The 57,671-nt window shown below is 56.9% G+C and carries 47 protein-coding genes and 1 tRNA gene (2 of these 48 only partly in view); 18 read left to right on the forward strand and 30 right to left on the reverse strand.

Going from position 1 to position 57,671, the window contains the following annotated elements:
* The 9 genes from argC to WMO17_RS01490 all read right to left on the reverse strand — a co-directional run.
* A protein-coding gene (gene argC, locus WMO17_RS01450) for an N-acetyl-gamma-glutamyl-phosphate reductase (RefSeq protein WP_097781099.1) crosses the window boundary here: on the reverse strand, positions 1 to 46 show its beginning. Its footprint begins 896 nt before the window's first position; the window shows 46 of its 942 coding nt (coding positions 1-46); the start codon lies at positions 44 to 46; its stop codon lies beyond the left edge, outside the window.
* Positions 43 to 1,443, reverse strand: a complete 1,401-nt coding sequence (gene argH, locus WMO17_RS01455) for an argininosuccinate lyase (RefSeq protein WP_154255776.1) — start codon at positions 1,441 to 1,443, stop codon at positions 43 to 45. The genes argC and argH overlap by 4 nt, the downstream gene beginning before the upstream one ends.
* Positions 1,444 to 1,734: 291 nt before the next feature.
* On the reverse strand, positions 1,735 to 2,967 hold the full coding sequence (locus WMO17_RS01460; protein WP_349137322.1) for an argininosuccinate synthase: 1,233 nt from the start codon (positions 2,965 to 2,967) through the stop codon (positions 1,735 to 1,737).
* 371 nt (positions 2,968 to 3,338) lie between these two features.
* Positions 3,339 to 3,644, reverse strand: a complete 306-nt coding sequence (locus WMO17_RS01465; protein WP_207699092.1) for a GIY-YIG nuclease family protein — start codon at positions 3,642 to 3,644, stop codon at positions 3,339 to 3,341.
* Positions 3,631 to 4,458, reverse strand: coding sequence for an MYG1 family protein (locus WMO17_RS01470; RefSeq protein ID WP_349137323.1), 828 nt, complete (start codon positions 4,456 to 4,458; stop codon positions 3,631 to 3,633). The genes WMO17_RS01465 and WMO17_RS01470 overlap by 14 nt, the downstream gene beginning before the upstream one ends.
* Positions 4,459 to 4,572: 114 nt before the next feature.
* Positions 4,573 to 5,901 carry an ATP-grasp domain-containing protein gene (locus WMO17_RS01475; RefSeq protein WP_120080493.1) on the reverse strand — a complete coding sequence of 443 codons (1,329 nt, stop codon included), beginning with the start codon at positions 5,899 to 5,901 and terminating at the stop codon, positions 4,573 to 4,575.
* Positions 5,902 to 6,141: 240 nt separating this feature from the next.
* Positions 6,142 to 6,897 (reverse strand): esterase family protein, encoded by a 756-nt coding sequence (locus tag WMO17_RS01480; RefSeq protein WP_349137324.1) that lies wholly within the window; start codon positions 6,895 to 6,897, stop codon positions 6,142 to 6,144.
* Between the two features lie 21 nt (positions 6,898 to 6,918).
* Positions 6,919 to 7,689, reverse strand: coding sequence for an alpha/beta hydrolase (locus tag WMO17_RS01485; protein ID WP_097774505.1), 771 nt, complete (start codon positions 7,687 to 7,689; stop codon positions 6,919 to 6,921).
* A 226-nt stretch (positions 7,690 to 7,915) separates the two neighbouring features.
* Positions 7,916 to 8,992 (reverse strand): branched-chain amino acid aminotransferase, encoded by a 1,077-nt coding sequence (locus tag WMO17_RS01490; protein ID WP_349137325.1) that lies wholly within the window; start codon positions 8,990 to 8,992, stop codon positions 7,916 to 7,918.
* A gap of 240 nt (positions 8,993 to 9,232) precedes the next feature.
* On the opposite strand from WMO17_RS01490, the gene WMO17_RS01495 reads away from it, so the two are divergent.
* The 3 genes from WMO17_RS01495 (at position 9,233) to WMO17_RS01505 (ending at position 10,598) form a co-directional block, all read left to right on the forward strand.
* Positions 9,233 to 9,898 (forward strand): HAD family hydrolase, encoded by a 666-nt coding sequence (locus WMO17_RS01495; RefSeq protein WP_349137326.1) that lies wholly within the window; start codon positions 9,233 to 9,235, stop codon positions 9,896 to 9,898.
* 92 nt (positions 9,899 to 9,990) lie between these two features.
* Complete coding sequence (locus tag WMO17_RS01500) at positions 9,991 to 10,164, forward strand: hypothetical protein (protein ID WP_243111106.1); 174 nt, start codon at positions 9,991 to 9,993, stop codon at positions 10,162 to 10,164.
* 185 nt (positions 10,165 to 10,349) lie between these two features.
* Positions 10,350 to 10,598 carry a DUF6061 family protein gene (locus WMO17_RS01505; protein ID WP_349137327.1) on the forward strand — a complete coding sequence of 83 codons (249 nt, stop codon included), beginning with the start codon at positions 10,350 to 10,352 and terminating at the stop codon, positions 10,596 to 10,598.
* Between the two features lie 333 nt (positions 10,599 to 10,931).
* On the opposite strand, the gene WMO17_RS01510 is transcribed toward WMO17_RS01505, so the two are convergent.
* The 5 genes from WMO17_RS01510 to WMO17_RS01530 all read right to left on the reverse strand — a co-directional run bounded on the left by WMO17_RS01510 (position 10,932) and on the right by WMO17_RS01530 (position 15,692).
* Complete coding sequence (locus WMO17_RS01510) at positions 10,932 to 12,065, reverse strand: M20/M25/M40 family metallo-hydrolase (RefSeq protein WP_349137328.1); 1,134 nt, start codon at positions 12,063 to 12,065, stop codon at positions 10,932 to 10,934.
* A 107-nt stretch (positions 12,066 to 12,172) separates the two neighbouring features.
* Entirely contained in the window at positions 12,173 to 13,699 is a 1,527-nt protein-coding gene (locus WMO17_RS01515) for a glycoside hydrolase family 1 protein (RefSeq protein ID WP_097781092.1), read from the reverse strand.
* Positions 13,700 to 13,702: 3 nt separating this feature from the next.
* Positions 13,703 to 14,041 (reverse strand): PTS lactose/cellobiose transporter subunit IIA, encoded by a 339-nt coding sequence (locus tag WMO17_RS01520; RefSeq protein ID WP_097774500.1) that lies wholly within the window; start codon positions 14,039 to 14,041, stop codon positions 13,703 to 13,705.
* Positions 14,042 to 14,088: 47 nt separating this feature from the next.
* Complete coding sequence (locus WMO17_RS01525; RefSeq protein ID WP_349137329.1) at positions 14,089 to 15,363, reverse strand: PTS sugar transporter subunit IIC; 1,275 nt, start codon at positions 15,361 to 15,363, stop codon at positions 14,089 to 14,091.
* Between the two features lie 17 nt (positions 15,364 to 15,380).
* A complete protein-coding gene (locus WMO17_RS01530) occupies positions 15,381 to 15,692 on the reverse strand; it encodes a PTS sugar transporter subunit IIB (RefSeq protein WP_118529269.1) in 312 nt (103 codons plus the stop codon).
* Positions 15,693 to 15,945: 253 nt separating this feature from the next.
* Here WMO17_RS01530 and WMO17_RS01535 point away from each other — a divergent pair, with 253 nt between their 5' ends.
* Positions 15,946 to 17,838, forward strand: coding sequence for a BglG family transcription antiterminator (locus tag WMO17_RS01535; protein ID WP_349137330.1), 1,893 nt, complete (start codon positions 15,946 to 15,948; stop codon positions 17,836 to 17,838).
* Between the two features lie 590 nt (positions 17,839 to 18,428).
* Here WMO17_RS01535 and WMO17_RS01540 read toward each other — a convergent pair.
* Positions 18,429 to 18,505, reverse strand: a tRNA-Arg gene (locus WMO17_RS01540).
* 265 nt (positions 18,506 to 18,770) lie between these two features.
* On the opposite strand from WMO17_RS01540, the gene tig reads away from it, so the two are divergent.
* Positions 18,771 to 20,078, forward strand: coding sequence for a trigger factor (gene tig / locus WMO17_RS01545; RefSeq protein WP_337678569.1), 1,308 nt, complete (start codon positions 18,771 to 18,773; stop codon positions 20,076 to 20,078).
* A gap of 312 nt (positions 20,079 to 20,390) precedes the next feature.
* On the opposite strand, the gene WMO17_RS01550 is transcribed toward tig, so the two are convergent.
* The 6 genes from WMO17_RS01550 to WMO17_RS01575 form a co-directional block, all read right to left on the reverse strand.
* Entirely contained in the window at positions 20,391 to 21,167 is a 777-nt protein-coding gene (locus WMO17_RS01550) for a sulfite exporter TauE/SafE family protein (protein WP_349137331.1), read from the reverse strand.
* A gap of 1 nt (position 21,168) precedes the next feature.
* Positions 21,169 to 21,603, reverse strand: coding sequence for a MarR family winged helix-turn-helix transcriptional regulator (locus WMO17_RS01555; protein WP_005939340.1), 435 nt, complete (start codon positions 21,601 to 21,603; stop codon positions 21,169 to 21,171).
* 609 nt (positions 21,604 to 22,212) lie between these two features.
* Positions 22,213 to 24,558, reverse strand: coding sequence for a ferrous iron transport protein B (gene feoB, locus WMO17_RS01560; RefSeq protein WP_349137332.1), 2,346 nt, complete (start codon positions 24,556 to 24,558; stop codon positions 22,213 to 22,215).
* 522 nt (positions 24,559 to 25,080) lie between these two features.
* On the reverse strand, positions 25,081 to 26,106 hold the full coding sequence (gene galE / locus WMO17_RS01565; RefSeq protein WP_005937424.1) for a UDP-glucose 4-epimerase GalE: 1,026 nt from the start codon (positions 26,104 to 26,106) through the stop codon (positions 25,081 to 25,083).
* Between the two features lie 492 nt (positions 26,107 to 26,598).
* On the reverse strand, positions 26,599 to 27,672 hold the full coding sequence (locus tag WMO17_RS01570) for an aldose epimerase family protein (protein WP_005938695.1): 1,074 nt from the start codon (positions 27,670 to 27,672) through the stop codon (positions 26,599 to 26,601).
* Positions 27,673 to 28,280: 608 nt separating this feature from the next.
* Positions 28,281 to 32,225 (reverse strand): efflux RND transporter permease subunit, encoded by a 3,945-nt coding sequence (locus WMO17_RS01575; protein ID WP_349137333.1) that lies wholly within the window; start codon positions 32,223 to 32,225, stop codon positions 28,281 to 28,283.
* A 413-nt stretch (positions 32,226 to 32,638) separates the two neighbouring features.
* Here WMO17_RS01575 and WMO17_RS01580 point away from each other — a divergent pair, with 413 nt between their 5' ends.
* The 8 genes from WMO17_RS01580 (at position 32,639) to WMO17_RS01615 (ending at position 39,715) form a co-directional block, all read left to right on the forward strand.
* Positions 32,639 to 33,592 (forward strand): PSP1 domain-containing protein, encoded by a 954-nt coding sequence (locus WMO17_RS01580; RefSeq protein WP_349137334.1) that lies wholly within the window; start codon positions 32,639 to 32,641, stop codon positions 33,590 to 33,592.
* Positions 33,593 to 33,878: 286 nt separating this feature from the next.
* Positions 33,879 to 34,046: a 4Fe-4S ferredoxin gene (fdxA, locus tag WMO17_RS01585; RefSeq protein ID WP_005937576.1), complete on the forward strand. Its 168-nt coding sequence runs from the start codon at positions 33,879 to 33,881 to the stop codon at positions 34,044 to 34,046.
* A 141-nt stretch (positions 34,047 to 34,187) separates the two neighbouring features.
* Positions 34,188 to 34,862 (forward strand): tRNA1(Val) (adenine(37)-N6)-methyltransferase, encoded by a 675-nt coding sequence (locus WMO17_RS01590; protein WP_223388446.1) that lies wholly within the window; start codon positions 34,188 to 34,190, stop codon positions 34,860 to 34,862.
* Positions 34,863 to 34,865: 3 nt separating this feature from the next.
* On the forward strand, positions 34,866 to 35,723 hold the full coding sequence (gene rsmI, locus WMO17_RS01595; RefSeq protein WP_349137335.1) for a 16S rRNA (cytidine(1402)-2'-O)-methyltransferase: 858 nt from the start codon (positions 34,866 to 34,868) through the stop codon (positions 35,721 to 35,723).
* Positions 35,724 to 35,763: 40 nt separating this feature from the next.
* Complete coding sequence (locus WMO17_RS01600; RefSeq protein ID WP_097774117.1) at positions 35,764 to 36,255, forward strand: YfcE family phosphodiesterase; 492 nt, start codon at positions 35,764 to 35,766, stop codon at positions 36,253 to 36,255.
* Entirely contained in the window at positions 36,252 to 37,019 is a 768-nt protein-coding gene (locus WMO17_RS01605; RefSeq protein WP_097774116.1) for a biotin--[acetyl-CoA-carboxylase] ligase, read from the forward strand. The genes WMO17_RS01600 and WMO17_RS01605 overlap by 4 nt, the downstream gene beginning before the upstream one ends.
* A 453-nt stretch (positions 37,020 to 37,472) precedes the next feature.
* On the forward strand, positions 37,473 to 39,362 hold the full coding sequence (locus tag WMO17_RS01610; protein WP_097774115.1) for an OPT family oligopeptide transporter: 1,890 nt from the start codon (positions 37,473 to 37,475) through the stop codon (positions 39,360 to 39,362).
* Positions 39,362 to 39,715, forward strand: a complete 354-nt coding sequence (locus WMO17_RS01615; RefSeq protein WP_154255970.1) for a PqqD family protein — start codon at positions 39,362 to 39,364, stop codon at positions 39,713 to 39,715. Before WMO17_RS01610 ends, WMO17_RS01615 begins: the two co-directional genes overlap by 1 nt.
* Before the next feature lie 102 nt (positions 39,716 to 39,817).
* Here the strand turns inward: WMO17_RS01615 and WMO17_RS01620 are convergent, their stop codons facing one another.
* Entirely contained in the window at positions 39,818 to 41,101 is a 1,284-nt protein-coding gene (locus tag WMO17_RS01620; protein ID WP_349137336.1) for a D-alanyl-D-alanine carboxypeptidase family protein, read from the reverse strand.
* A gap of 153 nt (positions 41,102 to 41,254) precedes the next feature.
* Between WMO17_RS01620 and WMO17_RS01625 the strand changes: the two genes are divergently transcribed.
* Both WMO17_RS01625 and WMO17_RS01630 read left to right on the forward strand, forming a co-directional pair.
* On the forward strand, positions 41,255 to 41,773 hold the full coding sequence (locus WMO17_RS01625; protein ID WP_349137337.1) for a gamma carbonic anhydrase family protein: 519 nt from the start codon (positions 41,255 to 41,257) through the stop codon (positions 41,771 to 41,773).
* Between the two features lie 419 nt (positions 41,774 to 42,192).
* The gene (locus WMO17_RS01630) at positions 42,193 to 42,774 is read left to right on the forward strand and encodes a twin-arginine translocation signal domain-containing protein (protein WP_349137338.1); all 582 of its coding nucleotides are present in this window, start codon (positions 42,193 to 42,195) and stop codon (positions 42,772 to 42,774) included.
* Positions 42,775 to 42,809: 35 nt separating this feature from the next.
* On the opposite strand, the gene WMO17_RS01635 is transcribed toward WMO17_RS01630, so the two are convergent.
* The 4 genes from WMO17_RS01635 to nifJ all read right to left on the reverse strand — a co-directional run bounded on the left by WMO17_RS01635 (position 42,810) and on the right by nifJ (position 51,549).
* Complete coding sequence (locus WMO17_RS01635) at positions 42,810 to 43,775, reverse strand: DNA polymerase III delta subunit-related protein (RefSeq protein WP_044953337.1); 966 nt, start codon at positions 43,773 to 43,775, stop codon at positions 42,810 to 42,812.
* 11 nt (positions 43,776 to 43,786) lie between these two features.
* A complete protein-coding gene (locus WMO17_RS01640; protein ID WP_349137339.1) occupies positions 43,787 to 44,431 on the reverse strand; it encodes a rhomboid family intramembrane serine protease in 645 nt (214 codons plus the stop codon).
* Positions 44,432 to 45,310: 879 nt separating this feature from the next.
* Positions 45,311 to 46,888 carry a magnesium transporter gene (gene mgtE, locus WMO17_RS01645; RefSeq protein ID WP_349137340.1) on the reverse strand — a complete coding sequence of 526 codons (1,578 nt, stop codon included), beginning with the start codon at positions 46,886 to 46,888 and terminating at the stop codon, positions 45,311 to 45,313.
* A gap of 1,115 nt (positions 46,889 to 48,003) precedes the next feature.
* Complete coding sequence (nifJ, locus tag WMO17_RS01650; protein WP_349137341.1) at positions 48,004 to 51,549, reverse strand: pyruvate:ferredoxin (flavodoxin) oxidoreductase; 3,546 nt, start codon at positions 51,547 to 51,549, stop codon at positions 48,004 to 48,006.
* Between the two features lie 516 nt (positions 51,550 to 52,065).
* On the opposite strand from nifJ, the gene WMO17_RS01655 reads away from it, so the two are divergent.
* The 3 genes from WMO17_RS01655 to WMO17_RS01665 are packed head-to-tail and all read left to right on the forward strand — an operon-like array spanning position 52,066 to position 54,007.
* Positions 52,066 to 52,620: an NUDIX domain-containing protein gene (locus WMO17_RS01655; RefSeq protein ID WP_005940449.1), complete on the forward strand. Its 555-nt coding sequence runs from the start codon at positions 52,066 to 52,068 to the stop codon at positions 52,618 to 52,620.
* Positions 52,617 to 53,306, forward strand: a complete 690-nt coding sequence (locus WMO17_RS01660) for an RluA family pseudouridine synthase (protein WP_349137342.1) — start codon at positions 52,617 to 52,619, stop codon at positions 53,304 to 53,306. The genes WMO17_RS01655 and WMO17_RS01660 overlap by 4 nt, the downstream gene beginning before the upstream one ends.
* Positions 53,307 to 53,329: 23 nt before the next feature.
* Complete coding sequence (locus tag WMO17_RS01665) at positions 53,330 to 54,007, forward strand: GntR family transcriptional regulator (protein ID WP_097774107.1); 678 nt, start codon at positions 53,330 to 53,332, stop codon at positions 54,005 to 54,007.
* An 83-nt stretch (positions 54,008 to 54,090) separates the two neighbouring features.
* Here the strand turns inward: WMO17_RS01665 and WMO17_RS01670 are convergent, their stop codons facing one another.
* The 4 genes from WMO17_RS01670 to WMO17_RS01685 all read right to left on the reverse strand — a co-directional run.
* Entirely contained in the window at positions 54,091 to 54,672 is a 582-nt protein-coding gene (locus WMO17_RS01670; protein WP_097781063.1) for a manganese efflux pump MntP, read from the reverse strand.
* A gap of 296 nt (positions 54,673 to 54,968) precedes the next feature.
* On the reverse strand, positions 54,969 to 55,946 hold the full coding sequence (locus WMO17_RS01675; protein WP_207698872.1) for a glycosyltransferase family 2 protein: 978 nt from the start codon (positions 55,944 to 55,946) through the stop codon (positions 54,969 to 54,971).
* Positions 55,947 to 55,964: 18 nt separating this feature from the next.
* Positions 55,965 to 56,963, reverse strand: a complete 999-nt coding sequence (locus WMO17_RS01680; protein ID WP_349137343.1) for a glycosyltransferase family 2 protein — start codon at positions 56,961 to 56,963, stop codon at positions 55,965 to 55,967.
* A gap of 27 nt (positions 56,964 to 56,990) precedes the next feature.
* A protein-coding gene (locus WMO17_RS01685; protein WP_349137344.1) for a glycosyltransferase family 2 protein crosses the window boundary here: on the reverse strand, positions 56,991 to 57,671 show its 3' portion. The gene runs 288 nt beyond the window's last position; the window shows 681 of its 969 coding nt (coding positions 289-969); the start codon falls outside the window, past its right edge; it ends in the stop codon at positions 56,991 to 56,993.

A 57,671-nucleotide genomic window follows, 5' to 3' on the forward strand; every position in this document is an offset into this window, starting at 1 on the left:
GGCCGGTGGTGCCGGAAGAGCCATCAATAAAAACTTTCACGCTCATGCGTTCTTTTCCTCCCACGCATCCAGCTGTGCGTTTGCCAGTGCGATCTGGTTGTTCACGCTGGCTTCGCTGGGGCCGCCGTAGCTGGTGCGGCCCTCGCAGCACTTGACCAGATCAATGGCATCGTAGATATCGTTCTCGAACAGAGCGCTGTAGCCCTTGAACTCGTCGAGGGTCAGCTCTTCAAGGGTCTTGTCCTTTGCGATGCAGTCGGACACCATGCAGCCGGTCAGCTTGTAGGCATCGCGGAAGGGCATCCCCTTCTTGGTGAGGTAGTCGGCGCAGTCGGTGGCGTTGATAAAGCCCTTGGCGGCGGCGCGGCGCATGTTGGCCGGAATGGTCTTCATGGTGTCCAGCATGGGAGTGACCGTCTTCAGGCACAGCTCCAGCGTATCCACTGCGTCGAAGATGGCTTCCTTATCTTCCTGCATGTCCTTGTTGTAGGCGAGGGGAATGCCCTTCATCATCACCAGCAGGGTGTTCAGGTCGCCGTAGACGCGGCCGGTCTTGCCGCGGATCAGCTCAGTAACATCCGGGTTCTTCTTCTGCGGCATGATGGAAGAGCCGGTGGTAAAGGCATCGTCCAGCTCAATGAACTTGAACTCCCAGCTGCACCAGAGGATGATCTCCTCGGAAAGCCGGGACAGGTGCATCATGCAGATGGAGATGGCGTTTGCCAGCTCGATGCAGAAATCGCGGTCGGACACGCCGTCCAGACTGTTGGCGCAGGGAGCCGCAAAGCCCAGCTTTTCGGCGGTGAACTGGCGGTCCAGCGGGTAGGTGGTGCCAGCCAGCGCGCCGCTGCCCAGCGGGCACTGTGCGTCCATGCGGGCGGTGGCATCCTCAAAGCGCTGCAGGTCGCGCAGCAGCATGGATGCATATGCCATCAGGGCGTGGCCAAAGGTGATGGGCTGGGCACGCTGCAGATGGGTGTAGCCGGGCATGACGGCGGTGGTGTTCTCACCGGCCTTTTTGCAGATGACCTTGATGAGCTCCACAATGTAGGCCTGCAGGGTGTGGCTGTAGTCCCGCAGGGTCAGGCGGATATCCAGCGCCACCTGATCGTTGCGGCTGCGGCCGGTGTGCAGCCGCTTGCCGGCATCGCCGATGCGGGCGGTGAGGGTCTGCTCCACAAAGGTGTGCACATCCTCGGCATTGGGGTCGATCTCCAGCCTGCCGGCTGCCAGATCGTCGGCGATGGAAGCCAGACCGTTGAGGATGTCCTCACAATCCTTTTCCGAGATGATGCCCTGCTTTGCCAGCATGGCGGCGTGCACGCCGCTGCCGCGCATATCCTGCGCGATCATGCGCTGATCGAAGCGGATGGAGGAGTTAAAGTCGTTCACGCGGGAATCCACGGCCTTGGAAAAACGGCCCTTCCAGAGTTGTTCTGCCATAGTTTTATCCTTTACTTTATGTCCAAACCCTCTCAGTCACGGCTTGCGCCGTGCCAGCTCCCCCGAAAGGGGGAGCTTTTTCAGCTTTTCCGTACCATGCACAAAGCTCGCCCTTCGGGAGAGCTGGCAAAACCGTCAGGTTTTGACTGAGAGGGTTAATTCCTTCTAAAAACGGCAAAGCCGCCGCAGGGGAAAACGCTCCTGCGGCGGTGCCGCCGGCAACGATGCCGGTTGGATGGAACTTCCGTGTGAAAGTGTGAAAACACACGAAAGGGAAGATGTTACAGCTGATTACTTGATCTCCGGCCAGTTCTTGGACAGCTTTGCGCGCTCCTTGATGGACAGGCCGAACAGGTTGATGAAGCCTGTTGCATCAGCCTGATTGTAGTCCTCGTCCTCACCGAAGGAAGCGGTCTGCTCGTCGTACAGGGTGTACGGAGAGGTGACGCCGGCGTTGATCATGTTGCCCTTGTAGAGCTTGAGCTTCACATCGCCGGTGACGGTCTTTTCCAGACTGTCGGCAAAGGCGTCCAGAGCCTCGCGCAGCGGGGTGAACCACTGGCCGTTGTAGACGATATCGGCATACTTCTGGGCCAGCTGAGCCTTGAAGTGAGAGCTCTCCTTATCCAGAGTGATCGTCTCCAGCACATTGATGGCCTTGTACAGGATGGCACCGCCGGGGGTCTCGTACACACCGCGGCTCTTCATGCCCACCAGACGGTTCTCCACGATATCCAGCAGGCCGATGCCGTTCTCGCCGCCCAGCTTGTTCAGGTGCTCCACCAGCTCCACAGCGCCCATCTCCTTGCCGTCCACAGCGGTGGGGATGCCCTTTTCAAAGTGGATGGTCACATAGGTGGGAACATCGGGAGCCTGCTCGGGGCTGACGCCCAGCTCCAGGAAACCGGGCTTGTTGTACTGGGGCTCGTTGGCGGGGCTCTCCAGATCCAGACCCTCGTGGCTCAGGTGCCACAGGTTCTTGTCCTTGGAATAGTTGGTCTCGCGGTTGATCTTCAGGGGGATGTGGTGAGCCTCGGCGTAGTCGATCTCCTCGTCACGGCTCTTGATGTTCCACTCACGCCACGGAGCAATGATGGCCATATCCGGGCACAGGGCCTTGAGAGTCAGCTCAAAACGCACCTGATCGTTGCCCTTACCGGTGCAGCCGTGGCAGATGGCATCTGCGCCTTCCTTGATGGCGATATCCGCCAGAGCCTTTGCGATGCAGGGACGTGCAAAGCTGGTGCCCAGCAGGTAGTCCTCGTACTTTGCGCCGAACTTCAGGGTGGGGAAAATGTAGTTCTCCACAAAGTCCTTCTTCAGGTCCAGCACGTACAGCTTGGAAGCGCCGGTAGCCTTGGCCTTTTCTTCCAGACCATCCAGCTCCGTGCCCTGACCCACGTCACCGGAGACAGCGACGACCTCGCAGTTGTTGTAGTTTTCCTTCAGCCAGGGAATGATGATGGAGGTATCCAGACCGCCGGAGTAAGCCAGCACGACTTTTTTGATGTTTTCCTTTTTCATAGGTGACGCTCCTTTTTCATAAAAATACACTTTTGTTTTCTGATGCGCACTTTCCCTTCGCATCCTCTTCCGTTGCGTTTCGGTTGATGCTTTTATTATACGCCGCGCTGTTTTTTCGTCAATAACAAAACCATACAAACCTTTTTTGCTTCCGGCACCCGTTTTTCGTTCATGTTGCATCTTTATGCGTTATTTGCAGAATATATTCATATTTTATGCATTTACACAGTATATATTCGGGGCACATGCATCCCGCCCGGGGCATGTGCGGACTACAGCACACGGAAAGAATTCACACCGCAAAAACAAAAAGCCCGGGACCCTTTTGTGAGCCGTCTGGCCCTGAAAGAGTCCCGGGTTTCGTTTTCGCTTTATGCGCCGGAAAATGGCCCGCCCGCCGCGCTCCATGCGCGGCACAGCAGTTCCTTCTGGGCCTTGGGCAGCTGCTTGAGGGCATACTCCCGCCGCAGGGCGGCGCGCTTATCCGCGCACAGTTCCAGATAGGCAAAATCCCCGGCCCCTCTGGCACGGGTGTATTTTGCGCCGCGTCCGCTCTGGTGTGCGCGCAGGCGGGCGGCAGGGTCGGTGGTCCAGCCGGTGTACAGCGTACCGCCGGTACACCGCACCATATACACAAAGGCGGGCTTTGGCCGGGCGCACGGCTCAGATGCGGCCATTGTTCTTTAACACCTGACGGCAGGCGGCAAGGGCAGTTTCCTTATCCTTGGCGGTGATGAGGAAGCGGCTGGCGTGGCAGAAGCTGATGCCCGGGATGCCGCTCTTCTGCTCAATGACCTCCTGCGGCTGGCCGGCCCAGCTCTGGGGGAAGGGCAGCTTGGGGCGCTTGGTCTTGTGGTCGGTGACGCACTGGGCGCTCCAGCCGCCGCGCTGGCTGGGGTAGATCACGAACAACGCGTCCGTCTTGTACAGGCCGTTCTTCCACGGCAGATAGCAGGGCAGCACCACGATGCCGTCCCGGGAGTTTTTGTAAGCCTGCTGCACCTTTTCGTCGGCGCGGTTCACGGCGTTGGCGCTGGCGATCTGATTTTCCAAGATCTGCTTTGCCACGGCCACCGCCTTGAAAAAGCAGGTGTCCTGATCCTCTTTGGAGTCCCACACCGGGTTAAAAAAGCCAATGGCATCGCACAGGCTGTTCTGCTCGCCGGTGTTATCGTTGAGGTCCAGCGGCTGGATGAAGTTCTCGTCAATAAGCCGGGCCTGACGCTCACCCACAAGGCCGGGGCCGAGCACCCGCCACAGCAGGCCGAGGGCCGCATAGGGCACGCCATTGGGGCGGTACTCCCGGGGCTCCTGATGGTGGTCGAACATACCAAAGCCCACATCGTACACGATGCCGTCAAAATCATCCGGCACCACAAAGCCGCGGGTGATCTTGATGTCCGGGCGCAAAATTTGCAGCAGGGCAGTGGCAAACACATCGTCGGCGTGGAACTTGCCGGCGTGGGTAAAGCCGTTTGCAGGAATTTTCATAGATGTACCTCGTTCCCAATAAAATGTCTGGCAACAGTATAGCACACTTTGCAGAAAGGGACAACGAAAAGCCCCGGAACGGGCACGCCATTCCGGGGCTTTTTGAGCGTATTCTTACTTTTTCTTTGTGGTGCGTGCCTTTTTAGCGGCAGGAGCGGCGGGCTTTTCCGCCGGGGTGGTCTCCGGCTCGCCCAGAGCCAGAATGCTGCTCAGTTCCTTCTGAGCTGCGGCATTCGTGGCATCGGTGGTAGCCAGCACGTCGGCGTAGAACTGCTCCATGCCCTCGCGGGTGGAGAAGGTGGCAACGTACATCTGGTTGCCCATGGCGCCGCTCAGCGCGTCCGGCATGCGGTCCACCATGCGCATGTTCTGCTGGTACTTCTGCATGATCTGCTCGTGGCTGTACACAAAGTGCTTGCCGTCGCGGCGGCCTGCAAACGGGCAGTAGAAGTGCTCGCCCACCGGCATATCGGTGCCGCCAAAGGCGATCATGTCCGCCCAGATCTTATACACGTTGGTGGAGCGGGCAAAGTTGATCATATCCGGGGTGAAGCCGCCGCAGGGGCGCATGTTGACCTCCAGCGCCACGATCTGGCCCTTTTTGCCCATGCTGGCCTGATTCTCGGTCATGCGGAAGAATTCAAAGTGGATGAAGCGGCTCTTCACGCCAAAGCTCTTGACGGCGGCACGGCCTGCAGCGCGGGTGTCCTCGGGCAGGTCCTTGATGATGTAGTAGATGGAGTTGTCGTTGTCGTTGACGATATCCATGATGGACATGGGGCTGACGTTGCCGGCCTCAAAGATGGGGTTGCCGTTGGCATCGATGATGGCATCGTAGCTGTTCACCTCGGCCCGGACGAACTCCTCCATGATGTACTCCACATCCGGGTGATGGGCCGTCTTCTGCACGAGGAACTTTTTCAGATCCTCGTCGCTGGACAGCTTGTGGGTATCGGATGCGCCCACGCCGTTATCCGGCTTTACCACCACCGGGTAGCCCACCTCGTCGATGAACTTCCGGCAGCCCTCGTAATCGTCCACCATGTGGTAGCGTGCGGTGGCGATGCCGGCCTTCTGGTAATACTCCTTCATCTTGCTCTTGTACTTGATGCGGGGCATATCGGAGGTCTGGAAGCCGGAGGTGATGTGGAAATCGGTGCGCAGGGCTGCGTCCCTCTCCAGCCAGTATTCATTGTTGGACTCCAGCCAGTCGATGCGGCCATACTTGAAGGCAAAGAAGGCCACGGCGCGGTAGACCTCGTCGTAGTTTTCCAGACTGCCCACCTTGTAGTACTCGTTCAGGCTGTCCTTCAGCTCCGGCTTCAGCTCATCGTAGGGCTGGTCGCCGATGCCCAGCACATTCATGCCGTTGTTTTTCAGCTCACGGCAGAACTGCCAGTAGTTGGTGGGGAAGTTGGGCGAAATAAAAATGAAATTCTGCATGGTTTTATGATTCCTCTTTCCTCTATAAACCTCTATAAAGGCGGCCTCGCCCTCTCCGTCCGCTCGCAAAGCTCGCGTCCACCTCGTTCCCCTTTCTGTCGCTTGCGCGACATCTTCCCCCGACCGGGGGAAATCTGTCAAAGGGAGAGGCCTTGGCAGTACGGCAAGGCCTTTTGGTTTTGCCAAAGGCTCCCCCTTTGGGGGAGCTGTCACCGAAGGTGACTGAGAGGGCGAGCCATTTTACTCGCCCAGAATATACGGCATGTAATATGCAGTCTGCTTATACCACCAGTTCCAGTCGTGGTTCACATCGTGGCCCCACAGGTCTACCCAGATGGGGATGTTCTTGGCCTCGAAGATGCGCTTGAGGAACCATGTGGTGTCCGGCTGCTCCCAGTCGCCCTGACCGCAGCAGATGACCGCCTTCTGGCTGCGGAACAGCTGCATGTAGGGGTGATCCTCCGGGAAGTTCTTCATGTAGTCCACGGGCGAGTTCATGTACACCAGCTCGTCCATATAATTGCCGAAGCCATAGTGGGCCGTGTAGATGCCGCTGAGGGCCAGACAGCCGCAGAACACATCCGGGCGGCGCAGGTACAGGTTGACCGCATGGGTAGCGCCCAGACTGCAGCCAAAGGCAATGACACCGGGCAGGTCGTCCCAGCCGTTGCGCTCCTTGGCCTGATACTGGATCTTGGGCACAGCCTCCTCCACAATATAGCGCAGCCACTGCTCATAACGGCGGATGCGCCAATAGGGGTCGCCCTGCGTGTCGGACCAGGTCTCCTTGTCCATGGTATCAATGGAGATCACCATGATCTTACCAGCATCGATCCATGGGGCAAGGGTGTCGGCCATGTGGAAGTTCTCAAAATCGAAGAAGCGGCCATCCTGACAGGGGATGTACAGCATCGGGCGGCCTGCGTGGCCGTAAATTTTGCACTCCATGTCGCGGCCCAGCGCCGGGCTGTAGTCCTTAAAATACTGCATTTCCATGGTGTTTCCTCCTTTTAGGGTTTACTCCTCCACCTCATACATCAGGGTGTGGAACATAAAGGGCAGCTGTTTTTCCCAACTGGCTTCGCTGTGGGTGCCGCCGGGCACGATGCGGCTGGTAAGGTGGATGCCCCGGGTCATGACCTTTGCGCACATCTCTGCAAAGCCGCAGCGCATCCCGTCGTGGTTGCCCATCTCGCGGGAGCCGTAGTCCATGTACAGCACGGTGCCCGGCTCCAGCTTTGCGCGGCCCACAAGGCCGGAAAGCTTTTCCGGCGACACCCAGATAGACGGTGACAGCGCCGCCGCACGGCTGAAAGTGTCGTTGTACTGCAAAAGGGCGTACAGGCTCATCAGGCCGCCCATACTGCTGCCGCCGATGAAGGTGTGCTCCCGGTCGGGCAGGGTGCGGAAGTTGCGGTCGATGAAGGGTTTGAACCGGTGGATATACCAGCTCATGGTGGCCTGACCCGTGCCGTCGAAGTGGCCGAACTGCGGGTCGTCGAACCGGTAGGGCGAATACTCCACCAGCCGTTCGTTGTTGGCTCCGGCGTTGCACTCCACCGCCGCCACGATCAGCGGGGTGTCGGTGTAGTCCAGATAATCGGCCACGCCCCAGCTTTTGCCAAAGGTGGCATCCTCGTCAAAAAAGACGTTCTGGCCGTCGAACATATACAGCACCGGATACCGGCGGTCGGGGTCAGCTTCATACATCGTGGGCAGATAAACATATACTCTGCGCTGCTCGGTGCCGTTGACGGCAGGGTAGCTCACGCTCCATTTTTTGACCATGGGTCCATTCCTCTCAATCTTTCCCGCACGCCTGCCGCAATGCAGGCCGCTGTTCTGTTTTCAGTTTAGCACTGCAGGGCACAGAAAGCAATTGCGCCGGGAAATTTTGGAGGTTTGACGGAGAGGGCGAGGACGTTATCCTAATATACGGCAAACGCCGCCGAGCGGAGGCCTGGCGGCGTTTGCTGCTATTCTGAATAAAAAGGTTCTCTCCGGAGAATCGGGATCAATTCTTTTTCTCAACAGGCACGATCCAGCCCTTGGTATCGGGGATCTTGCCCCACTGCATACCGGTCATGGTGTCGTACAGCTTCTGGGTGACAGGGCCGATCTTGCCGTCGCCGATGTAGGCGTGCTCGCCCTTCCAGACCAGCTCCTTGACGGGGGAGACGACAGCGGCGGTACCGGTGCCGAACACCTCTTCCAGCTTGCCTTCGCGGGCAGCAGCCATGATGTCGGCAATGGCGATCTTGCCCTCGACGACCTCATAGCCCCAGTCCTTCAGCAGCTCGATGCAGCTGCGGCGGGTAACACCGGGCAGAACGGTGCCGACGGTAGCAGCGGTGTACACCTTGCCGTCGATCTTGAACATGATGTTCATGCTGCCAACTTCCTCGACGTACTTCTTCTCCACGCCGTCCAGCCACAGCACCTGTGCGTAGCCCTGCTCCTCGGCCAGCTCGCCGGCCTTGATGGAAGCAGCGTAGTTGCCGCCGCACTTGGTGAAGCCGGTCAGGCCGGGAGCGGCACGGATGTACTCGTCTTCCACGTAGATGCGGACGGGGTTGATGCCCTCGGCATAGTAAGCGCCCGAGGGAGCGCAGATGATGCAGAAAATGTAGTGCTTGGAAGCGTGCACGCCCAGACCCACGTCGTTTGCGAACACGAAGGGACGGATATACAGGGAAGCACCGTCGGAATGGGGCACCCAGTCACGGTCCACATCCACCAGAGTTTCAACCGCCTGAATGTAGTCCTCCACAGGGATCTTGGGGATGCACAGACGGTCGGCGGAGTCCTGGAAACGCTTTGCGTTGCAGTCCGGGCGGAACAGCTGGATGGTATCATCGGCCGTGCGGTATGCCTTCATGCCCTCAAAGATCTCCTGAGCGTAGTGGAACACGACAGTAGCCGGGTCCAGTTCAAAGGGGCCGTAGGGGACAATGCGGGCATCGTGCCAGCCTTCGCCCTCGGTGTAATCCATCACGAACATATGGTCGGTGAACTTCTTGCCAAAACCCAGATTGCTCTCGTCAGGCTTTGCCTTCGGAGCAGTGGTACGGGTGATCTTGATATCCAACATGATTTATTTTCCCTCTTTCCTGATCTCGGGCGCAGCGAGTGAAAATGCGCCCGCAAACACCGAATGTTGTTTTCTATTATAATAATATGAATGTGATTTACAAGGAAACGAAAAATCTTTCATCTTTGGACAGGTTAAGTTGCGCTAAATTGCCTGCTTTTCCATGTGCAAACTGCCCAAAATATGATACAATGAGGGCATAAGCCGGATCTTACAGGCTCAGAAAGGAGCTTTTGCACAATGATAAAAGGTGTTATTTTTGATATGGACGGGCTGATGTTCGACACTGAGCGCATCTGGGCCACCCTGTGGAAGCCCGCACTGGCCACACTGGGTCTTCCTTATAAGGAAGGGCTGGACGCTGCCGCGCGCGGCTCGGCAGGCGATTCCATGCGGGCCGTGCTGCGCCGCTTCTACGGCCCGGACTGCGACACCGATGCCATCATGGATGCCCTGCACGCGCAGGCGGAGACGGCCTTTCAGGCACCGCCGCCCAAAAAGCCGGGTCTGGATGAACTGATTGCCTATCTGGAAGCGCAGCACATTCCCATGGTGGTGGCTTCCTCCAGCCGGATGGCATCCATCCTGCGGCACCTCAACAACTGGCACATGACCGATCACTTCAAGGCCCTTATTTCCGGCGAGCAGTTCACCTCGTCAAAGCCCGACCCGGAGATCTTCCTCACCGCGGCCAAGGCGCTGGGCACCACCCCGGCTGAAACGCTGGTGCTGGAGGACAGCTACAACGGCGTGCGGGCCGGTGCGCGGGGCGGCTTTTTCACCGTGATGGTGCCGGACCTTGCCCCCGCCGACGACGAGATGCGCCGTCTGTACACCGCCGAGTGCAAAGACCTGCGCGAGGTGAAAAAGATGCTGGAGGAGGGGAAGCTTCTTTCCGAAGCCTGAAATATACAGTTGGTCTTTTATATTTTCACGCTAAAAAAGCGGAGAACATCCTCAAGGAAGTCTTTGCCCGCCTTATCCAGCAGTCCTCCCGTGTGGAGCTGGGCAAGAAGTTTGAAAGCGGCTTCTATGCCAAGCCCGACACCTCCAGCCCGCAGGCTGTACCCGCCGCAGGCGAACCCACCATCTCCATGACGGCTCTTTTGGAGTTGCTCAAGGATGCCGACCCGGAAATGAAGGCAAAGCTCCGCCTGGCCCTGCTCACCTGATGCAAAAAAGGGCACTGATTGCAATGCAATACAGCGCCCTACATCATCGGACATGGATAACACCGACCGTGCAGAAACCGTGCACTTACTCCCAGACAAACTAAAATCCACTTCATCCGACAACGACTTGACGGCATTGGTTCGAGTGACCGCACACCAAAAATCAAGTCTTGGAGGATACTATTATGACGAAATTGCTTTCCTGCCGCTACAACATGGACACCAACCGGGTGGAAGCCCGGTTCGCAGATGGCTCTGCTGTTGCCATCGACTGCATCGCTGTGGAGGACGAGTACGGAAACACCCCAGCGCAGCGGGCAGAGTTAGACTGGCTGCTCTATAATAAGCCCTTGGAGTACGCACAGATGGTGCTGAGAGGGGAGATGGAGCGTTATCTGTCGCTTGGCTGCGACCACGGCAGGCTGGAGGATTGAACCTTAGAAAACGCGCGGCAAAAATGCTAATCGCGCGGCGCGCGTTTCAGCGCGCGATTTCACTTTTCCGAAATTCAATCGTATTACGGTTTATTTTTGCAAATCCTCACTTTCACGTCGCACCTTCCCACGCATGAAAAATGCGCGCCCGTGCGATTTTTGTTCGCGGTTTGTTCGCGATTAGCCAGATTTATTCGCGCTTTGCTCGCGCGATTACGCGTTTTCAGCGCAATTTCAGCGTAAATCCCGGAAAGTCAGCGTAAATAACCATTTACCATATAAATGATGCCCGCCCAGCTGTGGAAAAGCCACAGTGGGCGGGCATTTTGCTTTTTAATCCAGATATCGGTTCATCAGGCTCAATACGATGCCAAGTCCTGCCGGGAGACTTTTCAGGTCTACCCACTCGGCACGGGTGTGGGCACCGGCACCTTTTACGGTGCCAATGGTATTAGCCAGAACATTGCGCGAGAGAGGAATGTTGGCATCGGTGGAATAGGGACCAAGATCCAGTTCGCCCTCATAATACTGCCGGATGCAGGCGGCGTTTTCTGATGTCCACTTTTTCAGCTCGGTCTTGTCTCCATCGCCGCAGCCCGGGCGAACGCCCAGCACTTCCAGATTGATCTTTTTGCCCTTGGCGCGGAATTCATTCACCACCCGGTTCAGTTCCCCCTTCATGACCTGCAGGCACGCTTCACTGGCAGAGCGGTACTCGTACAGCAGGGTAACTTCCTGTGCAATGGAATTGACTGTGCTGCCGCCCTCAATGCGGCCCACATTGTAGGTGGTGTATTCCTGCTGCGGCGGGGTGATCCGGTACAGCTCGTGAATGATCTCGGCAGCGATCTGAATCGCGTTGTCTTTGCCGAAGTCCAGATAGGAGTGCCCGCCGGGGCACTGCACCTGCATCCGGTAGCGGTGGGAGCCTACGGCGATGCTGGTACACTGGGACATATAACCGTCGAAGGAATAAAACTTCCTGATACGGTCGCCGTAGTTATTGAAGATCTCCTTGCAGCCCTTCAGATTGCCAAGGCCTTCTTCGCAGCTGTTGGCCACGATCATCAGACCGGTGTGCAACCGGTCTTTGTGCTGCACCAGAAAGCGGGTGGCTAGCATCAGGTTCACCAGATTGGCAGTGTCATCGCCGATGCCGGGTGCCCGCAGGATGTCGCCGTCACGGCGCATAGGCAGTTCTTCCGTGTCATTGAACACCACGTCCATGTGAGCCATCATCACGGTGATCTCATCGTACCGATCACAGTTGAACTTGCAGATTACGTTTTGGGCTTCATCGATCCACACCTCGTTGCAGCCCTCGTGCTCGAACCACTTTTTGCAGAACGCAGCGCGCTTTTCCTCGTGGTGGCTGGGGGCCGGGATGCGGCCCAGCGTCATGAGCAGTTCTGCCTGTTCATCCCTGCAGGACGCTATAAACCGATCCAGCTCTTCTTTTTCGATCATACAATTTCCTCCGTTTCACATAGCAGCCGTACCACCGCAAAAAAGGAGCAGAGCTGTGGTTGGTCAGCTCTGCTCCTTTGCAGAATGGGGGTCTCCGGTTATGCAGGTTATTCTTCGGGGATAGTCACATCATTTTCCAGATCCGCGCCGTTGGAAGCAATGAGCTTTTTATAGTAGTAGAAGGACTTCTTGCGCAGGCGCTTGCCGGTGCCTTTGCCGTAGTCATCCTGATCCACATAGATCATGCCGTAGCGCTTGGTCATCTCGGAAGTGCCGGAAGAGATCAGGTCGATGGGGCCCCACCATGCGTAGCCGAACACGTCCACGCCATCTGCGATCGCCTCCCGCAGCTGCTCCACATGGGCGCGCATGTAGTCGATGCGGTAGTCGTCCTGGATCTGCCCCTTTTCATCAAAGTGATCCACGGCTCCCAGACCGTTCTCGGAGATGAAGATGGGCTTGTGGTAGCGGTCATAAATGCGGTTCAGGGTGATACGGAAGCCGATGGGGTCGATGGTCCAGCCCCAATCGGACTTGGGCAGGTAGGGGTTCTTGATATCGGACAACAGACGGCCGATGGGCTGCGGCACCGGGCTGCCCTTATAGCGCATGATGTAGGTCATGTAGTAGCTGATGGTAATGAAGTCCACCGCACCCTCTTTGAGGATCTTCGTATCATCCTTGCCCATCTCGATGTGGATGTTGTTCTCATCAAAGAAGCGCTGCATATAGTAGGGATACTCACCGGTGGCCTGCACATCGGTAAAGAACCAGTTGAAGTGATCCTCGAACATGACCTGCAGCTGATCCTCGGGCTTCGGGGACTCGGCGTAGTTCTCCAGACGGCAGAGCATGTTGCCCATCTTGGCATCCGGGTCGATCTCGTGCAGCTTTTTCGTTGCCAGTGCGCTTGCCACGAACTGGTTGTGCACAGCCTGGAACTTCTCCTGCCAGTGGCCCAGATAGGGGTTGCAGCTGCTGGGTTCCGGTGCGCCGTCAAAGATGACGCCGCTGCTGGTAAAGGGGTTGGACAACACATTGTTGATCTCGTTGAAGGTGAGCCAATACTTAACTTTGCCCTTGTAGCGGCGGATGACCGTCTCGGCATACTTTTCAAAGGCCTCTACGGTGTGGCGGCTGAGGAAGCCGCCGTACTCCTCGGCCAGATGCAGCGGTGTATCAAAATGGGACAGGGTGACCAGCGGCTCAATGCCGTACTTGTGCAGCTCGTCGAACACTGCATCGTAGAACTTCAGACCCTCTTCGTTGGGGATGGCATCATCACCGTTGGGGAAGATGCGGCTCCAGCTGATGCTCATGCGGAACACCTTGAAGCCCATCTCGGCGAACAGCTTGATATCATCCTTATAGGTATGATAGAAATCGATGCCGCGGCGCTTGGGCAGCTCCCAATTTTCCGGGTGAGCCTTCATGTCCTCCACCATTTCCTTGGAGGCTGCATTGTGGGGCACATGCACATCAAAGGTGCCCTCGGTATCACGAATCTGTTTGGTGATCAGGCGGGCGAAGTCTGAGGTAGCCGGGCCTCGACCGCCCTCGTTCCATGCGCCTTCGATCTGGTTGGCGGCGGTGGAACCGCCCCAGAGGAATCCTTCCGGGAATGTCTTTGCCATGGTTCAATCTCCTTTCTTGTTCAGCAGCATCTTGACGATGGGCAGCAGTTTCTGGGTCATGCGCAGCTCGGTGGTGATGGTCATGACCGTATCCTGCGCATGGACGAACAGCAGGGAGTACTCCATGCTCTCACCGCTGACCTGACTCTGAATGACCTCGGTCTGGGCGTTGTGTGCCTTGACGATCAGAGCTTCTGCCTCTTCCAGCAGCTTGTCCACCTCGTCCAGCTTGCCCTCGGCCATAGCGGCCAGTGCTTCGTCGATCTTGTCGCGGCCATCGCCTGCGTTCATGATGACTTCCATCGCCACCATATTGATATCGCGCTTTTCGTTTTCTTCCATAGGATGTTACCTCTCCTTCATTTTCCCTCTTATCTTACCAGAAATAATTATGCCTTTGCTGCAGCCTTGGCAGCCTTCTTGGCGGCCTTGGCAGCTTCACGCTCGGCTTCCTTCTTGCATTCTGCTTTGTCCGCTGCCTTAAAGAACGGATACCAGATCAGCGCAGCCAGCACGAAGTTGATGCAGATCAGCAGAACGTTGCGCCAGTCGCCGCCGGACATGAAGAAGGCAGACACGGCGTTGGGGGCAAAGTTCATATCGAAGTTGACGTAGTTGATGGTGCCCCAGCCCATGGCGAACCACAGGTAGGAGAAGCCGGGCAGGATGATGGCGATGAGCACGGTGGGGATCAGCATAAAGGGGTTGCCGACGACTGCACCGTACTGCAAAGGCTCGTTGATGTTGAAGATGGAGGGCACCAGCGTAGCCTTGCCCAGCAGACGGAACTTCTTGGATTTTGCACGCAGCATGAACAGTGCCAGCGGAAGGGTAGCGCCCTGACCGCCGATGTGGTGATAACGGCTGAAACCGTAAGCGTAGATATTCTTGGGCGCAAGGCCGGCAGCTACCAGTTCTGCATTCTCAGCAATAGCAGCCTGCGTAATGCTGCGGGTAACAGGGGTAAACACCCAGCCGGAGACACCGAAGAAGTAGAACACATTCTGCAGGAACACGATCATAATGACGCCAGGTGCGCTCTGTGCAAAACTGGTAACCGGCTTCATGAGGATCTGCACCATGGCAAACACATCGATCTTTGCAATGTAGGTGAACAGATAGGCAATGGTCAGGCTGATGAGGATGGCCGCGATGTTGTCGAACCAGTTCTTAACAAAGTCGGGGATCACACTGTCCTCACCAAAGAAGGAATACTTGGCCAGCAGCTTGTAGATGACAGCCACCATCAGACCGACCACCATAGCAGTGAACATACCGCCTGCGCCGAACTTGTTCATGGAAACCAGCGAGCCGCCGTCCACCGTTTGAAAGTTCATGCACATCATGTAGGCACCGATGCCGGTAAAGCCTGCGATCATGGAACGGTCTTTCTTTTCGATCTTCTGCAGGCAGTTGTAGGGGATCACGAATACCACGAACAGACCAATCAGACCAAACGAGAAGGTGCTCAGCGGGCTGATGTCCGGCAGCACCGGAACAAAGCGGCGGAGGATGGCCCACAGGGACGGGATGGCACTGACCATCGAGAACGGAACAATGAACAGGACCGCATCTGCCACGATGCCGAACCAGAAGTTCGACGTGATCTTGTTAATGACCGGAACGAGATGTTTCTCGATCCACGCCTGAATCTTCTCCATCATAGTTTTTTCCTCCCATTTCAACCTTCTTCATAAAACTCGAGGGCCGACTCCAGAATGGCTTCGCCATCCAATGCAGCATAGTCGTCCGGATCAATGGAAGTCACCTTCACATTGTGATCCTTCAGCATCTCCTTATACTTGGGAACCTCGGCTGAAAAGTGGGGGCCAAGCAGCAGCACGTCAATCTTGTCGGCGTACTCCGGCACCTGAGATTTGCTCACAGCGTGGATGGAAACATCCAAACCCTGAGCCTTTGCAGCCTTGCGCATATTGGCGGCCATAAAGCCGGTGGAAGCACCAATGCCGCAGGCAAGTAAGATACGGGTCATAACAATTACTCCTTTCCATATCCAATGAAACAATTCTTTTCTCCGGAATCGCTTCCGGGTTTCGTTGTGCCCAGTATATCAGGTCCATTTGTGAAAACAAAACAAAGTTTTTCCTCGATTCCGGCAAATTCTTCATCTTTCCAACAAGGCGGAAAAAAGTATGGTTTAGTTTTCTTCTTCCATTTGCTATACTATATAAGATAAATTTTTATTCTGTCTTTCACCTGTATTTTTATAGAAGGAGTGTCTCTGCATGAAAACCGATAAGCGCACGCAGCTGCTGAAGATCTTATCCGACGCATCGCAGAGCATTTCCTCTGCAGCACTTGCCAATATGCTTGGTACCAGTGAACGGACGGTGCGCAACTACATCAAAGCCATCAACGAGGAGGGCAAGGCCGTTATTACTTCCTCCCGGGAGGGCTACCGTCTGGAAAGCCATACCGCCAGTCTGGACACCTTGCCCAACGAAGCAGAATCCCGCGTCTGGAAGGTGCTCTCTGATCTATTGACCAGTAAAGAGGGTGTCAACGCTTTTGACGAAGCTGAAGCCCTGTATGTCAGTTCCAGCACCATTCTGAATACCGTCATCCCACAGGTAAAAGAGATCGCCAAAGAATACGACCTGCGCATCGAATCTCAGAAATACCAGTTCTATCTGCGTGGCAGCGAGCAGAACCGTCGCAAAATGATCGGCAGCCTTGCCGTGCGCAACACCTACGGCTTTTTCAATTCTAAAGATGCGTTGGAACAGCTGTTTCCCTCTCAGGATATCGATGGCATTATGCAGGAGCTGTTCACGACCTGTCAGGAGTCCAAACTATTTCTGAACGATTTTGCGCTGAATAATCTGTTGATCCATATTCTGGTCATCCTCATCCGGCTGAACATCGGCAATGAGCTGGACGACAAAGAACCGCCCATCTCGGTAGACGAGCTGCTGGCATCCTCTCAGGATCGGGAAGACATCGTGAATCTGGCCGACATGATCTCGGCAAATTTCGAGCAAAAATACAGCATCCGCATCCCGGAGCGGGATTATAAACAGATTCTGATGCTGATTGCCCTTTCGGTGGAGCACGAAACCGTGGATATCCAGTGTGTCATCAGCCCGGAGTTCATCCACAATGTGGCTTCCATTCTTTCCATGATGTCCCAGCGGTACTGCACCCCGGAATTTGACAACGACTATATCCTGCAGTTCTCCCTGCACATGTATTATGCGCAGCAGCGATGTGCCTTCCATATCAGCTACCCCAATCCCATTGCACTGCAGTTCAAGAAAGACTATGCCCCTGTCTACGATATGGCGGTCTACTTTGCACACCGCTTTGCGCAGATCTATCATATCGAAGTGAGCGAGGACGAGATCGCATTCATTGCGTTTCACATTGGTTCCTATCTGGAGAACAACAAGCAGAGCCGGGAACACGCCACCTGTGTAGTTATTGTGGAGTCCTACCATATGCTGGCACGGCAGCTGATCCACGAGATCAATGTTGCTTTTGCCAACCAGATCATCGTAAAGGAAGTTCTGCCCCTGAACCGGTACCTCAACCGTCAGCCGGAATGCGACCTTGTGCTGACAACCCTGCCGCTGGGCATACAGCATCCGCATGTGGTGCAGATCAGCCCGATCCTGACTAAAGCCAACTGTGAAAGTATCCGTGCCCAGCTAAGCTCCATCAGCACCGAGCGGGAACTTGCCCGTGCCCACCAGTTTTTGCAGAGCCTACTGCACAAAGAACTGTATTTCCGCAACGTGAGTCTGTCCGATGCCGCAGCCTACATTCATTTCATGGGAGAACAGTGTGTCAAACATGGCTATGCGAAAGAGGAATTTGTACAGGACGTTCTGCAGCGCGAATCGTTTTCCAGTACCGCCTTCACCGATGTACTGGCTGTGCCTCACGCCATCAATCAGTACGCCGACCGTTCCTTCATCTGTGTTATCCATAATGATATGCCAATTCAGTGGAAAAAGAAAACGGTGCATTTCGTTCTGATGATCGGCATTACCGAAGCTGAGATGAAGTTCTTTAAACCCGCCTTCGACAGGATCGTGGAATTGTTCAACTCCACATCCCGCACCCTTGAATTGCTTAAAACCAATACCTTTGAAGAATTCTGTGCACAAATGCGGTAACCTATAAAAAGCCGGGTGTCATCTACTTTAAGATGGCATCCGGCTTTTCTATTTTGATGGGTTTCCAAAGGGGCCAAAGCAGGCGAACCCACCATCTCCATGACGGCTCTTTTGGAATTGCTCAAGGATGCCGACCCGGAAATGAAGGCAAAGCTCCGCCTGGCACTGCTCACCTGATGCAAAAAAGGGCACTGATTGCAATGCAATACAGCGCCCTACATCATCGGACATGGAAAACACCGACCGTGCAAAAACCGTGCAGAAACCGTGCACTCATGGCTTACAAAACAAAAAAGCCATGAAATCTTTCGATCCACAGCTTCCACGGTAGACATTCCTACGCGTTGGGACCCGCGGGCTAAGCAACAGCAACGGGTTGCGTTAGCTGATTTTTCCGCAGCTCCTTGGCAGGGCTTTGAAAAATCAGAATGCGGCCCCAACAACTCCTCCCTGTTTCAGCCGCAGGCTGCGGTCGTCGTTGTTGCACTGGGCTGATTGCTTGCGGCGCTATGCGCCGCCGCCCTGTTCGAGCCCCTTCCATCGCGCAAACAAAAAAGAAAAACCAGCACACAATGTGTACTGGTTTTTCTTGGTGCGATGGAAGGGACTCGAACCCCCGGCCTACTGATTCGTAGTCAGTCACTCTATCCAGCTGAGCTACCAACGCATACGTTCCGTTCGGAACATGATGTATTTTATCACTCAGACTGGGTTTTGTCAACCGTTTTTTGCAAATATTTTTATCTTTTTCAAAAAGCAGCATTTTTTATGATTTTTCTTGTATCGTTTTTGTCGTTCTTGTGCTATAATAGCCTTACTATATGTTTTTAATCTGTGTCCGTGCAGGGGTACAGGAGCTTTGCGGGCAGCACCGCGTGGAGGCTGCGCCGCCGGGTTTTCTCTGCAGCGAGACACCACGGAGGGTAGATCCTATGAAACTGGTAAGCGTGGAAACTCCCGAAAAGAGTGTCTGCAAAATGACCTTCAGCGCCAGCCCCGAAGAGCTGGAAGCTGCATCCAACGCCGTTTACGAACGCACCCGCGCCTCCTATACGATCCGCGGCTTCAAGAAGGGCGAAGCGGACCGCGCACAGATCGAGGCTGACCGCGGCGAGCACACCTTCTGGTACGATGCCATCAACGACCTGATGGACAAGGACGTGCCCGCGCTGTATGATGCCGCCATGGCAGAGCACGGCTTTGTGGCTGTTGACAATCCTGTGTACGATCTTGTGAGCGTGAAAAAGGACGAGGGCTTTGTGGCCACTGCCACGGTTGCCCTGCAGCCTGAGCTGAACCTGACCAAGACCACCGGCTTTACCGCCGAGTGCGTCACCCCGGAAGTGACCGACAAGGAGATCGACAATGTGCTGGAGCGCCGCCGCGCTGCTGCCGCTGAGCTGGTGCCGCACAAGGGTCCGGCCGTAAAGGGCAACATCGTACATATTGATTACGAAGGTCTGCTGGAGGGCAAGCCCTTCCAGGGCGGCACCGCAAAGAACCAGGCCGTCCAGCTGGGCAGCGGCCGCATGATCCCCGGCTTTGAAGAGGGCATTCTGGGCCACAAGGCAGGCGAGGAATTCGAGATCTTCGTCACCTTCCCGAACCGTTACCACGCAAAGGATCTGGCCGGTAAACCCGTCGTGTTCAAGATCAAGCTGATCGACGTATGTGTGCGCCAGATCCCTGCTCTGAACAGCGACTTTGCCAAGAAGGTTGCCAATCTGGACACCATGGACGAGCTGCGTGCACAGGTCAAGCAGCAGCTGCACGACGGCAAGCATGCCGGTGCGCTGAACCGTGCCAAGGATCAGATCCTGACCCAGCTGGCCGATGCTTCTGAGGGCGAACTGCCCAGTGTGCTGGTGGAGACCACCTACCAGCAGCAGATGGAGCAGATCCAGCAGCAGCTGCAGATGCAGCGCCTGAGCCTGGATCGCTACCTGAGCCAGATCCACGAGACCCGCGAGAGCTTTACCGCCAAGGTGCGCTCTTCTGCCGAGAAGACCGCCCGTGTGCACATGGCTCTGCTGCAGATCGCACAGCAGGAAAATCTGGTGCCCACCGAGGAAGATATCGATAAGGCTCTGGCCGCTCGTGCAGAGCGCGCCAAAAAGACGCTGGAAGAGATCAAGGAAAAATCCGATATTCCCGCCATGCGCCGCAACGAGGGCATCCGCAAGGCTGCCGACTGGGTGATCGAGCACTCCACCATCGAGGACAAGGCAGAGAACCAGTAAGCGCTGACGATCTGGAATGCGCGCCGCTTCGCTCTGCGCATATTCAGCGGAAAAATCATTTATAACAGAGCAATGCCGGGCGGTCTGCGGACCGCCCGGCATTGCTTTTTCACGGGAAAGGTCGTGGAGGAAAACAGCATTTGCTGGTCAGGACGAACTCCTTCCGTCAAACCCTGCGGGTTTGCCACCTCCCTCAATGAGGGAGGCTCTGGCGAAACCGAAAGTTTTGCACCTGAGCCGAAAGCTTTTCCGACGCGAAAGGCTCCCTCTTTGAGGGGGGGGCTGTCGCCGTAGGCGACTGGGGGAGTTTTTTCAGGTCAAGAAGTTGAAGCCCATAATGACCACGCCCAGCACCACCAGCACAATACCGGTGGCACGGTTCAGGGTCTTGGGGTCTGCCTTATTGGCAAACACAGCGGCAATGCGCGCCCACAGCAGGGTGAACACCACGCACAGCGCCCAGACGAACCAATTGGGCGCACCGCCGATCATGAAGTGGGAGACAGCACCGGTCAGGGCGGTGAAGGTCATAATGAACACGCTGGTGCCCACGGCGGTCTTCAGCTCGTAGCCCAGCACACTGGTGAGGATGAGCAGCATCATCATGCCGCCGCCTGCGCCGATGAAGCCGCAGATGAAACCGATGAGCACACCGCACACGATGGACTGGATGGCACGCTTTTTGGCGCTGACACCCTGCATAGCTTCCTTGGTCGTCATGACCGGGCGCACAATGAACTTGACGCCCAGCAGGAAGGTCATGAACACCGAGAAGCCGCCCATGGTGGCCGAGGGCACTCTGCTGGCCACCCAGCTGCCCACCACCGTGAACAGCAGCACACTTACCATCATGATCAGGCCGTTTTTGATATCCAGGTTCTTGTTTTTGTGGTAGGTATAGGCCGAAACGGCGCTGGCCAGCACATCCGAAGAAAGGGCGATGCCCACCGCCATATAGGGGTCCATGTGCAGGAAGGTGATGAGCATGGGGCTGATGACCGCCGCCGCGCTCATACCGGCAAAGCCGGTGCCAAGGCCGGCCCCCATGCCGGCAAAAAAGGTGACAAGAACCGTAAACAACACGTTCATTTTATGCGTTCTCCTTTATAATTTCGTCCAGATTTTTCCCGATCAGCTCCATGGTCCGGAAAAAGACCTCCTGATCGGCTGGCTCCACATGATCCAGCAGGCGCTTGAAAAAGGCATTCTGCACCACACGCCCCTTGCGGATGATCGGGTCTGCCTTGCCGGTGCAGAGAAGCTTTGTTTTGCGGCGGTCGCTGGCCACGGCATAGCGTTCCAGATAGCCCTCCTGCACCAGCTTGTCCACATTCATGGAGACGAGGTTCGCCTTGATATGCCGCACCTCCACGATGTCCCGGGCCGTTTTATAGTCCGGGTTGTTGGCGAGAAACAACAGGATATCCAGCGCCGTCTGCGACAGGCCAAGCTCCTGACACAGCGGCTTACAGACGGCATTGTACGCCTGCGCGGTCTTGATGGAAAATTCGATATTCGGGTTCACAGCAGGTCTGTCCTTTCATCTTTGAATGATTCATTTTTGAAGTATTATAGTGCAGAAGAGGGGAGTTGTCAAGGGGGGAACTCCCTCAGTCGCGGCTTACGCCGCGCCAGCTCCCTCAAGGAGGGAGCCTTTGGCATGGCGGCAAAGTTTTCGGGCGTGTCAAAGGCCCCATCCCAGAGGACGACTTCCCCCGGCCGGGGGAAGGCTTCAGCAGTACCGGGAACTTTGCAGTTCTCCCGGAAACGGCCTCGTCCTCTCCGTCACCTTCGGTGACAGCTCGTTCCCCTTTCTGTCGCGTAAGCGACATCTTCCCCCGGTCGGGGGAAGTCTGTCAAAGGGAGAGGCTCTGGCGAAACCATCCACTTTGTGCTTTTATCAGGAAGTTTACCGCCATGCCAAGGGCTCTCCCTTTGGGAGAGCTGTCAAGGCCGATAGGCATTGACTGAGAGGGCGAGCCCGCTATCCCTAGCGCCGCTGTTTTCCTCCACGACCCCACCCGTGAAAACGCAATGCCGGGCGGTCCGCAGACCGCCCGGCATTGCTCTATTATAAATAATTCTTCCGCTGAATATGCGCAGAGCAGCGCGGAGCGCATTCCAATCGTTTTTCTCAGAACAGCGCCACTGCCGCCAGACGCACCAGCAAAGCGCACAGCCATGCCACGGCACACTGGTTCACCACCATGATGACCGCCCACTTGTTACCCAGCTCCCGCTTGACCGATGCCACCGCCGCGATGCAGGGGGTATACAGCAGGCAGAACACCAGCAGGGGAGCCGCCTGCGCCGGGGTGAGGGCCGCCGACAGCGCAGCTTCGGAGCCAAAGAGGATGAGCAGCGAGGACACCACGCTCTCCTTTGCCATGAAGCCGGTGATGAGGGCGGTGGAGATGCGCCAGTCCGCAAAGCCCAAAGGCCCGAACAGCGGGGCGATGTCGCCCGCGATGCGGGCAAGGATGCTGGCCTGCGGGTCGGCGGTCAACCGCAGCTGCAGGTCAAAGTTCTGCAAAAACCAGATGACGATGGTGGCCGCAAAGATCACCGTGAAGGCTTTCTGCAAAAAGTCCCGGGCCTTTTCCCACAGCAGCTGTGCCACGTTTTTCAGGCCGGGCAGGCGGTAGTTGGGCAGCTCCATGACAAAGGGCACCGCCTCGCCCTTGAACACCGTGCTCTTGAGCAGCAGTGCCGCCAGCACGCCCACCACGATGCCGGTAAAGTACAGCAGCACCATCACAAGGCCCGCATACTGCGGGAAGAACGCCGCCGCAAACAGGCTGTAGATGGGCAGCTTTGCCGAGCAGCTCATGAACGGGGTGAGCAGGATGGTCATTTTGCGGTCGCGCTCCGAGGGCAGGGTGCGGCTTGCCATGACGCCGGGCACCGTGCAGCCAAAGCCGATGAGCATGGGCACGATACTGCGGCCCGAAAGGCCGATGCGGCGCAGCAGCTTATCCATCACAAAGGCCACGCGGGCCATGTAACCGGTATCCTCCAGCATGGAGAGGAAGAAGAACAGCACCACGATGATAGGCAGAAAGCTCAGCACGCTGCCCACGCCGGTAAAGATGCCGTCGATGAGCAAGGAGTGCACCGCCGCATTGACGTTCCAGTTGGTAAGCGCCGTGTCCACGATGCCGGTCAACGCGTCGATGCCCGTTTCCATCAGGTTCTGGAAGAACAGGCCGATGACGTTGAAGGTGAGGAAGAACACCAGACCCATGATGGCGATAAAGGCCGGGATGGCGGTGTACTTGCCGGTGAGGAATTTGTCGATGCGGTTGGAGCGCAGCTGCTCTTTGCTTTCGTGGGGCTTGACCACCGTCTTGGCCACCAGCTCCTGAATAAAGGAGAACCGCATATCCGCAATGGCGGCGGCGCGGTCCAGCCCGCGCTCCCGCTCCATCTGCACGATGATATGTTCGATCATCTCTTTTTCGTTCTGATCCAGCTGCAGGGCTTCCTCGATGCGCCGGTCGCCCTCCACCAGCTTGGTGGCGGCAAACCGCACCGGAATGCCCGCCGCCCTGGCGTGGTCCTCGATCAGATGGATGATGCCGTGGATGCAGCGGTGCACCGCGCCGCCGTGGTCGTCCTCACTGCAGAAATCCATGCGGCCGGGCCGCTCCTGATACTTTGCCACATGAAGTGCGTGGTCTACCAGCTCATCCACGCCCTCATTCTTGGCGGCGGAGATGGGGATGACCGGGATGCCAAGCATGGCCTCCATCTTGTTGATGCGCACCGTGCCGCCGTTGCCGCGCACCTCGTCCATCATGTTCAGCGCCAGCACCATGGGGGTGTCCAGCTCCATGAGCTGCATGGTCAGGTAGAGGTTGCGCTCGATGTTGGTAGCATCCACGATGTTGATGATGCCGGTGGGCTTTTCGCCGATGATGAATTGGCGGGTGACGATCTCCTCGCTGGAATAGGGGGACATGGAGTAGATGCCCGGCAGGTCGGTGACCTCGGTCTCCGGGTGGCCCTTGATGGCACCGCTCTTGCGGTCCACTGTCACGCCCGGGAAATTGCCCACATGCTGGTTGGAACCGGTGAGCTGGTTGAACAGGGTGGTCTTACCGCAGTTCTGGTTGCCAGCCAGCGCAAAGGTGAGGGTCCTGTCCTCGGGCAGGGGATTCTCCCCATTTTTGATGTGGTATTTGCCGCCCTCGCCAAGGCCGGGGTGATCCACCATTTTATCATCTGCCGGAACCGCTGACATTGCCGGGGCCTTTTCGGTTGGGGTGATGTCGATCTGCGCGGCATCGTCCAGCCGGAGGGTCAACTCATAGCCATGGATGCGCAGCTCCATGGGGTCGCCCATGGGTGCCAGCTTGACCAGCGTGACCTCCACCCCCGGGATCAGGCCCATATCCAGAAAATGCTGGCGCAGTGCGCCGCTGCCGCCAACGGTATCCACAACAGCGCTTTTTCCGATCTGCAATTCTTTTAATGTCATAAGATCGACCTTCTCATTTTATCCACTGTCAAAGTGTGTTAGTTCGTGTTAACAATAGTAATATAGGCTAACTTTGCGCGGTTGTCAATAGATAATATGGGGGAGATGCCTGCAAATCGAACCCTCTCAGACTCACTTTGTTCGCCAGCTCCCCCGAAGGGGGAGCTTTATTTGTGCTGACCGGAAGAAGCCAAGAAGCTCCCCCCTCGGGGGAGCTGGCATCGCGCAGCGATGACTGAGAGGGTTCGGCTTTTGGCATGGCGGCACAGTTTCCGGTTGAATTGCGAAGTGCACGGTTTCACCAGAGGCTCCCTCTCCGAGGACGACTTCCCCCGGCCGGGACAGATTCTCCCCGCGCCGGGGAAAAATGTCACCGCAGGTGACAAAGAGAGGAACAGATGTCACCGCAGATGACAAAAAGGGGAATCTGGCAAAACCGTCAGGTTTTGACGGAAGGAGTTTGCACATAAAAAAGCACCGCATCCTCTCAGGCGGGAAGATGCGGTGCTCCGTTTTGATACGTTACTTCACGGTGTGGTAGCCATCGGGGTTGTTCTTCTGCCAGTTCCAGCTGTCGGCACACATTTCCTCGATGCCGTATTCCGCCACCCAGCCAAGCTCGTTCTTTGCCTTGGTGGGGTCTGCATAGCACTCGGCAATGTCGCCGGGGCGGCGCGGGTCGATCACATAGGGGATCTCCTTACCGCAGGCCTTGGAGAAAGCGTGGATCACATCCAGCACGCTGTAGCCCTTGCCAGTGCCCAGATTGCAGATGAACAGGCCGCAGTTCGTTTCCAGCTTCTTGATGGCGCACACATGGCCGCGGGCCAGATCCACCACGTGGATGTAGTCGCGCACGCCGGTGCCGTCCGGGGTGGGATAGTCGTTGCCAAAGACATGCACCTTTTCCAGCTTGCCCACGGCCACCTTGGCGATATAGGGCATGAGGTTATTGGGGATGCCGTTGGGGTCCTCGCCGATGAGGCCGGACTTGTGCGCACCAATGGGGTTGAAGTAGCGCAGCAGGGCCACGTTCAGGCTGGGGTCAGCCTTGCACACATCCTGCAGGATGCGCTCGGTGAACACCTTGGTCGTGCCGTAGGGGTTGGTGGTGGCACCGGTGGGGAAGTCCTCGGTGATGGGCACGCTGGCGGGGTCGCCATAGACGGTTGCGGAAGAGCTGAACACGAAGTTGTGGCAGTTGTGATGGCGCATCACGTCCAGAATGACCAGCGTGCAGTTGAGGTTGTTGTAATAGTATTCAATGGGCTTGGAAACACTCTCGCCCACGGCCTTGTAGGCTGCAAACTGGATCACAGCAGTAATGTCCGGGCACTCAGAGAAGATGTGCTCCACATCCTCGTGCTTGGTCATATCTGCCTTGTAAAAGCGGAAGTCCTTGCCGGTGATCTGCTTGATGCGGTCCAGCACCACCGGAGATGCATTATAATAGTTATCTGCCACAACAACGTCGTAGCCAGCGTTCAGAAGTTCGATGCAGGTGTGGCTGCCGATATAACCGGCGCCGCCGGAAACCAAAATTGCCATAGCCTAGTACCTCTCTCACTCATTTACATTACAGTTGATGCCGGCATTCCCCGGCCTTGCCTAAAGAATACCGCTTTTATGGCTCAGAATCAAGGGATGCGTCTTCTATTTAGATGAATTTTTGTTGCATCTTTGTTTTCGAGGTTTTGATTTAAAAACGTTTTTTGGCATTTTGTCATGGATAAAAGGCACGGTTTGTGCAAAACATAGAAATGGGGACGGGAGAACCTTCTCAGTCACGGCTTACGCCGTGCCAGCTCCCCCCTTTTGTCGCTGCGCGACATCTTCCCCCGGCCGGGGGAAGTCTTTCCTCTCAGGGGGAGCTTTATTCGCGCTGACCGGAAGATTCCAAAAAGCTCCCCCTTCGGGGGAGCTGGCTGCGACCATCGGGAGCAGACTGAGAGGGTTGTCGCCGTAGGCGACTGGGGGAGTTCTCCTCCTGCCACGCAAAAACGCCTGCCGGAGCAGACGTTTTTTGTGGTACATCATTTTTTACAATTTTCCGCACTGCTTGCCGGTGAAAAAGCGCAGGGTGGTGGTGGCGCGGAACACTTTGCCTGCCCGCAGCACTGTGGTGGGGAACTCCGGGTGGGAAGGGCTGCAGGGGTAGTGCTGGGTCTCCAGCGCAAAGCCGCCGTACTTCTGCATGGGCACGCCGCCCTTGCCGGGGGTGGGGCAGTCCTGCAAAAAGTTGCCGGTGTACAACTGGATGCCCGGCTGGGTGGTGTACAGCTTCATGCTGATGCCGGTCTTTTCACTGGTGACCCATGCGCAGATGCTCTGGCTGGAGCCGCGGGCGCGGTCGATCACAAAGCAGTGGTCGTAGCCACCGCCCACCATGGTGGTCTGGGCAAAGCCGGTGTCGATATCCCGGCCAATGAGCTTTCCCTCGGTAAAATCCATGGGGGTGTTTGCCACCGGCAGAATGGCACCGGTGGGGCAGGTCTGATTGTTGCCTTCCAGATAGTTGGAGGCATAGATGCGCAGCTTCTGGCCCAGAATATCGCCCTCACCGTTCAGGTTGAAGTAGCTGTGGTTCGTGAGGTTCACGATGGTATCCGCATCGGAGGACACCCGGTAATCCATGCGGAAGGTATTGTCCTCGGTGAGGGTATAGCGCACCGCCAGCTTCAGGTTGCCGGGGAAGCCGTCCTCGCCGTCCGGGCTCTCGGCCTCCATCAGCAGGGTGTCGCCAAAGGCCTTCACCCGGTACAGTTTGCGCGAAAAGCAGCCGTGCAGATGGTTGGGGCCGTTGTTGGCTTCCAGCTGGTAGGTCTTGCCGCCCACGCTGAAGGTGGCATTCTCGATGCGGTTTGCATAGCGGCCCACGAACGCGCCGCAGCAGGTGCTGCCGGAGGACGTGAAGTCATCCTCATAATCTGCCATGGTGTCGTGGCCCAGCACGACATCCACCGGGCCGTTCTTGGCCGGAACGATGATGTTTTTAATGATGCATCCGTAGTCCAGAACGCTCACCGTCAGGCCGCCGGGGTTGGAAAGGATGTACTCTGTAACATTTGCGCCCTGTTTGGTCACACCGAAGGGCTTGGAGCGGATCTGTGCCATTGGGCATTCGCCTCCTCAGATTTTACTCGGACATACAGTCAGGCAGACTTCCACTGTATTCTATCTTATTTATGATTATATCACAGTTTTATATCTTTGTGGGGAACGGATTTTAGAATTTGCATCCAATTTTTCCAGCTATTTTTTGTTGAAATTATTCAGTTGGCGGGGCATGTAACCGGAAAGAGGAGCTTCCCGCGCAGAGCGTTTTCGCGTGGATCAAGTTTCATGCCTTTTGTAAAAAGCATTACCGCCGGGTACGTTCTCTTTTGCGTGCCAAAAGAGAACCAGAAAAGCACCCGCTACTTTCGAGGCGCGGGAGGCACGAACTAGGGGCTGCTCGCCCCTAGTAACCCCAAAGCAGAAAGGCTCCATACAAAAAATCCAAGTCGCTCCGCTAGAGGATTTTTTGTGTTGCGCCGATTTTGAGTCGCTGCGCGACGGCGGTACGCCGACAGCAGCACATGCCGTTTGCCGTTACGGCCTTTCCCGTGAAAACGCAATGCCGGGCGGTCCGCAGACCGCCCGGCATTGCTCTATTATAAATAATTCTTCCGCTGATGATACGCAAAGCAAAGCGGCGCGCATTCTAAATCGTCATGCTGTCGTCAGGCTTCCGGCTGTGCCGTGCCCGCAGACTTCTGCGCCGCAATGAACTCGGCTGCATCGTCCGGGATGTCGTCCAGATCATCGTCGCTGCCAACATCCACGTTGAGCGGCGGCTTCTTGAACAGGATATCGTACAGCACCGGAACGATATACAGGGTCATCAAGGTGGCGTAGCTCAGGCCGCAGATGATGACGATGGCCATGCCGCTCATCAGCTGGCTTGCCATATCGCCGCTGAACACCAGCTGCAGCATGGCCAGCACGGTGGTCAGGGTGGTCATGAGGATGGGGCGCATACGGGTCTTGCCGGTAGCCACCAGCGCAGCGCGGCGCTCCATGCCGCCAATGCGCAGCTGGTTTGCATAGTCCACGAACACGATGCCGTTGTTGACAACAGTGCCCATCAGCACGATGAAGCCCATCAGGGAGATCATGGTGAGCTGCTGGCCGGTGATCAGCAGGCCCAGCAGGCCGCCGGTAAAGGCCAGCGGCACCGTGAACAGCACGATGAAGGGGGACAGCAGGCTCTGGAACTGTGCCACCATGACCAGATATACAAAGGGCAGGGCCAGAGCCATCCACTGCACCATTTCGTTCACCATGTAGTCGGTGCCCTCGGTCTCGCCGCCCAGCGTGGTGCTGCAGCCCTCCGGCATCTCACCGCTGGCCGCGTACTCATCCAGCTTCTTCTGCAGCACGCGGGACTGCACCATGGTGTTGTAGCCCTTCAGCGTATCTGCCGTAACGGTGACAAACTCGGTCTGGTTCTCGCTGGTAATGGCATCCGGTGCGGTGCCGGTGGTCCAGCTGGCGATATCGTTCAGGGTGCAGGTACCATTGGTCACTGTGCCATCTGCCGACATTTCGGTGGTCTCAAAGGTAAGCTCCATCATGTTTTCCTTGGTGACGGGGTCCAGATTGTCCGTGATCTGGACATCCATGGTGGTGCCGTTCACCGTGACGGGGGTCTGGGCGGTGGCGGTGGTGGTGAGCTTTGCCGCGATCTGCTGGTACACCTGCGCAACGGTCAGGCCGTAGGCGCGCACCTTGTCGCGGTCCACCTTCAGGATAATGGTGGCATCGCCGCTGCCAAGGCCGTTGTCCGCATTGGCAAAGCCCTCGGTATCGTTGACGATCTCCATTACCTTCTCGGAAACGGTGGTCAGCGTTTCCGGATCCTTGCCGTAGACCTTGACCGACAGGCCGGTGGCCAGCTGGCTGGTCAGATCATCGGTCATGCCGTACAGCTTGACCTCAGCGGTGCAATTCTCGATCTGGGACACTGCATCCTCCATGGCCTGCCGGGTCTTTTCCACCTCACGGGAGGAAAGGCTCTTGCTCATCATAACATTGATCTTGTATCTGCCGTAGGCATTGGCGGAGTTCAGGATATCGGTAATGGCGGTGGGCAAGCCCAGCTGGCTGATATCCAGACCGGCCATGCTGGTGTCGGTGGTGATGCCCACCTCTTCCACGTTTTCTACATTCAGGGCCGCCTCTGCCACCTGGCCCGCAATGGCATAGGATTCCTCCTTGGTCAGGCCGTCGGCGGTGGACAGGGTGATCTGCGCCTCGTTGCTGGTGATACTGGGCAGCAGCTCCACGCCCATGTTCAGCACCTGCCAGCCGCTGAACACCAGCAGCACCACCGCCGCGATCAGGGGCAGGGCACGGTGCTGCAGGCACCATTCCAGACTATGGGCATACTTTTCCTGCACCTTTTCAAACCAGGTAAGGCGCTTGGGTTCAGCTTTTTTCAGCACAGTAGAGGATGCCGCCGGGACCACCGTGAGCGCCACGATGAGGGAGGCCATCAGGCAGTAACCGATGCACAGGGACATGGGCATCATCAGGCTGCGCACAATGCTGGCCGAGAACACCACCGGCAGGAACACGCACACCGAGGTAAGGGTGGAGGCCACCACCGACATGCCCACCTGTTTTGTGCCCTGCACGGCAGCGCGGGCCGCAGGCACGCCGCGGCTGCGCAGACGGTAGACGTTCTCAATGACGACCACCGAGTTATCCACCAGCATACCAATGCCGAGGGAAAGGCCGGCCAGGGTCATCACGTTCAGGTCCAGCCCGGTAAAGTACATGAGCACCACCGCGAACAGAACGGACAGCGGGATGCTGATGCCGACCACGAGGGTGGGCTTGATATCCTTCAGGAAGATGGCCAGCACGATGATGGCCAGTGCAGCGCCCACCACCATGCTGGTGAGGATGCTGTTGATGACAATGGTGATGTAGTTGCCCTGATTGGACAGCACCACCATGTGCAGGCCGTCGTATTGTTTTTCCAGCTCTTTAAATGCGGTCAGGCAGTTGTCGGAGACCTCGCCTGCACTGGAAGTGGCATTCTTATAGATTTTGAGGATGGATGCCTTTTCGCCGTTCAGGCGGGTGTAGCTGTCGGCGGAGTTATCAATGACCTCCACATCCGCCACATCAGAAAGGCGCACGTCGCCGTAGCCCTCCACATGCAGCAGCAGGGCACCGCTGATATCCTTCACACTGTTGTACTCTTCGCCGACTTTCAGCAGCCAGGACTCGCCGTCCTTATCCTGCACGTAACCGGCCGGCATGGAGAAGTTCTGGGCATAGATGAGCTGCGCCAGCGTTTCAATGTCCAGCTGCTTTGTCACATCGGCCTGTGCCAGAGTGTTGGTCTTGGCCGTCTCGTACTCTGCCTTGGCAGCCTCCAGCTGCTTTTCGTACTCGTTCAGCATTTCACGCGCTTCGGTGAACTGCATATAGGCGTTGAGCTGCTGCTGGGAGAAGCTGCCCAGCGCACCGGAGAACTCGCTCATCAGCTGGGGCACATTGTCCATGGCCTTGATGGTGCTTTCCAGCGCGTTGTAGATCACATTCAGGCTTTCCTGCAGCTGCATCTCATTGGCAAGATCTTCCGCCGTGCTGCCCTCGGAGCCGGTCTCGGTATTCACGCGCTCCTGCAGCTTCTGCAGGGCGGTAGTGAGCTTATCGGTAATGGTGCGCAGCTCAGCCACAATATCGATCAGAGAGTCGATATCCCGCATACCGGTCTCGTTGAACTTGTCCATGACCTTCTGCAGACCGTCGCGCACCTCGATCAGGGCCTGCTGGATCTCAGGCTCCTTGACCACAGCGATCAGGTCGTTCACGCTCTCCAGAAGAGCCTGCGCCTGCGCGCGCACCGTTTCCACTGCGGCGCCCACCTCGGTGCTCATCTGGCTCATGACCGAGTTGGACACCGTATTGCCAAAGTTTTTCAGCTGCTTTTCGTATTCCTTGCGTCCGGCGGTGATCTGTGCCTCGGCGCTTTCCAGCTGGGAGCGGGCTGCAGCCAGCTGGGTATCGATCAGTTCCAGCAGCTTTGCGTTGATCTCGTCGATCTTATCCTGATTGAGCTGCACCTGCACCAGCTTTTCCACCAGACCGCTGGACGAAACGCTGGACACACCGCCCTTGCGCTGCACTTCCGGCACAAGGGTGTTCTGGATAAACTCAGAAAGCTCGTACTGGTCGGCACCTTCGCGGCTGACAGCCACCGTCATGAAAGCGTTCATGTTCAGGCTGTACTCAATGATAGAGGGGGTTAGGCAGGTGCTGGGCAGGTCGCTTTTGGCCTGATCCAGCTTGTTGGACACCTTGACCAGCGCGCTGTTCATATCCGTATCCTCGGTAAACTCCATCAGCAGCAGGCTGTAGTTTTCTGCCGATGTTGCGGTGATCTTGGACACGCCCGGCACTGTGAGCGAGTTCTGCAGCACATCCGAGACCTCGCTCTCCACGCGCTCCGGGCTTGCACCGGGATACACGGTGACCACCATCAGATACGGTGTGTTCACGTTGGGCAGCAGGTTCGTATCCATCTTTGTGACCGCCACAAAGCCCAGGATCAGGATCATGACCACTGCAACCAGCACCGTAAACGGCTTTTTGACACTGAATTTTTCCATTTTCTCCTACCGTTTCTCTGCCTTGCCGCAAAGCAGGACAGCTGCTTTCCCTGCGGGAAAGGCTACACTTCAACATTTTTATTATACACGCAAGCCCCCGCCTTGCAAGAGCGGGGTGGGATTCTTTTGCGATTCTTTGGATACTTTCGCAAGATTTTAACATTTGCCGTTCCGTTTTTCCATTTTCCGGCTGCGGGTGCGACCAAATTCGGTCAGTCTTCCTTTATGGATACGCAGCAGCAGGGCAGATTGTTGCACCTTTTTAAAATTTTTCTGCCAAAGCGCCAGAGCCGCTTTTTGTTTTTTGCGTGGAAATGTGCATTTGAATATGTTATACTAGAGTACAGAATGGATCAGCAGGCTCTTTTTCGGGCCTTATCCTATAGATTCGACCAATAAAAACGAGGAACACTATGAAAAAAGTCATCTCCGTCCGTTTCAAAGAGAACGGCAAAAGCTATTATTTTGATCCCGCCGGGGCCGACATCAAAACCGGCGAATATGTGATCGTGGAGACCGCCCGCGGCGTTGAGTGCGGCGAGGTGGTGCAGGGCGTGAGGGAGATCGCCGATGCGGCAGTGCCCAAGGCCCTCAAGCCCATTACCCGCATGGCCGACAGCGTGGATATCCGCCGGATGCGCCAGAACCGTGAGGACGAAAAGCGCGCCTACCGCACCTGTCAGGAGTGCATTTCCCGCCATGGCCTGGAAATGAAGCTTGTGGAGGCCGAGTATACCCTAGACCGCTCCAAGATCATGTTCTACTTTACCGCCGATGGCCGCGTGGACTTCCGCGAGCTGGTCAAGGATCTGGCCGGTATCTTCCACACCCGCATCGAGCTGCGCCAGATCGGCGTGCGGGATGAGAGCAAGATGATCGGCGGCCTTGGCATCTGCGGCCAGCCCTTCTGCTGCAGCCGCTTTTTAAAGGACTTCCAGCCCGTCTCCATCAAGATGGCCAAGGAGCAGGGCCTTTCGCTGAACCCCACCAAGATCAGCGGTGCCTGCGGCCGGCTGATGTGCTGCCTTGCCTACGAGGAAAGCGCCTACGAGTACCTGAACAGCATCATGCCCATGGTGGGCAGCACCGTGCGCACGCCGGACGGTCTTGGCACCGTGCTGGAGGTGAACCCGGTCTCCGGCTACCTGCGGGTGCGCTGCGGCGCCGAGAGTCTTTCGCCCCGTTACTATAAGGTGGGCGTGTGCGAATATATCAGCGGCGGCAAGCGTGCGCCCCGCCGCCCGGACCCGGACGACGATTACTCCGGCGTGCGCAACCCGGCCCCGGTGGTGGCTTCCTCCGACGATGGCGAAAAGCGCTGCGCGGGCGGCGGCTGCGCCCGGAAGCGCGCTGCCGAAAAGGAGTGAGGGACGCGCCGGAGGTTCTGAGGGGTTAGTCTGCTAAAACTAACCGTTCTTCGTGATTTTTGCCAAAAAACTCCTGCAAATTTGGCCATAAGTTAGCCTGTGCTTTTGTGCAACCCAACAAAAAACAGACTTTTGTGTTTTTCGGGTCACGGTTAGTCTTGCCTTTTCTCACCTGCTTTGTTAAAATGCAGGCAAGGATATGATTTCCGGAGAGACATGCACAGCCGTGCCATACATGACTCTTCATACAATACTTCGGGCACGGAGATAAAAAGGAGAGTTTATTATGGCACACAAGGTTTCTGACGCATGTGTTGGCTGCGGCGCTTGCGAGGGCGCTTGCCCGGTTGGCGCTATCACCGTTGATGGTGTTGCTTCTGTGAATGCAGACGCTTGCATCGACTGCGGCGCTTGCGAGGGTGCTTGCCCCACCGGTGCTATCACTGCTGAATAATTTTAGCAGCTGCACAAAAAACGCATCAAAAGCAGCAGGCCTGTCCAAAGCAGGTCTGCTGCTTTTTTGTTTTGCAGTAATTCGCACAAATTCCCCGAGCAATTCCACGCATTTTTTTGAGAGGGTACGGCACACTTATCTATGGAACATTCTACCGAAGTCTTGTATAATAGAACTATGGTTTATTGCTCGCCGGAGCATCGTTTTGGCTCCGACGCGCTGCTGCTGGCCCGTTTCTGTGAGCCAAAGCGCGCCCAGAAGGCCGCAGACCTGTGCTCCGGCTGCGGCATCGTGGCGCTGGAATGGCACGACCGCGGCCACCGCGGCCCCTGCATGGGGCTGGAGCTGCAGCCCGAGGGCAGCGCTCTGCTTTCCGCTGCGGTTCAGGAGCAGGACATCGGGCACATTGAGCCTGTCTGTGCCGACCTGCGCGCTTTCCGGCAGGGCGAGGGCAGTTTTGACGTGTGTGCGTGCAATCCGCCCTATTTCACGGATGGGCCCCAAAGCCAAAACGCAGCCCACGCCCTTGCCCGGCACGAGAACACCTGCACACTGGACGATGTGTGCCAGTGTGCGTTCCGCCTTTTGAAGGACGGCGGGCGCTTTGCGCTGTGCCACCGGCCGGAACGGCTGGCGGAGGTGCTGGCGGTGCTGCGGGCCAACCGGCTGGAGCCGAAGCGGCTGGCCTTTGTAAAGAACAAGGCGGACGGCGCGCCATGGCTCTTCCTTGTGGAAGCGCAGAAGAACCGCAAGACCGGCCTGCGGGTGGAGCCGGATGTGTTGATCAGCGCCGGTGCGGCGTTATATGGGAGGTAAACTATGGCAGGAACTCTTTATATCGTGGCAACGCCCATCGGCAATCTGGACGATATGCCGCCGCGCGTAGCGGCCACCTTTGGCGCGGCAGACTTTATTGCCGCCGAGGACACCCGTGTGACCATGAAGCTGCTGAATTTTCTGGGCCTGAAAAAGCCCATGGTCAGCTACTATGAGCACGCCCTGCAGAAGGGTGAGGGCATCCTGCGCCGCATTGAAGCAGGCGAGAGCTGTGCCCTGTGCAGTGATGCGGGCATGCCCTGCGTCTCCGACCCGGGCGAGGTGATCGTGCGGGACGCACTGGCCCGGGGCATCAAGGTAGTGCCAGTGCCGGCGGCTTCCGCCTGCGTCACAGCGCTGGCCGTGTCCGGGCAGGACACCTCCCGCTGGGTGTTCGAGGGCTTTCTGCCCGTGAACCGCAAGCAGAAAAAAGAGCGGCTGGCTGAGCTTTTGCAGGAAAAGCGCACCACCATCTTTTACGAAGCGCCCCACAAGCTGCGCACCACGCTGGACGATCTGGCCAATGCCTTTGGCGTAGACCGCAGCATCACCCTGTGCCGGGAGCTGACCAAGCTGCACGAGGATATCTGGAAGACTACCCTCGGCGAGGCGGTGGAGCACTACAAGACCAACGAGCCGCGCGGCGAGTATGTGCTGGTGATGGCCGGTGCGCCGGAGACCGCCGACCCGGAGCAGGAGCTGACGCTGGAGCAGGCAGCGCATCGGGCGCTGGAGCTGACCGGGCAGGGCTTTGGCCCCACCGCCGCAGCCAAGGCGGCGGCACAGGGCACACCTTATTCTAAAAGCGAAGTGTACAAGCAGCTGCTGGTATTGCAACAGGGCCAGCAGGCTGGTGAATGACAGCATCTCAGGTAAACGGTAATAGAGGAGGACCCCTTTTGTGACAAAGCTTCTGGTTTTGAGCGACAGCCACGGCGGACGTGCCGCCATTGAGCGTGTGCTGATGAAAGAGAGCAAAAGCATCGATGCCCTGATCTTTCTGGGCGACGGCCTGCGGGATCTGGAACTGGCTCTGACGCTGTGCCCCAAGCTGCGGGCCTACTCGGTGGCGGGCAACTGCGATTACGGCGCACTGGAACCCACCGACGGCCTTGCCGCCTTTGACGGCGTGGTGATCTTTTACACTCACGGTCATATGTACGGTGTGAAATACGATCTGGATACGCTGGCAGATGCCGCATCTGCCCGGGGTGCCGAGGTGGCGCTGTTCGGTCACACTCACATCCCCCATGCAGAGACCCGCAGCAAGGTGTTTTTGTTCAACCCCGGCTCCTGCGGCCGGTGCTACACCGGGCCGGACACCTACGGCATCCTGACGCTGGACGAAGGCAAAGTGACCGCCTATGAACATAAAGAGGTACCCAAACAATGAGCATCAATGAGGTGCGCTATCTGCCGGAATGCGGCAGCACCAACGCTTACGTGAAGGAACATTTTGAAGAGTTCGGCCCGGTGGGTGCGGTGTATACCGAGAACCAGACCGCAGGCCGGGGCCGCCTTGGCCGCAGCTGGGTGAACGCCGAGGGCAAGGCCCTGTATTATACAGCAGCCATCCGGGAACCGCTGGCCCAGCCTGCCACCCTGCCGCTGCTGGCAAGCCTTGCCGTGCGCACCCAGCTCAAGCTGCGCTACGGCGTGGACTGCCAGATCAAGTGGCCCAACGACCTTCTGCTCAACGGCAAAAAGATCGTGGGCATCCTGTGCGAGGGCGTGAGCTACGGCTACCAGCAGCAGGGCCGGGGCATTTTGTGCGGCATCGGCATCAATCTGGCCCAGCCGCAGAGCTACTTTGATGCCGCCGGTCTGCCCAACGGCACCTCGCTGGCACTGCAGGGCGCAAAGGTGGATCTTTCCACCGACCCCGCATGGCTGGCCGAGGGCCTGACCGACTTTGGCTTTGACCGCAACATGTATGTGTTTGCCCGCGATGGCTTTGCACCCTTCCGGGAGGAATACAAGGCCGCCTGCGTCAATCTGGGCCGCCGGGTCACCTTCGACCTGCCGGACGGCGGGCAGGGTGCAGGCGAAGCCGTTGATGTGGACGAAGAGGGCCGTCTGGTGGTGCGCACCGACAGCGGCGAAGTGCACGTTTTTACCGGCGAAGTATCGGTGCACGGCATCTATGGGGCCGTGTAAAAGCGCTCTTTATAATATATGAGCGTCCCGGGAATTTTCCTCGGCTGGTCCAGTCGAGGAAAGACCCGGGACTTTTTTCAGCTTTGTCCAAGGCCCGCCGAAAGCAGGGAAAAGGAAAGCTTTTCCATCCTTCCTCTGGACAGGCGCGCACGCTGTTAAAAGGCATTCTTTTCCCGCAAAGCTGTTCTCCATATGCGTACAGTTTTTGGATCATATGGAATTTTTTCGCACACTTTTGCCCCAATTTCCCGCAAAATGCTTGAATAAACGAATTTTTTGTAAATTTCTTGTGTACATTTCCAGTTGCCAATTCAGTCATACTTTAGTATAATAGAGTACGTGCCAGCGCGTCCTTTTGGATGGGATGCGCGTGTTTAGGAAATCGGAAAACGGACAGCACAAGCGCCCTGCCCCCAAAAGCAAGGCGCTTGTGCTGTCGCAAGGAGTGCAAGCATGAAAGATCAAGAATCCTTCAAGCCGTATATTCCTGCGGAAAAGATCACCGCAGAAATGACGGCGACCTCTGTGATCATGGGCATCATCCTGTCCGTGGTCTTCGGCGCTGCAAACGCTTATCTGGGCCTGCGCGTCGGCATGACTGTTTCTGCCTCCATCCCGGCAGCAGTCATTTCTATGGGCGTGATCCGCGTCCTGCTCAAGAAGAACTCCATTCTGGAGAGCAACATGGTGCAGACCATCGGTTCCGCAGGCGAGAGCCTGGCCGCCGGTGCCATCTTCACCATGCCCGCACTGTTCCTGTGGGCAAAAGAGGGCCTGTGCGACAAGCCCAGCATCCTGGAGATCACCCTGATCGCCCTGTGCGGCGGCATTCTGGGCGTTCTGTTCATGGTGCCCCTGCGCAACGCCCTGATCGTCAAGGAGCACGCCACCCTGCTGTACCCGGAAGGCACCGCCTGTGCAGACGTTCTGCTGGCCGGTGAAGAGGGCGGTGCAAACGCCTCCACCGTGTTCTCCGGCATGGGTCTGGCAGCCATCTTCAAGTTCATCGTCGATGGCCTGAAGATGATCCCCGCCGACATTGCCGTGGCCTTCAGCTCCTTCAAGGGTGCTCTGGGCATGGAAGTGTACCCCGCTCTGCTGGGCGTGGGCTACATCGTCGGCCCCAAGACCGCTTCCTACATGTTCACCGGTTCTCTGGTGGGCTGGATGGTCATTATCCCGCTGATCTGCCTGTTCGGCGCAAACATCTCCCTGTACCCGGCAGCAGCCGGCACCACCATTGCTGATCTGTATGCAGCAGGCGGTGCAGACGCTATCTGGTCCAACTACGTCAAGTATATCGGCGCAGGTGCCATTGCTACTGGCGGTATCATCTCGCTGATCAAGAGCCTGCCTCTGATCGCATCCACCTTCCGTGATGCCATGAAGAGCATGAAGGGCGGCAGTGCTTCCGGCACCTCCCGTACCGAGAAGGACCTGCCCATGCCCTTTATTCTGGGCGGCATCCTGCTCATCATCCTCATCATCTGGCTGGCTCCGGCCATCCCCGTCAGCCCGCTGGGTGCTCTGCTGATCGTCATCTTCGGCTTCTTCTTCTCCACCGTCTCTGCACGTATGGTCGGCATGATCGGCAGTTCCAACAACCCGGTCTCCGGCATGACCATTGCCACCCTGCTGATCGCTACCATGATCCTGAAGGCCACCGGCAACGTTGGCATCGAGGGCATGATCGGCTCCATGGCCATCGCCTCTGTCATCTGCATCTGCGCTGCCATTGCTGCGGATACCTCTCAGGACCTGAAGACCGGCTACCTGCTGGGTGCGACCCCGGTCAAGCAGCAGATCGGTGAGCTGATCGGCGTTATTGCCGCCGGTCTGGCCATCGGTGGTGTGCTGTACCTGCTGGACAGCGCATGGGGCTACGGCGGTGCCGAGGTCCCCGCACCGCAGGCTACCCTGATGAAGATGATCGTCGAGGGCATCATGGGCGGCAACCTGCCCTGGAACCTGGTGTTCACCGGTGTGTTCCTTGCCATTGCTCTGGAGGTCCTGCGCATCCCCGTGATGCCGTTCGCCATCGGCCTGTATCTGCCCATCTACCTGAACACCTCCATCATGATCGGCGGTGTTGTGCGCTGGTTCATGGACAGCCGCAAGAATGTTGACGCGAAGCTCAAGGAAGAGCAGACCACCCGCGGCACCCTGTTCTGTGCCGGTATGATCGCAGGCGAGGGCCTTGTGGGCATCCTGCTGGCTGTGTTTGCCGTGTTCGGCATCAGCACTGCCCTGAGCATTGATCTGGGCAACATTGGCGGCGTGGTCCTGATGATCGTGATGATCGCATGCCTGCTGGCCTTCTCCATGAAGAAAAAGAAGAACTGATGAGTAAGAAAAAGCAGTCCATCAACTATCTGGACCTCATTCCGCAGCGGGCGGAAACCCTGCGCTGGCACACAGACGAAGCCACCGGCCTTATCACCCTTGAGGTGGAGAACACCGGTGTGTTCAACACGATCGCGCAAAAAGTGTTTCATAAACCGCGCACCACACAGGTGCATCTGGACGAGACCGGCAGCTATCTCTGGCCGCTGATCGACGGCCAGAAGACCGTTGCAGACCTTGCTGAATGCATGAAGCAGCAGTTTGGCGAAAAGGCCGAACCGCTGTACCCGCGCATCATCAAGTACTTCCAGATCGTGGAATCTTACCACTTTATCAAGTTCCTCAACCAATAAGCACAAAAGAAGCGGCGCTCAGAGCCTGTTGCAAGGCACTGAGCGCCGCTTTTCTTATTCTTTTTTGCCGCTCCAATCTACCGCATCTGCGGCCATGGCATTTTATCTTCTGCGCTTTCTCCTTTTAAGGTTCAGCGAGTTGCCGCCCGCGGCAAGAGTGACCGCCGTTAATGCAGCGAGGATGAACAGCAGTGCACACAGCAGAAGCACCGTGGCCTTCATGTCGGTGCGGAAATCGGAGACATACTCCCGGTGGGTCACAAGGTCCACCGTGCCCACCTCATCGCCGTCCAGATACACGGTGGCTGTACCCACCACACTGCCGCTCTTGACGGTAGCCGCAATGCTCTCCGGCAGGTCGAAGGAGTAGGTGACGATATCATCCGCGTGGCCGTAGCCGCTGACCGGCGCAGCGGCATACAGCGCCACCGTCGGTTCGGTGCGGCACTTGGTCAGCGCCACGGTGGTGATTTCGGTCTGGGTATCCACCAGCGGACGGTCGGCAAAGCTGGCAAAGGCCCAGTCGAATAGATCATCGCACTCGGCAAAGAGATGGTCCGGCGTATCGCAGCCAAGGATCACCAGCCCGTAGGTGTGGCCGTCCTTTTCCGCAAAGGCCACGATGCAGCGGCCTGCCAGCGTGGTAAAGCCGCCCTTGACCCACCGGACATACTCCCGGTAGTTGGCGCTCTCGCTGTTCATCAGGCTGTTGGAGCTGCTGATGGTGTGCTCAGCCTTGCGGAGGTTCGTGGCCGGCAGGACATAGCTGGCGGTGCCCGCCACCTGTGCAAAGGTCTGGTTTGCCGCACAGGCGGCGGCGATCTTTGCCAGATCCTGCGCGGTGGACACGTTGCCGTAGTCAAACAGGCCGTGGGCACAGGTAAAGTTCGTGCCGGTGCAGCCCAGCTCCTGGGCACGGGCGTTCATCTGCTTGACGAAATCCAGCACGCTGCCGCCCACATCGTAGGCAATGACGCTGGCGGCGTCGTTGGCGCTGACGATGAGCATGGCGTTCAGCAGGTCGATGCGGCGCACCGTCTCGCCGATGCGCAGGCCCATAGTGGTGCCGTTGGCGTTCTGGATATCCCGGAATTCCTGGGTCAGCGCGGTGGGCACGGTCACTTCACCGTTCAGATCCTTGCCGCTTTCCAGCAGCAGCAGGGCCGTCATGAGCTTGGTCAGGCTGGCAACATACTGCTGCTGGTCAGCATTCTGGTTCAGGATGGTCTTGCCGGTGTCGGCGTTGAACAGGTACACCGCCTCGGTCTCGCTGGCGGTCTGGATGGGCATGGGATATACCGCAAGGCCCGGCAGTGCAGCAGCAGCGGCCAGTGCCAGCGTGAGCACCAGCGCCGTCATGCGGCGGAAGATGGTGTTTTTGAACATGAGCGTGCCCCCTTGTATCTGCTTGCCGACGCACGGCAAAAATTTTTGTTTTGAAACAGCTCCTACTTGCCGGAAAGGCTCTGGCTTGCTATACTACTTTAAAGAATACCATAAACCAGCCAAAAGAGAAAGAGAGAAAGGCGGTTTTTAACAATGTTTCTGTCCTTTTGTGGAAAAGTTCCCCGCGACGAGGGGGCCGCTTTTGTAGCGCCCAACGCCACCGTGCAGGGAGATGTGATCCTGAAAGCCGGTTCCACGGTGTGGTACGGGGCCGTGCTGCGCGGCGACGACGGCACTTTGACCATTGGCGAAAACTCCAACGTGCAGGATAACGCCGTGCTGCACTGTGATGTGGGCGGTGCTGTAATGCTGGGCAAAAGCGTCACCGTGGGCCACAGTGCCCTTGTGCACGGGTGCACGGTAGGGGACGGCAGCCTCATCGGAATGCACGCCACCCTGCTCAACCACTGTGTCGTGGGCAAAAACTGCATCATCGGCGCGGGTGCGCTGGTGCCGGAGGGCATGGTCATCCCGGACGGCTCGGTAGCCGTGGGCGTGCCCGCAAGGGTCATCAAGCAGGTAAGCGCGGCCCAGGTCGAGGCCAACCTGCACAACGCCGCCCACTATGTGGAGCATGGCAAGCTTCACGCCGCCGAGCTTGCCAAGGGCTGACCCTGTGCCGATTTTACAGTTTTTTGCCACATTTTTTCGTCTTTCCGCCAAAAAGTCGACATTTTAATTGACACCTGCGGTCTTGTCTGCTATAGTGAAATTGGCAGTTTATGTCATTCTGGAATACCAGAATTTTTGTACACCGCGCTGTTTGGTTTTTATCATTGGGGGAATTTTGTAAAAAGTTCATTGCGGGATGTTTTTTCACAGAAATGTAATGACTTTTCACTTAAAATCGGGTATACTATACCTTGCGGGGAGGCGGGGCCGCAACCGTCTTTCCGCACATGATTCCTCCTCACACCAAAGCAATACCCCAAACAGAAACTCCCTCCGGTGTACCGCAAGCGCCGGAGGGAGTTTCTGTTTGCATCAGCTTTTGTATTTTATGATTTCCTGCAATCAAAGGAGAGATTTTTATGTCTGAACTGATCACCCGCCGTACTTTTTTAAAGACCACCGGTGCAGCTGCACTGGCCGTTGCCGCAAGCGGTATGCTGGCAGGCTGCGGCGATGGCTATGATGCCTTGCTGAACCCTCCGACACTTCCCTCTGTCAGCGACCACTATCAGGCAGATAATTTTTCGATCGGAATGAGTTCCTTCTCCGGCTGCACCTCCAATTCCCAGCACGAATCCAGCGAAAGCCGCGGTTATTATCTCTATGCTGCTGTCTCGTTCCAGGCTGTCAACAGTCAGGTCGTTCTGCGCACCTCTGACTTTACATTTGCCTTTGATAATGAGCCGTTCAAGACCAACAAGCCTTCCTGCACCAGTATCGGCAACTTTACTCTGAACAGCAGTACGGAGAAATATGTTCCCGTCACACAGAGACCGATTCCCGTAAGTTCTTCTACTACGATTCCGATCTGGATCCGGCTTGGCAACTATCTTGAGATCCCCACCTACCATATCGGCGGTTTTACCGTCACATATAAAAACAAATACCGGTTCAAATATTCCAGCCCGGATGATTCCACCCCTACCTTTGCAACGATCTGAAAAAATGGCCCGACAAATCTGTCGGGCCATTTTTATTACAGCGCTCTGAACTTTGCCGCAAACACGCTGAGCACGATTTTAGGGTTCACCTGCGCGCCAAGGCGCTGGATGGCGGCTTCGGCCAGACGCAGGGCACGCTGGGCGGCAATGCCCTGCACCGGTGCGTGGGGGCTTTGCCGCAGGCCCGCAGCGGCCACCGCGCGGAAGTCCGTCAGCAGGGCGGCGGCACCGGCCTTGTCCTTTTCGTAGGCGGCCAGCAGGCAGGCTGCGGCATAGCTGTCACGGTCGGCAGCGGCCTTTGCCAGCTGCAGGGCCTTTTCCACCTGCGCGGTGCGGGCTTCGTCCTGTGCGGCGGCAAGCACCGTGCCAATGTGCCCGTCGAACAGTTCGCTGTACAGCGCGGCCGTCTTTTTGTCCACCCCCTGTGCGGCGCAGTAGCGAGCGCACTGCTCCGGCGAGACAGGAGCCACTGCAAAGCTGACGCAGCGGCTGCGGATGGTGGGCAGCACGCCTGCCAGCGAATCCGCCGTAAGCAGGAACAGCACCCCCTCCGGCGGCTCTTCCATCACCTTCAGCAGGGCATTGGCAGATTCCTCGTTCATCTTTTCCACATGGTAGAGCAGCACGGCACGGCCCTCGGCCGAAAGGCTGGTGTTGAAGATCTCGCTGCGCATAGCCTTGACCTGACTGACCAGATATTTTCCGCCTGCGCCCATACCGGCAACGCTGATCGCTTCACGCACGATGCCGGTCTCCACATGGCCGCTGTCGCGGTCGCCGGGCTTACCCACAGCACGGCAGCATTCGCCCCGCAGAAGGGCCTCAGCGGGCGCTCCGCCTGCAGGGTAAAGATAATCTGCCGCAATGCAGCGGGCCGCAAAACCGGCTCCAAGGCCCTCTTCTCCCACCAGCAGCACGCTGTGGGTCAGGCGGCGGGCTGCCAGCATCAGCTGCACGCTGCTTTTCAGTTCTGCATTGCCCTCCATGCGGTCCAGCATCATGGTGTTTCTCCTTACCTTCTGTTTCTCCGCTTCCACTGCTCACGGCGTACCCACGCGCGGACGGAACGATAGGCCATTGGGCCAAAGAACAGCCAGACGTTCGCCATGCTGAGCAGCAGGCTCAGCTTTTGCGGCAGCGGCGCACCCAGAAAGCTGAGCACCCACAGTGCTGCCGCAAAAAAGCCAAAGTATTTCACCCGGATGGGGATGACAAAGAACAGCAGCACCTGTACCTCCGGGTACAGCATGGCAAAGGCCAGCAGCAGCGAAAGGGACAGGCAGTAGGTGCTGCCGGTCACGCCGGTGAACAGGCAGGCCAGCACAGTGCCCAGCATCCCGGAGAGCAGATACACCGTATAGCGGAAATCGCCCCACTCCTGTTCCAGCGCTGTGCCGATGAACCATGTGAAATAGATGCCCAGCACCGCGCTGAGGATGCTGCCGCCGTAAGAGGGGATGAACGCAAAGGTGATGATGCGCCAGATCTGGCCGCGCAGCAGAAAATAGCGGCTGAGTGCCAGCCAGACACTGACGGTCTGGTTGACAAACAGCTCGATGGCCAGCACAAGGATCTGCCCGCCCACCAGAATGTTGGTCAGATTCGGGATGCCGAAGCGGCCGTATTTGCGCTCCAGCTGGTTGAGCCAATTGTTCATATAGGGTGCCTCCAACGCATTGTATTCCGATATCGGTGAGTTTTGCCGCATTTTTCTGCTGTTATTGTACCATGATTGGCCGGGGCATTCAAGGCAATGCCCCAGTGTGGAAAACTGCCGCATCTTCCGCCCAAAAATACAGCTGTCAAGCGGATCTTGCGGCATAAAAGCACAACCGGAAAGTGTATGGAGTTTCCTGTCTGGAATGAACTTTTCACTTTTTCCACCGGGTTTTCCACCGTTTTTGTGAAGAAAAGGGCAAGTTTTCCATGAGGTTTTCCACTTTTTCCACCGGGTTTTCCACAACAAAAGGGCATCAGCCCTATACACACCGTAATTCAGGCCGCAGCTTTCTGGTAAGTTTTGGGCAAAAATGCGGGCATTCTGCCTTTTATAAAAAAGAAAGTCGAAGGATTTTCTTTGCATTCTACAAACCGTTCCTGAGCGGTGATTTATTTTTCTCCAATCTGGAATGAACCGGTCACAAGTTTTCAACACCGGGCCGCTGCCGTTTTTCCGTGTGGAAAAGGCGGGGAAACATGCAGTTTTCCACACCGGAAAAAGCTGCTGCTCGCGGGCGCGCCGGGAGCAAACTCCCCCAGTCTCGCTGCGCTCGACAGATTCCCCTTTTTGTCGCTGCGCGACATCTTCCCCCGGCCGGGGGAAGTCGTCCTCTGGGATGGGGCCTTTGGCAGTACGGAAAAGTTTCCGGCTAAAGTGCAAAGCTTGCGGCACGCCAGAGGCTCCCTCTTTGAGGGAGCTGGCAAAACCGTCAGGTTTTGACTGAGGGAGTTGGCATCGCGCAGCGATGACTGAGAGGGTTCGTCCTATAAAAATGCCGGGCAGTCACTTCAAGACTGTCCGGCATTGCTTTATTCTTTACATCATATTGTGGAATACCAGCTGTGCGATCTGGAAATACAGGATCAGGCTGCAGGCATCCACGATGGTGGTGATGAAGGGGGTAGCCATGATGGCCGGGTCGGCACCCAGCTTCTTGGCGGCCAGCGGCAGCATACCGCCCACCAGCTTTGCCAGAATGACGCTGAAGAACAGCGAAACGCTGACCACGATGGCATAGCCCATCACGTTGGCGTACTGGCCGGGGAACAGGAAGGTGTACATCAGGTAGATGCGCAGGCCGTTCACGATGCCCAGCACCGCGCCCACGATGGCAGACACCCGCAGCTCCTTGCCCAGCACCCGCATAAAGTCGGCGGGCTCTACCTCGCCCAGAGCCAGACCGCGCACCATCAGGGTGCTGATCTGGTTGCCGCAGTTGCCGGCGGTATCCATCAGCATGGGCATGAAGGAGACCAGCAGCGGCAGGCTGACAAAGGCCTCTTCATAGTGGGTGGTGACCATGCCGGTAAAGGTGGCGGACAGCATCAGGATCAACAGCCATGGAATGCGCTGCTTTGCGTGGGTCCAGACGCTGGTGCCGAAGTAGGTGGTGGCATCGTCGTCCGGCAGAATAGCAGCCATCTTCTGCATATCCTCGGTGCTCTCGTCGGTCAGAACGTCGATTGCATCGTCGATGGTGATGATACCCACGAACATGCCCTCGTTGTCCAGAACAGGCATGGCGGTAAAGTCGTAGCGCTGCATCTCACGGGCCACGTACTCCTGATCGTCGGTCACTTTCACAGTGACCACGTTATCATCCATGATCTCGTTGATGGGAGTATGCGGCTCTGACAGCAGCAGGCTGCGGGCAGAAACAACGCCCTTCAGGCGGTTGCGCTCCACCACGTAGCAGGTGTACACGGTCTCTGCGTTTTCGCCCTGCTTGCGGATGGCTTCAAAAGCCTGCGCCACGGTCATATCCTCGCGCAGACGGACATATTCGGGGGTCATCAGGCTGCCGGCAGAGCTTTCGGGGTAGTTCAGCAGCTTGTTCAGGCTCTCACGGGTCTGCTTGGAGGATTTCTCCAACACCCGCTTCACCACGCCTGCAGGCATATCCTCCAGCAGGTCGGCGGCATCGTCCAGACTCATCTCTTCAATAGCGCCCACAAGCTCCACATCTGAGAAGGCGTTCACCAGATCGTCGCGGGCCTCGTCGGACATATAGGCAAAGGCCTCGGTGGCCACTTCCTTTTTGAGCAAGCGGAACACCACAAGGCGGTTGTTTTCGTCCAGCTCTTCCAGCAGCTCGGCAAGGTCGGCAGGCTGCTCTTCCTCGGTGACTTCGCGCAGCTTGACGTACTGCTTCTTGATGAGCAGCTTGAGCAGGCGGCTCTTGGTGAGCATCTCAGGGTTGGCCTTGACCTCTTCGTCGTTGGCTTCCTCTTTTTCGGCCTCGCGCATGTCCTGCTTGAGGTCTTCAGTAGCTTCCTCGTTCAGATCTTCAGCCAGCTTCTGGCGGACCTCGGCGGGGATATCAGCAGGCAGCTCCTGCACCGGCAGCGCCTGTTCCGCAGCATCAGCCGTCAGCTTTTTTTCTTCCATATCCATTGGGCGTACCTCCTCAGTTTTTACGGAACAGGAGCAGCTCCTGTATCCGGAGGACGCAGCAGATCGGGAAACAAAAAACGCGCCGCCTTGCCTGCCGGAATGCCGCAAACGCCGCATTCTGCGCACACAAAGCCGCGCCTTCCTCTGCTCTGTTTTGCGGAAAGCGACACCGTTGAAGCGGTGCTTTTCCGCAGGACTCAGCGAAGGAGGCGAACGGTTGGGGAAAACGCAGTTGTTTTTGTTTTCTGATCCACCGCGCCGGTGGTTCTACTTCGACTATGATCCGGGTCCATTTTCCTGCGTTCACCTCCAAGTTTTCATATTCATTTTTATTATAGCGCCGCAAAAAAACGGGGTCAACCCTAAACCACCGATTTACCAGAATTTTGCAAAACAAAACACCCTCTTCCGTGTTGCGGCACACGAAAAAGGGTGTTTTGCTTGGATATTGCCTTGGTGTGAGGAGGAATCATGTTACTTGGGTAAGCGGTTGCGGCCCCGCTTCCCATGGCAAAAGTATAACAGCTTTCACAATTCAATTCGTTAAGAAGCTATGAAGAAACTGTAAAAAGGGAATGGTATCTTTTGGAAGATTTTGTGATAACATTTTTTGATTGACCTTCGTTTTTTCACATGCTAAAATGGAACTGTAAAAGCGGCTGTTGTGATGCCAGATCACAGCAGCCGCTTCTCTTTTACACAAAAAATACGCCCCGGTCACCTTGCGGTGAACGGGGCGCTAAAACGAAGCTCGTTTTTACTGCGGCAAGATCCCTGCAAAGCAGGTCTTATGCAGCAGGCGGAGCAAGGTATCTGCAAGCAGACCTTATGCTCCTGACACACGCGGGGTGTGCTTTCAAGGACCCTCGCGGGCGCTTTGGTATCTCATATCCCGCTGCGGTGCTCCGCACGGAACAAAGCACCGCCCGGGAAGTGAAATCAGATAGAACTCGTATGGCGAATGCTGTACTTCAGCACATCACCTGCATGGATGGATGCGTTTCTCCGCTTCGTACCGCTGCATTGCGCAGTAACCGCCGGTACGGGGCAGCCGCCCTCTTGCATTGTGGGGCTAAGGTGCCGCAAATATCTGCATCCAAAGCGCAGAAGAATGCTTACTTGTACAGGTCGACCAGACGGGTCAGGTGCTCGTAGCGGTCGTTTGCAACTTCCTGGTTGCGTGCGAACAGCTCCTTAGCACGGTCGGGGAATGCACGAGTCAGGCGGCTGTAACGGGTCTCGTTAGCCAGCAGTGCCTGATACTTCTCGTTATCCACAGCCTTGGAGGTCAGGGTGAACGGATTCTTGCCCTGAGCCTTGTTTGCCGGGTTGAAGGTGAACAGGTTCCAGTAACCGGCCTCAACTGCCTTCTTCATCTCGTTCTGGCAGTTGGTCATGCCGCCCTTGACACCGTGCAGCTCGCAGGGAGCGTAGCCGATGATCAGAGACGGGCCGGGGTAAGCCTCAGCCTCAGCGATGGCCTTGACAGCCTGAGCCGGGTTAGCACCCAGTGCGATCTGAGCAACATAGATGTAACCGTAGGTCATAGCGATCTCGGACAGGCTCTTCTTGCTGATTTCCTTACCAGCAGCAGCGAACTGGCAGACTTCACCAATGTTGGAAGCCTTGGATGCCTGTCCACCGGTGTTGGAGTACATCTCAGTATCGAAGACCATCACGTTGACATCCTCGCCGGAAGCCAGAACGTGGTCCAGACCACCGAAGCCGATGTCGTATGCCCAGCCGTCACCACCGAAGATCCAGACGGACTTCTTGGCGATGTACTGCTTGCTCTTCAGGATCTCTGCAGACTTCTCGCAGCCGGCAGCAGCAGCCTTCTCCAGCTCAGCGATCAGGGCCTTTGCGGGCTCGTCGTTGGCCTTGGTGTTGTTCTTGGTTGCGATGAACTTCTCGTAAGCAGCCTTCAGCTCAGCAGAAGCCTTGTCGGAACCAGCAACCTCTGCGATCTCCTTGATCAGGTTCTCGCGGATGGTCTTCTGGCCGATGTACAGGCCCAGACCATGCTCTGCGTTATCCTCGAACAGGGAGTTGCACCATGCAGGACCATGGCCGCTGTCCTTGTTGACGGTGTACGGAGAGATGGAAGCGGTGCCGCCCCAGATGGAGGAGCAGCCGGTAGCGTTGGAGATGTACATCTTCTCGCCGAACAGCTGAGTGATCAGGCGAGCGTAAGAAGTCTCGGCACAGCCTGCGCAGGAGCCAGAGAACTCCAGCAGCGGCTGGTTGAACTGAGAACCGATGACGGTATCGTCAGCAAACTTGGAAGGCTTCTTGGAGATGTTGGCCACGCAGTAGTCGAACACTGCCTGCTGATCGGCCTGGCTGTCCTGCGGCACCATGGTGATAGCCTTGGTGGGGCAGACGGTGACGCACTCGCCGCAGCCCATGCAGTCCAGAGGAGACACAGCCATAACAAACTTGTACTCGTTTGCGGGCTTGTTGTCGCGGCTCTTGGTCTGTGCAGGAGCAGCTGCCAGCTCGTCGGCGGTCAGCTGGAAGGGACGGATGGTAGCATGAGAGCAGACGAATGCACACTGGTTACAGCCAACGCACTTTGCAGCATCCCACTCGGGGACGTTGACAGCGGTGCCGCGCTTCTCGTATGCAGAAGCGCCCTGCTCCCACTCGCCGTTTGCATTTGCCACGAAGGAAGAGACAGGCAGGCTGTCGCCGTCCATACGGGCAATGGGCTCCATGACATCGCGGATCTGCTTGACCAGCTCCGGACGGCCGGTGAGAGCCTTGGGTGCAGGATCAGCCTCGGGGTTGGACCAGGATGCGGGCACGTCCACCTTGTGGATGGCGTCAACGCCTGCATCGATAGCCTTCCAGTTCATCTCAACGACGTCCTGGCCCTTCTTGCCGTAGCTCTTCTGAGCTGCCTGCTTCATGAAGTTGACGGCATCCTCGATGGGCATGACGTCAGCCAGCTTGAAGAATGCAGACTGCAGGATGGTGTTGGTGCGCTTGCCCATGCCGATCTCGATAGCCTTATCGATTGCATTGATGGTATACAGCTGGATGTTGTTGTCAGCGATATACTTCTTTGCCTCGGCGTTCAGGTGCTGGCCCAGCTCCTCATCGGACCACTGGCAGTTGATCATGAACACGCCGCCGGGCTTGACATCCTGGACCATCTTCATGCCCATGTGGATGTAAGCGGGGTTGTGGCAGGCCACGAAGTCAGCCTGGTTGATGTAGTAGGGGCTGCGGATGGGCTTGTCGCCGAAACGCAGATGGCTGATGGTCACGCCGCCGGTCTTCTTGGAGTCATACTGGAAGTATGCCTGAACATACTTGTCGGTATGGTCGCCGATGATCTTGACGGAGTTCTTGTTAGCACCGACAGTACCGTCGCCGCCCAGACCCCAGAACTTGCACTCCTTGGTGCCAGCAGCTGCGGTGATGGGAGCGGGCTTGACTTCCGGCAGAGACAGGAAGGTGACGTCATCGGTGATACCCAGAGTGAAGCGCTCCTTGGGCTGATCCTTCTCCAGCTCCTTGTACAGAGCGAAGATGGAGGACGGCGGGGTATCCTTGCTGCCCAGACCGTAACGGCCGCCGGTCAGAACCACATCGTTCAGGCCAGCCTCACGCAGGGTAGCGGCAACATCCAGGTACAGGGGCTCGCCCAGAGAGCCGGGCTCCTTGGTGCGGTCCAGCACAGCCACCTTCTTGGCGGTCTTGGGCAGGACCTTCAGCAGGGAAGCGGAGACCCAGGGACGGTACAGGCGGACCTTGACGATACCGACCTTCTCGCCCTTGGCGTTCAGGTAATCGATGACCTCATCAGCAACGTCGCAGATGGAGCCCATAGCCACGATCACACGGTCAGCATCGGGTGCGCCGTAGTAGTTGAACAGATCGTAGTTGGTGCCCAGCTTTGCGTTGATCTTGGCCATGTACTTCTCAACAACAGCAGGCAGAGCGTTGTAAACGCTGTTGCATGCCTCACGATGCTGGAAGAACACGTCGCCGTTCTCGTGGGAGCCGCGCATCTTGGGGTGTTCGGGGTTCAGAGCCTTCTTACGGAACTCCTCCACAGCCTCCATGTTGCACATTTCCTTCAGATCGGCGTAATCCCACTTCTCGATCTTCTGGTACTCATGAGAAGTACGGAAGCCATCGAAGAAGTTCAGGAAGGGAACCTTGCCCTCGATGGCGCACAGATGTGCGACAGGGGACAGATCCATGACTTCCTGCACGCTGCTCTCGACCAGCATTGCAAAGCCGGTCTGACGGCATGCCATAACGTCGCTGTGATCACCAAAGATGTTCAGGGACTGAGTAGCAACGGTACGTGCAGAAACATCGAACACGCAGGGCAGCTGCTCAGCAGCGATCTTGTACATGTTGGGGATCATCAGCAGCAGGCCCTGAGAAGCGGTGAAGGTGGTGGTAACAGCACCTGCACCCAGAGAGCCGTGCACAGCGCCAGCAGCGCCGGCCTCAGATTCCATCTCGACAACCTTGACCTGATTGCCGAAGATGTTCTTCTGGCCAGCTGCGGACCACTGGTCCACAGAGTCAGCCATCGGAGAAGACGGGGTAATGGGGTAGATGGCAGCCACGTCCGTGTAGGCATACGCTACATGGGCGGCAGCGGTATTGCCATCCATAGTTTGCTTTGCTCTAGGCATTTTTCTTCCTCCATTATTCAGAATTTGGTACCTTTTGCGCGGGGCAATATGCCCCACATGGGACCGGAGAACCCCATAAAGGCACTATTGCTTGTATACTATAATAGCAAATTCCGCCCATAAAGTAAACGCAAACCGCTCAACAAACGCACCAAAAATAAAGAAATTTTTTTAGCGCTTTTGTACGTCTTTAGTTCGTTAAAGTGAGCAATGGCGCGGATTTTCCGGTTTTGGCCTGCCTGCTTTGCCAGATCCTGTAATTTTTTTCGCAAAAAGGGGAGGGAACCCTCTCAGTCACGGCTTGCGCCGTGCCAGCTCCCCCAAAGGGGGAGCTTTATTTGTGCTGACCGGAAGATGCAAAAAGCTCCCCCTTTCGGGGGAGCTGGCGAACGCAGTGAGCCTGAGAGGGTTCACTCTCCCTTGTATTTATCACATCTTTATTGACAACAAACCTCATTTTGCCGTAAACTGAAGCCATAGAAAACCGGCGCTGTGCCGGGCAAAGAGGGTAATAAAATGGAGAAGACCGTGCATTACGAAAAAACACTCACCAGTGAGGTGCTCTTCGAGGGCCGGGTGATCACCCTGACAAAAGACACTGCTCTGCTGGAAAACGGCAAGACCGCCGAACGCGAAGTGGTGCATCACCACGGCGGTGCGTGCATCCTGCCCTATTTTGAGGACGGCACCATCTGCATGGTGCGCCAGTTCCGCTACGCCATGCAGCAGGAGCTGTGGGAGCTGCCTGCCGGCAAGCTGGAAAAGGGTGAGGACCCCTTTGAAGCCGCCAAGCGGGAGCTGGGCGAGGAGTGCGGCCTGACCGCGGACAATTATATCTCTCTGGGCCAGTTTTTCCCCACCGTGGGCTATGACACCGAAGTGATCTACACATGGGTCGCCACCGGCCTGCACAAGACCCAGATGCATCTGGATGCCGATGAATTTCTGACCCCTGACCGTGTGCCGCTGGATAAAGCTTATGAGATGGTCATGAGCGGCGAGATCCGGGACGGCAAGACCATTGCCGGTATCCTGAAGCTCAAGGCCCTGATCGCCGAGGGCAGGCTGTGAATATCCTGTACGAAGATGCCGCCCTTGTGGTGCTGGACAAGCCCGCCGGACTTTCCAGCGAAGAGGGTGTGCCCGCAGCCCTGCGGCAGCTGTGGGGCCAGCCGGATGCCTTTGTAGGGGTGGTGCACCGGTTGGACACGGGTGTGTCCGGCCTGATGGTGTTTGCCAGAACGCCCGGGGCTGCGGCCGCACTCAGCCGTCAGATCACCCAGAGCCAGAACGCCTACGCTGTGCAGGATGGCAGGGCCGAAGGAAAGCCGGAAGTGCCGCAGTTCATCAAGCAGTACCGTGCCGTCATTGCAGGCGGGCCGGACGAAGCACTGCCCGCCGAAGGCACCCTGCGGGACTGGCTGTTCAAGGACAGCCGCCGGGGCCGGGTGTTCCCGGTCAGCCGCCCGCGCAAGGGCGTGCGGGAAGCCGTGCTGGAATACCGCATCGTGAAAACGGCAGGAGAGATGAGCCTTGCTGAGATCACGCTGCACACCGGCCGCACCCATCAGATCCGGGTGCAGTTTGCATCCCGGAAGCATCCGCTGGCCGGAGACGGCAAATACGGAAGCCGCGTAAAAAGCAGCATTGCCCTGCAGAGCTGCGGCCTGCAGTTTTTGCACCCGGAGACCGGAAAGCCCATGGCATTCACGCTGCCGCTGCCGGAGGGTGCGTTCTGGAAACCGTTTGAAGGATAATGCATTTCCATTAGGTGAGAGGTATGGAACAATACAAAACTGATGCTGAGATCTATGCTGTGCTGGAGCGGGAGATCATTGACCTGACCATCCGCCCCGGCTCTTCGCTGAGCGAAAATCCGCTCTGTGCCCGCTTTGGCGCACCGCGCACCCTGATCCGGGTGGTGCTGCAGAAACTGCAGGAAAACGGGCTGGTAAAGATCGTGCCTTACAAGGGCACCACCGTTACCCGGCTGAACCGCCGCATCGTGGACGAGCTGATCTACGAGCGCACCGCCGTGGAAGCCCGCGTATTGCGGGATTTTTCGCCCCGGTGCACCCCGGAGCAGCGGGCGTTGATCCGCAGGCGGGTGGAAGCCTACGAGGCCCTTGCGGCCATGGAGAGCCCGGATTACAACAAGCTGTACGAAGCCGACCGTGCCCTGCACGGGACATGGTTTGCCGCCATGGATAAAATGTACCTGTGGAGCACCCTGCAGAACGCCCACGCCGACTACAGCCGCTTCCGGATGCTGGACACCATGACCACCGGCGGCCTTGCCGAGGTGATTGCAGACCACCGCAACCTGATGAACGCCATCGAGCGGTGCGACCTTTCCGCCTTTGAACCGTTGGTGGAACGGCACCTGTACGGCGGCATCCGGCGGCTTGGCTCCAAGCTGACCGAGGAATATGCCGATTATTTTGAGCCGGAAAAGTAATTGTTCTATGTGGAACATTTTATAAAACGAAAGGGCACAGCGCATCGCAGCGCCGTGCCCTTTCGTTTTATGCTGTCTGAATTTCAGAACACCCCGGAAATAAAAATTTCCAGACCTATGCCAATGAGGATGATGCCGCCCAGAATGGATGCCTTGCCGGAGAGCTTGGTGCCAAACTTTTTGCCGATGCGCAGGCCCGCCATGCAGATAAAGAAGGTGACCACCGCAATGATGAGCGATGCCGCAAGTGCCATCAGCCAGCCGTATTCCGAAATGGTGAAGCCCACCGAAAGCGCATCAATGCTGGTAGCCACGCCCTGCATGAGCAGTGCACCCGCACTCAGCTCTGCTGCTTCTTCGGCCTCTTCGCCCTTGATGCCATCCACCAGCATTTTGCCGCCAATGTAGCCCAGCAGAGCCAGCGCGATCCACGGGATGAACTTTTCAAACGAAGAGAACAGCTCCACAATGGTGTGCACGCACACCCAGCCCGTCATGGGCATCACGGCCTGAAAAAGGGCAAAGGTGCCCGCGATCCTGCACATGGTCCCCCTGCTCATGCGGGGGTCGTGCAGGCCGTTTGCCATAGATACCGAGAACGCATCCATTGCAAGGCCCACGCCCAGCAGGGCACTGTTGAGGAAAAATACAAAACTCCATTCCATATTGTCTGCCTCCTGAATTTGACCAGAATATCGGGCAATACAAAACCCGGTCACGGGCGCACATGTACGTCCGGGACCGGGTGATTTTTTTGAAACCAACTCCATGTGCACGGGCGCTGTTCTATGCGCCAAAAACACATGAGTCTCGCAAATGAAAGCAAGCCAGACCGGAACCAACGGTCATCATGTTGACTTGCTGCGCTCTGCAAAAGCGCCTGCTACTCCCCCACGGGTATTTGTGATTGTTTTGCCATTGTAGCATATCTTTGCAGGGAAGTCCAGACAAACCTGCGCGGTTACACGGTATTTTTCCATCGGCGGGCAAAATACCAGTCCTGTGAAATAATAAAACACAGGGTGTTGCCCAGCGCCCTCAGGGTAACAGCATGTTCCTGACGCAAGGCCCGGCGGGCGCAGCGCTCGTACTCCCGCGCCTGCTGCATCCGGGCACTCCGGCGCTCTTCGGCGGTCAGGTGCATTCCCACATCGATCAGGGAGTGCAGCAGTGCCCAGTACAGCTCACACAGCGAACCCGTGATGCCATGGCGGCGGACGCACTCGAACACGGTATAGTTTGCTTCCACACGGTCGAGATTGCGCAGGGTGACTTTGCTGTTGACGATGCTGCCCGCCACCTTGCGGTAAAGGTACAGCGCATCCGGGATATTCGCGATTCTGTCCGCTTTTTCGTAGGCGTAGGCGATCAGCAGGGTGTCCTCGTTCAGCTTGCCCTCTGCAAAGCGCAGCTGCGCAAAAATGCTGCGGTGGTACAGCTTGTTCCACACCACCATGTAGGGCAGAAGGGTGCTGTGCTCCAACGCCTGCTCCGGGGTCAGCACCTCCCGCCGCACATGCAGATACTGCTCCCGGATGGGGGTCAGGGCTTCGTCCACCTGCCGGTAATTGCACACGGCCATCTGTGCACCGGCCTCCTGCGCCGCATGGTAAAGCTTTGCGCAGAAGTCCGGCATGATGGTGTCGTCTGAATCCACAAAGGCAATCCATTCGCCCTCTGCCGCGTCCAGCCCGGCATTGCGTGCCCCGCTCAGACCACGATTCTTCTGGTGGATGACCCGGATGCGGCTGTCCTTTGCCGCTGCGGCATCGCACAAAGCAGGGCAGCTGTCCGGAGAGCCATCGTCCACCAGAATCAGCTCAAAATCCGTGAAGGTCTGGGCAAGGATGGAAGAGATGCAGGCGCTCAGAAAACGCTCTGTCTTATATACCGGCACGATGATGCTGATCTCCGGCTGTTTTTTATGTTGTTCCTGCACAATAAACTCCTCATTGCTTCAGGTCGTTTTCTGCCGTCTTTCCGCCCTTTTGCGACATAGATCCAGATAACTGCAGGCCGATGCAGCGCAGACCACTGCCGCCCACAAATTTTTTAGTGTTACGCCGCGAGCTTGCATCAGCCGATGGCGGGCTGTACGCTCATACGCAAAGGCTTCCTTCATCCGGGGGCTTTTGCGCTCTTCCGGTGTCAGGTGCAGCCAGATGTCCCACACGGCAGTCAAAATCGGGCGATAGGCTGCACACAAAGCATCCCGGATGCCGTTTTGGTACAGCACATCAAACAGGCGGTACCATGCTTCCACCCAGTCCAGTGTTTTCAAGGTAGTCTTGCGGTGCATGGCACTGCCGGTAACGATGCGGTAATTGTATAAAAAATCCCATACACCGCAGGCAGAAGCCGCTCTTGCGTAAATGACCGGCATGAGACAGGTATCTTCAAACGCCTTGTTTTCTGGATAGCGCAGATTTTCCAGCAGTTTTCGGCGATAAAGCTTATTCCACGGAACCTGAAAATCCGACACCACCATCCGGCGCAGAACTTCCTCCTGCGGCAAAAACTCGTTCAAAAGTCGGTGTTCCCCGCCCGCAAGCGTTTTGCCCGTTTCATCAATGCACTGACTGCTGCAGATTGCAAAATCTGCACCCGTTTCCAGCACTGCCTTATGCATTTTTTCCAGATATTCTGGTGCTGCTGTATCATCCGAATCCACAAATGCGATCCAATTTCCCTGTGCTGCATCCAGACCCGCATTGCGGGCTGTGCTTACACCGCCGTTTTGCTTATGGATCACCCGCACGCGGCTGTCCCTTTTTGCTGCTGCATCGCACAGGGCAGGGCAGTTGTCTGGTGAGCCATCGTCCACAAGGATCAGTTCAAAATCTGTAAAGGTCTGAGCGAGGATGGAATCAATACACTCATTCAGATATTTTTCCACCTGATACACTGGCACGATGATGCTGATCTCCGGTCTTCCACTTTCTGTTCTTTCACTCACAGTATTTCTCCCATTCGGAATTCAGTTTTATTTCCGGTACTTGAAGTTGAAGTAGAACTGCGGGTTTGCAATGCAGAGTGCGGTTTCTGCTGCGTTGCGCAGGGTACAGGCCCCCTGTTGACGAACCTCTCTGCCTGCTTTTTTCAAGCACGCTTCCGCCTGCTGAACCCGTTCACTGTTTCTCTGTTTGGGTGGCAGATTTTTTTTTGTGTTTCGGAGCATGCGTTTCATCAGTACATACTGCAGGAATGCTGTGTCTTTTTTTCCATACTTGAGTGCACAAGCAAGAAGGCCGTAGTTTGCATCAATCTCATCCAGATTTTTCAAGGTAACCTTTCCATGCATGATGCTTGCCGGATGCAGCCGGTAATGGTACAGTTTTTCCTTTATACAAGCCACAGCTGTTGCATGTTCAATGATTTCCGGTGTGGTAAATGCGTCTTCATAGTTTTTGCCCACAGGAAAAACGATTCCTTCCAGCACATCTCTCCGATGCAGTCTTGTTGCTGCCTGAATCAACGGCGTAAGGCGGATGCGGTGTATTGCTTCCTCACGGGAAAGCACTTCTGTACGTAAAGGCTGTTCCTGATAATCACAAAGACTTCCATCCTCTTCCATAAAAACTTCGTTGCAGACTGCAAGTTCAGCACCTGCCTGCTTTGCTGCCCGCAGCATTTTTTCGTAGTAAGTCTTGTCTACAAAGTCATC

Source organism: Faecalibacterium faecis, from assembly GCF_040096475.1.
Lineage (GTDB): Bacteria > Bacillota > Clostridia > Oscillospirales > Ruminococcaceae > Faecalibacterium > Faecalibacterium taiwanense.

Bases quoted from the DNA above. Each gene is read 5' to 3' on its own strand.
- WMO17_RS01460 (WP_349137322.1), bottom strand. From the start codon at position 2,967: ATGAAAAAGGAAAACATCAAAAAAGTCGTGCTGGCTTACTCCGGCGGT.
- WMO17_RS01590 (WP_223388446.1), top strand. From the start codon at position 34,188: ATGGAACATTCTACCGAAGTCTTGTATAATAGAACTATGGTTTATTGC.
- WMO17_RS01490 (WP_349137325.1), bottom strand. From the start codon at position 8,992: ATGTTGGATATCAAGATCACCCGTACCACTGCTCCGAAGGCAAAGCCT.
- WMO17_RS01615 (WP_154255970.1), top strand. From the start codon at position 39,362: ATGAGTAAGAAAAAGCAGTCCATCAACTATCTGGACCTCATTCCGCAG.
- WMO17_RS01465 (WP_207699092.1), bottom strand. From the start codon at position 3,644: ATGGCCGCATCTGAGCCGTGCGCCCGGCCAAAGCCCGCCTTTGTGTAT.
- WMO17_RS01515 (WP_097781092.1), bottom strand. From the start codon at position 13,699: ATGGCAAAGACATTCCCGGAAGGATTCCTCTGGGGCGGTTCCACCGCC.
- WMO17_RS01525 (WP_349137329.1), bottom strand. From the start codon at position 15,363: ATGATGGAGAAGATTCAGGCGTGGATCGAGAAACATCTCGTTCCGGTC.
- WMO17_RS01510 (WP_349137328.1), bottom strand. From the start codon at position 12,065: ATGATCGAAAAAGAAGAGCTGGATCGGTTTATAGCGTCCTGCAGGGAT.
- WMO17_RS01550 (WP_349137331.1), bottom strand. From the start codon at position 21,167: ATGAACGTGTTGTTTACGGTTCTTGTCACCTTTTTTGCCGGCATGGGG.
- WMO17_RS01535 (WP_349137330.1), top strand. From the start codon at position 15,946: ATGAAAACCGATAAGCGCACGCAGCTGCTGAAGATCTTATCCGACGCA.
- WMO17_RS01655 (WP_005940449.1), top strand. From the start codon at position 52,066: ATGGAGAAGACCGTGCATTACGAAAAAACACTCACCAGTGAGGTGCTC.
- WMO17_RS01625 (WP_349137337.1), top strand. From the start codon at position 41,255: ATGTTTCTGTCCTTTTGTGGAAAAGTTCCCCGCGACGAGGGGGCCGCT.
- WMO17_RS01635 (WP_044953337.1), bottom strand. From the start codon at position 43,775: ATGATGCTGGACCGCATGGAGGGCAATGCAGAACTGAAAAGCAGCGTG.
- WMO17_RS01630 (WP_349137338.1), top strand. From the start codon at position 42,193: ATGTCTGAACTGATCACCCGCCGTACTTTTTTAAAGACCACCGGTGCA.
- WMO17_RS01605 (WP_097774116.1), top strand. From the start codon at position 36,252: ATGAGCATCAATGAGGTGCGCTATCTGCCGGAATGCGGCAGCACCAAC.
- fdxA (WP_005937576.1), top strand. From the start codon at position 33,879: ATGGCACACAAGGTTTCTGACGCATGTGTTGGCTGCGGCGCTTGCGAG.
- WMO17_RS01620 (WP_349137336.1), bottom strand. From the start codon at position 41,101: ATGTTCAAAAACACCATCTTCCGCCGCATGACGGCGCTGGTGCTCACG.
- WMO17_RS01610 (WP_097774115.1), top strand. From the start codon at position 37,473: ATGAAAGATCAAGAATCCTTCAAGCCGTATATTCCTGCGGAAAAGATC.
- WMO17_RS01485 (WP_097774505.1), bottom strand. From the start codon at position 7,689: ATGGTCAAAAAATGGAGCGTGAGCTACCCTGCCGTCAACGGCACCGAG.
- WMO17_RS01495 (WP_349137326.1), top strand. From the start codon at position 9,233: ATGATAAAAGGTGTTATTTTTGATATGGACGGGCTGATGTTCGACACT.
- WMO17_RS01530 (WP_118529269.1), bottom strand. From the start codon at position 15,692: ATGACCCGTATCTTACTTGCCTGCGGCATTGGTGCTTCCACCGGCTTT.
- WMO17_RS01640 (WP_349137339.1), bottom strand. From the start codon at position 44,431: ATGAACAATTGGCTCAACCAGCTGGAGCGCAAATACGGCCGCTTCGGC.
- mgtE (WP_349137340.1), bottom strand. From the start codon at position 46,888: ATGGATATGGAAGAAAAAAAGCTGACGGCTGATGCTGCGGAACAGGCG.
- WMO17_RS01505 (WP_349137327.1), top strand. From the start codon at position 10,350: ATGACGAAATTGCTTTCCTGCCGCTACAACATGGACACCAACCGGGTG.
- WMO17_RS01570 (WP_005938695.1), bottom strand. From the start codon at position 27,672: ATGGCACAGATCCGCTCCAAGCCCTTCGGTGTGACCAAACAGGGCGCA.
- WMO17_RS01575 (WP_349137333.1), bottom strand. From the start codon at position 32,225: ATGGAAAAATTCAGTGTCAAAAAGCCGTTTACGGTGCTGGTTGCAGTG.
- feoB (WP_349137332.1), bottom strand. From the start codon at position 24,558: ATGACATTAAAAGAATTGCAGATCGGAAAAAGCGCTGTTGTGGATACC.
- WMO17_RS01475 (WP_120080493.1), bottom strand. From the start codon at position 5,901: ATGCAGAATTTCATTTTTATTTCGCCCAACTTCCCCACCAACTACTGG.
- WMO17_RS01480 (WP_349137324.1), bottom strand. From the start codon at position 6,897: ATGGAAATGCAGTATTTTAAGGACTACAGCCCGGCGCTGGGCCGCGAC.
- WMO17_RS01520 (WP_097774500.1), bottom strand. From the start codon at position 14,041: ATGGAAGAAAACGAAAAGCGCGATATCAATATGGTGGCGATGGAAGTC.
- nifJ (WP_349137341.1), bottom strand. From the start codon at position 51,549: ATGCCTAGAGCAAAGCAAACTATGGATGGCAATACCGCTGCCGCCCAT.
- argH (WP_154255776.1), bottom strand. From the start codon at position 1,443: ATGGCAGAACAACTCTGGAAGGGCCGTTTTTCCAAGGCCGTGGATTCC.
- galE (WP_005937424.1), bottom strand. From the start codon at position 26,106: ATGGCAATTTTGGTTTCCGGCGGCGCCGGTTATATCGGCAGCCACACC.
- rsmI (WP_349137335.1), top strand. From the start codon at position 34,866: ATGGCAGGAACTCTTTATATCGTGGCAACGCCCATCGGCAATCTGGAC.
- WMO17_RS01470 (WP_349137323.1), bottom strand. From the start codon at position 4,458: ATGAAAATTCCTGCAAACGGCTTTACCCACGCCGGCAAGTTCCACGCC.
- WMO17_RS01580 (WP_349137334.1), top strand. From the start codon at position 32,639: ATGAAAAAAGTCATCTCCGTCCGTTTCAAAGAGAACGGCAAAAGCTAT.
- tig (WP_337678569.1), top strand. From the start codon at position 18,771: ATGAAACTGGTAAGCGTGGAAACTCCCGAAAAGAGTGTCTGCAAAATG.
- WMO17_RS01670 (WP_097781063.1), bottom strand. From the start codon at position 54,672: ATGGAATGGAGTTTTGTATTTTTCCTCAACAGTGCCCTGCTGGGCGTG.
- WMO17_RS01665 (WP_097774107.1), top strand. From the start codon at position 53,330: ATGGAACAATACAAAACTGATGCTGAGATCTATGCTGTGCTGGAGCGG.